This window comes from Streptomyces apricus (assembly GCF_008369065.1).
In the GTDB taxonomy this organism is placed as follows: Bacteria; Actinomycetota; Actinomycetes; order Streptomycetales; family Streptomycetaceae; genus Streptomyces; species Streptomyces apricus.
Window position 1 is genome coordinate 168154 of the sequence record NZ_VDFC01000040.1, and the last position, 48300, is coordinate 216453.

General features: G+C 71.1%; 48 protein-coding genes and 1 riboswitch. Of the genes, 23 read left to right on the plus strand and 25 right to left on the minus strand.

Features of this window, described 5'->3' with window-relative positions:
• The 4 genes from FGF04_RS13700 to FGF04_RS13715 form a co-directional block, all read right to left on the minus strand.
• Positions 1 to 380: sigma factor (locus FGF04_RS13700; protein ID WP_268893774.1), on the minus strand; the 380-nt coding region annotated here is incomplete at its 3' end.
• Positions 377 to 790 carry a YciI family protein gene (locus FGF04_RS13705; RefSeq protein WP_149511579.1) on the minus strand — a complete coding sequence of 138 codons (414 nt, stop codon included), beginning with the start codon at positions 788 to 790 and terminating at the stop codon, positions 377 to 379. The genes FGF04_RS13705 and FGF04_RS13700, both read right to left, overlap by 4 nt.
• 97 nt (positions 791 to 887) lie before the next feature.
• Positions 888 to 1106, minus strand: coding sequence for a hypothetical protein (locus FGF04_RS13710; protein WP_149511580.1), 219 nt, complete (start codon positions 1104 to 1106; stop codon positions 888 to 890).
• Between the two features lie 60 nt (positions 1107 to 1166).
• Positions 1167 to 1751: a dihydrofolate reductase family protein gene (locus tag FGF04_RS13715; protein ID WP_149511581.1), complete on the minus strand. Its 585-nt coding sequence runs from the start codon at positions 1749 to 1751 to the stop codon at positions 1167 to 1169.
• Positions 1752 to 1870: 119 nt separating this feature from the next.
• On the opposite strand from FGF04_RS13715, the gene FGF04_RS13720 reads away from it, so the two are divergent.
• Positions 1871 to 2467: a TetR/AcrR family transcriptional regulator gene (locus FGF04_RS13720; RefSeq protein ID WP_149511582.1), complete on the plus strand. Its 597-nt coding sequence runs from the start codon at positions 1871 to 1873 to the stop codon at positions 2465 to 2467.
• A 287-nt stretch (positions 2468 to 2754) separates the two neighbouring features.
• Here the strand turns inward: FGF04_RS13720 and FGF04_RS13725 are convergent, their stop codons facing one another.
• Both FGF04_RS13725 and FGF04_RS13730 read right to left on the minus strand, forming a co-directional pair.
• Positions 2755 to 3873, minus strand: coding sequence for a family 2 encapsulin nanocompartment cargo protein polyprenyl transferase (locus tag FGF04_RS13725; RefSeq protein WP_149511583.1), 1119 nt, complete (start codon positions 3871 to 3873; stop codon positions 2755 to 2757).
• Positions 3874 to 3985: 112 nt separating this feature from the next.
• A complete protein-coding gene (locus FGF04_RS13730; protein WP_149511584.1) occupies positions 3986 to 5392 on the minus strand; it encodes a family 2B encapsulin nanocompartment shell protein in 1407 nt (468 codons plus the stop codon).
• Between the two features lie 235 nt (positions 5393 to 5627).
• On the opposite strand from FGF04_RS13730, the gene FGF04_RS13735 reads away from it, so the two are divergent.
• The 3 genes from FGF04_RS13735 (at position 5628) to FGF04_RS13745 (ending at position 7635) form a co-directional block, all read left to right on the plus strand.
• Positions 5628 to 5861 (plus strand): hypothetical protein, encoded by a 234-nt coding sequence (locus tag FGF04_RS13735; protein ID WP_149511585.1) that lies wholly within the window; start codon positions 5628 to 5630, stop codon positions 5859 to 5861.
• 163 nt (positions 5862 to 6024) lie between these two features.
• Positions 6025 to 6603, plus strand: coding sequence for an N-acetylmuramoyl-L-alanine amidase (locus tag FGF04_RS13740; protein WP_149511586.1), 579 nt, complete (start codon positions 6025 to 6027; stop codon positions 6601 to 6603).
• A 90-nt stretch (positions 6604 to 6693) separates the two neighbouring features.
• The gene (locus tag FGF04_RS13745; RefSeq protein ID WP_408055616.1) at positions 6694 to 7635 is read left to right on the plus strand and encodes a 1-aminocyclopropane-1-carboxylate deaminase/D-cysteine desulfhydrase; all 942 of its coding nucleotides are present in this window, start codon (positions 6694 to 6696) and stop codon (positions 7633 to 7635) included.
• Positions 7636 to 7654: 19 nt separating this feature from the next.
• Here the strand turns inward: FGF04_RS13745 and FGF04_RS13750 are convergent, their stop codons facing one another.
• The gene (locus FGF04_RS13750; RefSeq protein WP_149511587.1) at positions 7655 to 9250 is read right to left on the minus strand and encodes a Na+/H+ antiporter; all 1596 of its coding nucleotides are present in this window, start codon (positions 9248 to 9250) and stop codon (positions 7655 to 7657) included.
• Between the two features lie 61 nt (positions 9251 to 9311).
• Between FGF04_RS13750 and FGF04_RS13755 the strand changes: the two genes are divergently transcribed.
• The 3 genes from FGF04_RS13755 to FGF04_RS13765 all read left to right on the plus strand — a co-directional run bounded on the left by FGF04_RS13755 (position 9312) and on the right by FGF04_RS13765 (position 11379).
• On the plus strand, positions 9312 to 9572 hold the full coding sequence (locus FGF04_RS13755) for a UBP-type zinc finger domain-containing protein (protein ID WP_149511588.1): 261 nt from the start codon (positions 9312 to 9314) through the stop codon (positions 9570 to 9572).
• Between the two features lie 251 nt (positions 9573 to 9823).
• Complete coding sequence (locus FGF04_RS13760; RefSeq protein ID WP_149511589.1) at positions 9824 to 10237, plus strand: ATP-binding protein; 414 nt, start codon at positions 9824 to 9826, stop codon at positions 10235 to 10237.
• Between the two features lie 17 nt (positions 10238 to 10254).
• On the plus strand, positions 10255 to 11379 hold the full coding sequence (locus FGF04_RS13765) for an RNA polymerase sigma factor SigF (RefSeq protein WP_408055617.1): 1125 nt from the start codon (positions 10255 to 10257) through the stop codon (positions 11377 to 11379).
• A 54-nt stretch (positions 11380 to 11433) separates the two neighbouring features.
• Here FGF04_RS13765 and FGF04_RS13770 read toward each other — a convergent pair whose 3' ends face one another.
• Complete coding sequence (locus FGF04_RS13770) at positions 11434 to 11877, minus strand: hypothetical protein (protein ID WP_149511591.1); 444 nt, start codon at positions 11875 to 11877, stop codon at positions 11434 to 11436.
• Between the two features lie 90 nt (positions 11878 to 11967).
• On the opposite strand from FGF04_RS13770, the gene FGF04_RS13775 reads away from it, so the two are divergent.
• Together FGF04_RS13775 and FGF04_RS13780 are read left to right on the plus strand one after the other, a co-directional pair.
• A complete protein-coding gene (locus FGF04_RS13775) occupies positions 11968 to 12936 on the plus strand; it encodes a diacylglycerol/lipid kinase family protein (protein ID WP_149511592.1) in 969 nt (322 codons plus the stop codon).
• Between the two features lie 317 nt (positions 12937 to 13253).
• Entirely contained in the window at positions 13254 to 13511 is a 258-nt protein-coding gene (locus FGF04_RS13780; RefSeq protein ID WP_016639615.1) for a WhiB family transcriptional regulator, read from the plus strand.
• A gap of 243 nt (positions 13512 to 13754) precedes the next feature.
• Here the strand turns inward: FGF04_RS13780 and FGF04_RS13785 are convergent, their stop codons facing one another.
• Positions 13755 to 15230 (minus strand): sensor histidine kinase, encoded by a 1476-nt coding sequence (locus tag FGF04_RS13785; RefSeq protein ID WP_149511593.1) that lies wholly within the window; start codon positions 15228 to 15230, stop codon positions 13755 to 13757.
• A 576-nt stretch (positions 15231 to 15806) separates the two neighbouring features.
• On the opposite strand from FGF04_RS13785, the gene nagB reads away from it, so the two are divergent.
• Positions 15807 to 16592, plus strand: a complete 786-nt coding sequence (gene nagB, locus FGF04_RS13790; RefSeq protein WP_149511594.1) for a glucosamine-6-phosphate deaminase — start codon at positions 15807 to 15809, stop codon at positions 16590 to 16592.
• Positions 16593 to 16807: 215 nt separating this feature from the next.
• Here the strand turns inward: nagB and FGF04_RS13795 are convergent, their stop codons facing one another.
• The 4 genes from FGF04_RS13795 to FGF04_RS13810 all read right to left on the minus strand — a co-directional run bounded on the left by FGF04_RS13795 (position 16808) and on the right by FGF04_RS13810 (position 21510).
• A complete protein-coding gene (locus FGF04_RS13795) occupies positions 16808 to 18301 on the minus strand; it encodes a glycoside hydrolase family 3 protein (protein ID WP_149511595.1) in 1494 nt (497 codons plus the stop codon).
• A gap of 9 nt (positions 18302 to 18310) precedes the next feature.
• Complete coding sequence (locus FGF04_RS13800; RefSeq protein ID WP_149511596.1) at positions 18311 to 19141, minus strand: carbohydrate ABC transporter permease; 831 nt, start codon at positions 19139 to 19141, stop codon at positions 18311 to 18313.
• Positions 19138 to 20145: a carbohydrate ABC transporter permease gene (locus FGF04_RS13805; RefSeq protein WP_188114079.1), complete on the minus strand. Its 1008-nt coding sequence runs from the start codon at positions 20143 to 20145 to the stop codon at positions 19138 to 19140. The genes FGF04_RS13800 and FGF04_RS13805 overlap by 4 nt, the downstream gene beginning before the upstream one ends.
• Positions 20146 to 20232: 87 nt before the next feature.
• Positions 20233 to 21510, minus strand: a complete 1278-nt coding sequence (locus FGF04_RS13810) for an extracellular solute-binding protein (protein ID WP_149511597.1) — start codon at positions 21508 to 21510, stop codon at positions 20233 to 20235.
• Between the two features lie 418 nt (positions 21511 to 21928).
• Here FGF04_RS13810 and FGF04_RS13815 point away from each other — a divergent pair, with 418 nt between their 5' ends.
• The 7 genes from FGF04_RS13815 to FGF04_RS13845 all read left to right on the plus strand — a co-directional run bounded on the left by FGF04_RS13815 (position 21929) and on the right by FGF04_RS13845 (position 31217).
• Positions 21929 to 22693, plus strand: a complete 765-nt coding sequence (locus FGF04_RS13815) for a GntR family transcriptional regulator (RefSeq protein WP_149511598.1) — start codon at positions 21929 to 21931, stop codon at positions 22691 to 22693.
• A 215-nt stretch (positions 22694 to 22908) separates the two neighbouring features.
• Positions 22909 to 25062 carry a carbon starvation CstA family protein gene (locus tag FGF04_RS13820; protein ID WP_149511599.1) on the plus strand — a complete coding sequence of 718 codons (2154 nt, stop codon included), beginning with the start codon at positions 22909 to 22911 and terminating at the stop codon, positions 25060 to 25062.
• A complete protein-coding gene (locus FGF04_RS13825) occupies positions 25034 to 25243 on the plus strand; it encodes a YbdD/YjiX family protein (RefSeq protein ID WP_149511600.1) in 210 nt (69 codons plus the stop codon). The genes FGF04_RS13820 and FGF04_RS13825 overlap by 29 nt, the downstream gene beginning before the upstream one ends.
• Positions 25244 to 25379: 136 nt before the next feature.
• A complete protein-coding gene (locus FGF04_RS13830; protein WP_149511601.1) occupies positions 25380 to 25673 on the plus strand; it encodes a DUF3311 domain-containing protein in 294 nt (97 codons plus the stop codon).
• The gene (mctP, locus tag FGF04_RS13835) at positions 25670 to 27298 is read left to right on the plus strand and encodes a monocarboxylate uptake permease MctP (RefSeq protein ID WP_149511602.1); all 1629 of its coding nucleotides are present in this window, start codon (positions 25670 to 25672) and stop codon (positions 27296 to 27298) included. Before FGF04_RS13830 ends, mctP begins: the two co-directional genes overlap by 4 nt.
• A gap of 167 nt (positions 27299 to 27465) precedes the next feature.
• Positions 27466 to 27600: riboswitch (cobalamin riboswitch) on the plus strand.
• A 150-nt stretch (positions 27601 to 27750) separates the two neighbouring features.
• Positions 27751 to 30156 carry a ribonucleoside-diphosphate reductase subunit alpha gene (locus FGF04_RS13840; protein WP_149511603.1) on the plus strand — a complete coding sequence of 802 codons (2406 nt, stop codon included), beginning with the start codon at positions 27751 to 27753 and terminating at the stop codon, positions 30154 to 30156.
• Positions 30156 to 31217 carry a ribonucleotide-diphosphate reductase subunit beta gene (locus FGF04_RS13845; protein ID WP_408055618.1) on the plus strand — a complete coding sequence of 354 codons (1062 nt, stop codon included), beginning with the start codon at positions 30156 to 30158 and terminating at the stop codon, positions 31215 to 31217. The genes FGF04_RS13840 and FGF04_RS13845 overlap by 1 nt, the downstream gene beginning before the upstream one ends.
• Here the strand turns inward: FGF04_RS13845 and FGF04_RS13850 are convergent.
• The gene (locus tag FGF04_RS13850; RefSeq protein ID WP_188114080.1) at positions 31130 to 31402 is read right to left on the minus strand and encodes a hypothetical protein; all 273 of its coding nucleotides are present in this window, start codon (positions 31400 to 31402) and stop codon (positions 31130 to 31132) included. The two genes, FGF04_RS13845 and FGF04_RS13850, sit on opposite strands and share 88 nt — an antisense overlap.
• 93 nt (positions 31403 to 31495) lie before the next feature.
• Here FGF04_RS13850 and FGF04_RS13855 point away from each other — a divergent pair, with 93 nt between their 5' ends.
• Positions 31496 to 32461 (plus strand): helix-turn-helix domain-containing protein, encoded by a 966-nt coding sequence (locus tag FGF04_RS13855; protein WP_149511605.1) that lies wholly within the window; start codon positions 31496 to 31498, stop codon positions 32459 to 32461.
• 60 nt (positions 32462 to 32521) lie between these two features.
• On the opposite strand, the gene FGF04_RS13860 is transcribed toward FGF04_RS13855, so the two are convergent.
• The 6 genes from FGF04_RS13860 to FGF04_RS13885 all read right to left on the minus strand — a co-directional run bounded on the left by FGF04_RS13860 (position 32522) and on the right by FGF04_RS13885 (position 39950).
• On the minus strand, positions 32522 to 33892 hold the full coding sequence (locus tag FGF04_RS13860) for a bifunctional albaflavenone monooxygenase/terpene synthase (RefSeq protein ID WP_149511606.1): 1371 nt from the start codon (positions 33890 to 33892) through the stop codon (positions 32522 to 32524).
• Positions 33889 to 34974 (minus strand): epi-isozizaene synthase, encoded by a 1086-nt coding sequence (gene cyc1 / locus FGF04_RS13865; protein ID WP_149511607.1) that lies wholly within the window; start codon positions 34972 to 34974, stop codon positions 33889 to 33891. The genes FGF04_RS13860 and cyc1 overlap by 4 nt, the downstream gene beginning before the upstream one ends.
• Positions 34975 to 35333: 359 nt before the next feature.
• Positions 35334 to 35984, minus strand: a complete 651-nt coding sequence (gene def / locus FGF04_RS13870) for a peptide deformylase (RefSeq protein ID WP_149511608.1) — start codon at positions 35982 to 35984, stop codon at positions 35334 to 35336.
• A gap of 206 nt (positions 35985 to 36190) precedes the next feature.
• Entirely contained in the window at positions 36191 to 37198 is a 1008-nt protein-coding gene (locus FGF04_RS13875) for a tetratricopeptide repeat protein (RefSeq protein ID WP_149511609.1), read from the minus strand.
• Between the two features lie 116 nt (positions 37199 to 37314).
• Positions 37315 to 38550: an HD-GYP domain-containing protein gene (locus tag FGF04_RS13880; RefSeq protein WP_149511610.1), complete on the minus strand. Its 1236-nt coding sequence runs from the start codon at positions 38548 to 38550 to the stop codon at positions 37315 to 37317.
• Positions 38547 to 39950, minus strand: coding sequence for an HD-GYP domain-containing protein (locus tag FGF04_RS13885; protein ID WP_149512263.1), 1404 nt, complete (start codon positions 39948 to 39950; stop codon positions 38547 to 38549). Before FGF04_RS13885 ends, FGF04_RS13880 begins: the two co-directional genes overlap by 4 nt.
• A gap of 501 nt (positions 39951 to 40451) precedes the next feature.
• Between FGF04_RS13885 and FGF04_RS13890 the strand changes: the two genes are divergently transcribed.
• Positions 40452 to 40817, plus strand: coding sequence for a hypothetical protein (locus FGF04_RS13890; RefSeq protein ID WP_149511611.1), 366 nt, complete (start codon positions 40452 to 40454; stop codon positions 40815 to 40817).
• Between the two features lie 176 nt (positions 40818 to 40993).
• Here the strand turns inward: FGF04_RS13890 and rsrA are convergent, their stop codons facing one another.
• The 4 genes from rsrA to FGF04_RS13910 all read right to left on the minus strand — a co-directional run bounded on the left by rsrA (position 40994) and on the right by FGF04_RS13910 (position 43740).
• Entirely contained in the window at positions 40994 to 41311 is a 318-nt protein-coding gene (rsrA, locus tag FGF04_RS13895; protein ID WP_149511612.1) for a mycothiol system anti-sigma-R factor, read from the minus strand.
• Positions 41308 to 41988 (minus strand): RNA polymerase sigma factor SigR, encoded by a 681-nt coding sequence (gene sigR, locus FGF04_RS13900; protein WP_188114121.1) that lies wholly within the window; start codon positions 41986 to 41988, stop codon positions 41308 to 41310. The genes rsrA and sigR overlap by 4 nt, the downstream gene beginning before the upstream one ends.
• Before the next feature lie 278 nt (positions 41989 to 42266).
• Positions 42267 to 42923, minus strand: coding sequence for an alpha/beta hydrolase family protein (locus FGF04_RS13905; protein ID WP_235882325.1), 657 nt, complete (start codon positions 42921 to 42923; stop codon positions 42267 to 42269).
• Between the two features lies 1 nt (position 42924).
• Positions 42925 to 43740, minus strand: a complete 816-nt coding sequence (locus tag FGF04_RS13910) for an SOS response-associated peptidase (RefSeq protein WP_149511614.1) — start codon at positions 43738 to 43740, stop codon at positions 42925 to 42927.
• Positions 43741 to 43788: 48 nt separating this feature from the next.
• Between FGF04_RS13910 and FGF04_RS13915 the strand changes: the two genes are divergently transcribed.
• The 4 genes from FGF04_RS13915 (at position 43789) to FGF04_RS13930 (ending at position 47478) form a co-directional block, all read left to right on the plus strand.
• Positions 43789 to 44511: a M50 family metallopeptidase gene (locus tag FGF04_RS13915; protein WP_149511615.1), complete on the plus strand. Its 723-nt coding sequence runs from the start codon at positions 43789 to 43791 to the stop codon at positions 44509 to 44511.
• A gap of 149 nt (positions 44512 to 44660) precedes the next feature.
• Positions 44661 to 45977 carry a 3-phosphoshikimate 1-carboxyvinyltransferase gene (gene aroA / locus FGF04_RS13920; protein ID WP_149511616.1) on the plus strand — a complete coding sequence of 439 codons (1317 nt, stop codon included), beginning with the start codon at positions 44661 to 44663 and terminating at the stop codon, positions 45975 to 45977.
• Between the two features lie 16 nt (positions 45978 to 45993).
• Complete coding sequence (rsgA, locus tag FGF04_RS13925) at positions 45994 to 47004, plus strand: ribosome small subunit-dependent GTPase A (RefSeq protein ID WP_149511617.1); 1011 nt, start codon at positions 45994 to 45996, stop codon at positions 47002 to 47004.
• A gap of 150 nt (positions 47005 to 47154) precedes the next feature.
• On the plus strand, positions 47155 to 47478 hold the full coding sequence (locus tag FGF04_RS13930) for a DMT family transporter (RefSeq protein ID WP_149511618.1): 324 nt from the start codon (positions 47155 to 47157) through the stop codon (positions 47476 to 47478).
• A gap of 98 nt (positions 47479 to 47576) precedes the next feature.
• Here the strand turns inward: FGF04_RS13930 and FGF04_RS13935 are convergent, their stop codons facing one another.
• A complete protein-coding gene (locus FGF04_RS13935) occupies positions 47577 to 48188 on the minus strand; it encodes a TetR/AcrR family transcriptional regulator (RefSeq protein ID WP_149511619.1) in 612 nt (203 codons plus the stop codon).
• Between the last annotated feature and the right edge of the window lie 112 nt (positions 48189 to 48300).

Sequence of the window (48300 nt, forward strand, 5' to 3'; positions counted from 1 at the left end):
TGGCAGCACAGGAGGAGCAGGGTGAGCGTGTCGTCCTCGGACGGGGCGCGGCCCGCGCCGGGCGGCGGCGCCGTGAACGCGTCGCGCGGGGTCAGGGCCGCCACCCGTTCCTCCCGCAGCCGCCGGGCCTCCTCGCTGCGCAGCACGTCGGTGAGCCGCCGCGAGGCGACCTTGATCAGCCAGCCGCGCGGGTTGTCCGGCACCCCGTGCCCGGGCCACTGCCCGGCCGCCGCGAGCAGCGCCTCCTGCACGGCGTCCTCGGCGAAGTCGAAGTGCCCGTACCGCCGTACGAGCGCGCCGAGGACCTGCGGCGCGTGCCGGCGCAGCAGGCCCTCGATCGCGTCCGCACCGCCGGACGGGTGCTCCGGGGGACGGCTCACACGTCCCCGCCGGCGTCGAACATCGGCCGGATGACCAGCGGGTACTGCTTCGTGCCCGCGGGGACCGGGCACTCCAGGACCCGCGCGGCGATCTCCGTGACCCGCTCCATGCTCACGCAGTCCAGCACCCAGTAGCCGGCGAGCACCTCCTTGGTCTCGCCGTAGGGCCCGTCGGTGATCACGGTCCTGCCGTCCGGGCCCAGCTCGACGAAGCGGGCCCGGGCCGGCTCCGTCAGACCGGCGGCGTCGACGATCTCACCGGTCTCGGCGAGGTCGTTGTTGAGGGCGCCCATGTGGGCGTACATCGTCCGGAGGTCCTGCTCGGTCCAGGCGGGCGCGTCACCGGTGGCCTTGCCGCTCTGCGCCTCGTGGTCCGCCTGGGTGCCCTGGATCATCAGGAGGTACTTCACGGGTCCGCTCCTTCGGTTCGGACCGCCCGCGGTGGGCGGTTCTCGGAGGGGACGTCGGAACGGGTCCGCGGTTCTCTACACGCCCGCGGAAAGTTTTTCAGAGATCCCGTGCCGGACCGGTCCGGGTCTTCTCGGACGGTGCCGGTTCGGACCCGGGGCCCTCGGTCTCCTCGTCCGTCTCGTGGCGGGCGCATCCGGGATCACGGCAGGGGCCGGGGCCCCACACGGGCACGAAGACCCCCAGGGTCTTGTGCCGACGCACGACGGTGTCGACGGACTGCTCGCAGACCGGACAGACGGACTCATCGCTGGTCATGGCCTCAGGGTAGGACGGGACGGGCCCGGCCGAAAGGCGGACGGCGGCCCCTGCCCCCGGTCAGCGCTTGCGGCTGTACGTCCGCACGACCGCCCCGTTCCCGAAGGTCCGCACCTCGCCGAGCGTGAACTCGGTGACCGCGAACCCGGAGCCGAACATCGGCATGCCGCTGCCCAGCACGATGGGGTACGTCTTGACGACGAGCTCGTCGATCTCGTCGAGCAGTTCGCCCGCGACCTGCGAGCCGCCGCACAGGTAGATGCCGAAGTCGCCGTCCTCCGCCTTGAGTTCGCGGACCCTGCCGACCAGGTCGTCGGCGATGATCTCGACGTTCGGGTCGGGCGACTCCCCGAGCGTGCGGGAGGCGACGTACTCGCGCAGGTGGGCGTAGGGGCTGGTGACATCGAGCCGGAGCGCCAGGTCGTAGCTGCCGCGGCCCTGGACGATCGTGTCGTACTTCTGGTTCGCCAGGTCGTCGACGCCCGCCGCGCGCCGGCCGTGGGTCGGCATGGTCTCCGGGTACTCGCTCTTGAGGAACTCGAAGAACTCCTCGTCCACGAACGGGTACATCGACGCCGCGTCGCCCTCCGGATCACCGATGAAGCCGTCGATCGAGCACGCGATGAAATACGTCAGCTTTCGCAAACCGGTCTCTTTCCGTAGGCTGTCCGAACCACTCCATTCATAGTGCTTCACTTGTAGTGGTCGCAAGGAGATAAACGAGGATCTCCCGTACGGGACCGAAGGGGGAGAAGGACTTCCGGATGGCGAGCAATCCGCAGCGCCGGGCCGCCCTGGTCGACGCCGGCGTGGAGGTCCTGGCCCGTGAGGGGGCCCGCGGACTGACCTTCCGCGCGGTGGACGGTGAGGCCGGGGTGCCGGTGGGCACCGCCTCGAACTACTTCACCGGCCGCGACGACCTGCTCCGGCAGATCGACGCCCGCCTCCACGAACGGCTGGCCCCGGACCCGGCGTTCGTGGCACGGCTCCTGGAGGCCCCGAAGGACCGCTCCCTGATCACGGCCTTCATGCACGACCTCATGGACCGTGCCCAGCGGGACCGCACCGGTTACCTGGGGCTGCTGGAGATGCGGCTGGAGGCCACCCGCCGCCCCGAACTGCGGGCCTCGTACACGAAGACCGTCCGCGGCGACCTCGAAGACGGCATGGAGTTCCACCGCGCGGCGGGCCTGCCGGGCGGCGACGAGACCGTGACGATCCTCTACCTGGCCATGCTCGGCCTGATCCTCGAACATCTGACCCTGCCGGGCGTGTTGGACGGCGTCCTGCCGGGCGTGACGGTGCCGGACGGACTCGTGGACCGCATCGTCACGACGATCGTCCCGCGCCCTGAACCCTGACCTCGGCGCCGGCGCCGATGCCGGTGCCTGTGCCGGCACCCGCCGGGACCGGCCCCGGGGCAGGCGTACCGGGCTCCCTCCCGGACGGACCGGCAGGTCCCGCGCACCGTGGGGATGCGCGGGGCCCACCGTCACCGGACCCCCTCCGCCTCGCCACGCCGTCAGGTACAGGACGAGAAGGAGAGCTCCGGCGTCTCAAGGCCCGGCCAAAGCCCGGCCAGGGGTGCGGGCGTAGAGGTTGCCCCCCGAGGCGTCCGCAGGCTCCCCTCCTCGGGCCTGCGGCGACATCACCCGCTGCGGCGCGTCACGAACTCCGCCAGGGACAGCAGCCCCTCCGCCGCCTCCGGATCCGACACCGCACGGGCCAGGTGGTCCAGTGCCGCGGCCATCCGGTCGGCGGCCTGTATCTGGGCCCAGTCCCGGCCGCCCGCCCGCTCGACAGCGTCGGCCGTGCGCTCCAGCTCACCGTCCCGGTAGGGAACCCGGTACAGCTCGGCGAGTTCCGCCGCGGCCGGTGTGCCGGAGGCCAGCGCGGCGACCACGGGCAGGGACTTCTTGCGGGCCACGAGGTCCGCCCCGGCCGGCTTGCCGGTACTCCTCGGGTCCCCCCAGATCCCGATGACGTCGTCGATGAACTGGAAGGCGAGCCCGGCCTCCCGGCCGAACGCGTCCAGCGCCTCCACGTCCGCGTCGTCGGCGCCCGCGTACAGCGCCCCGATCGCGCACGCGCACCCCAGCAGTGCGCCCGTCTTGGCCTCGGCCATGGCGAGCACCTCGTCGAGCGTGATGTCCCCGGGATCGCGGCGCTCCATCGCGGTGTCCGCCTGCTGCCCCGCGCAGAGTTCGACGACGCAGTCGGCCAGTCGCACGGCCGCCGCAGAGGCCGCCGGATGCGGATCGCCGGCGAGCAGCCGGTGGGCCAGGGCCTGCAGGGCGTCTCCCGTGAGGACCGCGTCGGCGTCGCCGAACACCGCCCAGGCGGTGGGCCGGTGCCTGCGGGTGGTGTCCCGGTCCATCACGTCGTCGTGCAGCAGCGTGAAGTTGTGCACCAGCTCCACCGCGGCGGCGGCCCGGACGGCCGTCGCCCGGTGCCCGCCCAGCGCCGCGGTCGCGGCCAGGACGAGCGCGGGCCGGATGGCCTTGCCCGCGTTCCCCGCGGCCGGGGTGCCGTCCGCGTGCTCCCATCCGAAGTGGTAGAGCGCGACCCGTCGCAGCGGGGCGGGCAGCGACTCGACGGCCCGGCGCAGTTCGGGGTCGACCGAGGTGCGGGCCCGTTCGAGGACGGCGGTCGCCTCCTGCGTTTCGGGCGGGCCGTGCTGCCTGACGAGGACCGGTCCCCGGTCCGGGCCGGGTCCTTCCACCGCAGGCGAAGGGCTCTGTTGCGTCTCCGTCATGAGCTCACCCATGGATCCGTCTCTAAGGGTGCGCGGACGGTGGCGGTTCCGCTGACGCTGGGCGCGTACACCGGAGGTCTACCCGTCCCGGTGAGCGGGAACACGGTCCGCCGCGCACCGGAGGTCACCGCCAGCGGCCGATCTCGACGTTCTCCAGGACGCCGAGCGCATCCGGCACGAGGACCGCGGCCGAGTAGTACGTCGTCACCAGGTACGACATGATCGCCTGTTCGCTGATGCCCATGAACCGCACGGACAGGCTCGGCTCGATCTCGTCCGGGATGCCCGCCTGCTGGAGCCCGACGACCCCCTGCTCGGCCTCGCCCGTACGCATGGCGATGATCGAGGTCGTCCTGGCCTCGCTGACCGGGATCTTGTTGCACGGGTAGATCGGCACGCCGCGCCAGGTGGGGATGCGGTGGCCCGCCACGTCCAGGGTCTCCGGGACCAGTCCCCGCTTGTTGAGCTCGCGGCCGAACGCCGAGATCGCCCGCGGATGGGCGAGCAGCATCTTGGTGCCGCGCCGCCTGGTGAGCAGCTCGTCCAGGTCGTCCGGGCTCGGTACGCCGTCGTGGGGCTGCAGCCGCTGGTCGTACTCGCAGTTGTGCAGCAGGCCGAACTCCCGGTTGTTGACCAGCTCGTGCTCCTGGCGCTCCTTCAGCGCCTCCACGGTGAGCCGCAACTGCTGCTCGGTCTGGTTCATCGGCTGGTTGTAGAGGTCGGCCACGCGCGTGTGGATGCGCAGCACGGTCTGGGCGACGCTGAGTTCGTACTCGCGCGGCGCGGTGTCGTAGTCGACGTAGGTCCCGGGGATGGCCGGTTCCCCGGTGTGGCCGGCCGCGAGGTCGATCTCCTTCTCGCCGTACTTGTTCGCGCGCTGGTGCGGGATGGCGCGCAGTTGCGCGAAGTGCTCGCGCAGGGAGTCGGAGCGCTCCGCGATCTGGTCGAAGTGCGTGCGGGACAGGGTGAGGACCGTGCAGGCGGTGGCCGCACGGGCCGTGTACTCCCAGATGGCGTCCGGGTCGAGGATCGCCTGGTCGCCGAAGTAGGCGCCGTCGGCGAGGGTCCCGAGGGCCGCGTCGTCGCCGTACGGTCCGGTGCCGACCTTCTCGACCCTGCCGTGCGCGAGCAGGAACACCTCGTCGGCCGGGCTGCCGAAGGAGGTGAGGACGTCGCCCGGAGCGAACTCGCGCTGCTCGCAGCGCTGGGCCAGCTCCGCGAGCACCTCCTGGTCGTCGTAGGAGCGCAGCGCCGGCAGCTCGCCGAGCTCCGCCGGGATGACCTGGACGCGGTCGCCCGTCTTCACGAACGTGATGCGGCCGTCTCCGACGGAGTAGCTCAGCCTGCGGTTCACTCGGTACGTGCCGCCCTGCACGTTCACCCACGGCAGCATGCGCAGCAGCCATCGTGAGCTGATCTCCTGCATCTGTGGTGCGGACTTGGTGGTCGTGGCCAGGTTCCGCGCCGCGGAGGTGCCCAGACTCTTCTGCGGCTTGTCCTGGTCCGCGCGGATCTCTTCGCCTACCGACATGAGACGTCCTTCCCAATCGTGCATCGAGCTGCGGGGACAAGCCTTCCTCACCCGGCGTGCTCGTGCCATTACCCGAAAGAGCGGGAATGGATCTTTGCGAAGCGGGGCATCGTGCGGGCCTCCGGGCGCGCCCGGTTCGTCCGGGATCGCGAAGCTCGCGGATCTTCGGCCGGGAACTCCAAGATCGGGCCGCCCGTTCACCGGGCAGGACGGACGATCGACGGAGGAGACGGCCATGGCAGGCTTCCTGGACCGCGCCAAGGAACAGGCGCAGCGCGGGCTCACGCAGGGCAAGCAGAAGATCGACGAGGTGCAGGCGCAGCGGACCGGCGGCGACCTGCTGAAGACCCTCGGCGCGGCCTATCTCGCGGAGCGGCGCGGCAGCGGCTCCCCGCAGGCCACCCAGCAGGCCCTGCAGGCGGTGGAGAGCCACATCGCGACGCACGGGGACGGCTTCCTGCGCGCCTGACCGGGGCCGCCCGGGCAGCGGTCGGGGCGGCCGTCCGGGCAGCCGCTCGCGCGTCGGGCGAACCGGTGGTCGCCGCGGGCGACTTCCGGGTACAAGCAGCGGTACGAGGCGGCCGCGAAAGGTGGCCGTCGCGCACTGTGAGGAGGCAATTGTGGCCTCACCCATGTCCGCGAGCAGAATGCTGAGCCGGCTCAAGGCGGAGGGAGTCACCGTCGTCGAGGTGGGCGACTGGGAGACGCACAACCGCAACCACAAGGGCCCGTGGGGTCCGGTCAACGGTGTGATGATCCATCACACCGTGACGTCGGGCAGCAAGCGGACGGTAGAGATATGCCGTGACGGATACAGCGGGCTGCCGGGCCCGTTGTGCCACGGCGTGATCACGAAGGACGGCCGCGTCCACCTCGTGGGCCACGGCCGCGCCAACCACGCGGGCCTCGGTGACGACGACGTGCTGCGCGCGGTCATCGCCGAGCGGGCGCTGCCGGCCGACAACGAGGCGAACACCGACGGCAACCGCCACTTCTACGGCTTCGAGTGCGAGAACCTCGGCGACGGGGAGGACCCCTGGCCGGCGGCCCAGCTGGAGGCCGTCGAGCGGGTCGCGGCGGCGATCTGCCGTCACCACGGCTGGACGGAGCGCTCGGTGATAGGCCATCTCGAATGGCAGCCGGGCAAGATCGATCCCCGCGGTTTCACGATGGCCTCCATGCGGGCCCGCATCCGCGACCGCCTGCAGTGACGCGCGGTGTCACGGTGGCCCCGGCGCGGCGCCGCGGTGGCCTGGGCGCGATCCCGCGTGTCGCTCGGACGCGTGTCCGACAATGGGGGTGTGACCAGCCCCGACACTCCTGAGGCCGGCTCCGCCGCCGGCGCGGGCCCCGTCCGCGGCGTCCTGCGGCCGCGACTGCCGTCGCCGCTGCGGGAGGCCGTGGACGAGCGTTTCGCGCGGCACGGCGTGCGGCTGCTGCTCAAGCGGGACGATCTGATCCATCCGGAGCTGATCGGCAACAAGTGGCGCAAGCTGGCCCCGAACCTCGCGGCGGCGGCTGGCCGCACGGTCCTGACCTTCGGCGGCGCGTACTCCAACCACCTGCGGGCCACCGCCGCGGCCGGCCGCCTCCTGGGGCTGCCGACCGTCGGCGTGGTCCGCGGTCAGGAGCTCGCGGGCCGGCCGCTCAACCCGTCCCTCGCCCGGTGCGCGGCCGACGGGATGCGGCTGCACTTCGTCGACCGGTCGACGTACCGCCGCAAGGGCGAGCCGGAGACCCTGGCCGCCCTGGTGCGCGCGACCGGCTGCGAGGAGGCGTACGTGGTCCCGGAGGGCGGCAGCAACGCCCTTGCCGTGCGGGGCTGCGCGGCGCTGGGCGAGGAGCTGCGCGGCCTGGCCGACGTCGTCGTGCTCGCCTGCGGCACGGGCGGCACGCTGGCGGGCCTGGCCGCGGGCCTCTCCCCCGGCCAGCGCGCGCTGGGCGTCCCGGTCCTCAGGGGCGGCTTCCTCGGCGCGGAGGTACGCGCCCTGCAGGAGGAGGCGTTCGGCGGCCCGCGCGGCGACTGGGCGCTGGACGACCGGTTCCACTTCGGCGGCTACGCCCGTACGTCCGCCGAACTCGACGCGTTCGCGGCCGATTTCGAGCAGCGCCACGCCCTGCCCGTCGAACGTCTCTATGTCGCCAAGTCGCTCTACGGACTCATGACCCTCGCCGGGGAGGGCGCGTTCCCGCGCGGGACGACGGTCGCGGCCGTGATCACGGGCACGCCCGGACCGTCGTAGTGCACGGCGTCGTCCAGGTCTAGGTGCCCTCGCGGAACGCGGCGGCCTCCTCCAGGTCCAAGCGGCGCAGCAGGGTGCGCAGCATCTCGTCGTCGATGTGGCGGCCGTCCCGCAGCTTCACGAACACCTCGCGCTCGGCGCTGATCATCTCCCGGGACAGCCGCCGGTAGGTGTCGTCCACGGTCTCGCCGGTGACGGCGTTGACCTGGCCCAGGCGCTCCCAGACGGCGTTGCGGCGGCGCTCCAGGACCGTGCGCAGCCGGTCGGCGAGGGGCGGCGGGAGGGCGTTGCGCTCGTCGGACAGGAGTTCCTCCAGGCGCCGCTCGGCGGCCCGGGAGGCCTGCGCCTGGGCGTTCGCCTCCGCCAGGGTCTCGGCCTGCTGGTCCCGCTGGGGGAGTTTCAGCATGCGGATGAGCGGCGGCAGCGTCAGCCCCTGGACGACGAGCGTCCCGATGACCGTCGTGAAGGTCAGGAAGAGGATCATGTTGCGGCCCTCGAAGTCCTCGCCGCCGTGCACGGTGAGCGGGATCGAGAAGGCGATGGCGAGCGAGACCACGCCCCTCATGCCGGCCCAGCCGATGATGAAGGACCCCTTCCAGGTGGGGTTCTCCTCCCGTTCCCTGATCCGCGCGGAGAGCAGGCGCGGCAGGAAGGTGGCGGGATACACCCACACGAACCGGGTCAGGACGACGACCGCGAAGAGGGCCACCGCGTACCAGGCGGCGCGGGCCCCCTCGTACTCGCCGAGGCCCTTGAGGATCACCGGGAGCTGGAGGCCGATGAGGGCGAAGACCGCGGACTCCAGGATGAACGCGACCATCTTCCAGACCGCCTCCTCCTGGAGCCGGGTGGCGAAGTCGACCTCCCAGTTGCGGTGGCCCAGGTAGAGCGCGACGACGACCACGGCGAGCACTCCGGAGGCGTGCACCTGCTCGGCGACCGCGTAGGCGAAGAACGGGGTGAGCAGCGACAGGGAGTTCTGCAGCAGCGCCTCCTTCAGGTGGGTGCGCATCCAGTGGATCGGCACCATCAGGACGAGCCCGACGCCGATGCCGCCCAGTGCGGCGAGCAGGAACTCCCCGATGCCGCCCGCCCAGGTCGCGCCCTCGCCGACGGCCGCGGCGAGGGCCACCTTGTAGGCGGTGATCGCGGTCGCGTCGTTCACCAGGGACTCGCCCTGGAGGATCGTGGTGACCCGCGACGGCAGCCCGACCCGCCGGGCCACCGCCGTGGCCGCCACCGCGTCCGGCGGCGCCACGACCGCGCCGAGCACCAGGGCCGCGGTGAGCGAGAGGTCCGGCACGAGCATGTACGCGACCCAGCCGACGACGAGCGTCGCGAACAGGACGTACCCGACCGACAGCAGCGCCACCGGCCGCAGCTGCGCCCGCAGGTCGAGGTACGAGCTGTCCGTGGCGGCGGTGTAGAGCAGCGGGGGCAGCAGCAGCGGGAGCACCACGTGCGGGTCCAGGGCGTACTCGGGCACCCCGGGCACGTACGAGACGATCAGGCCCGCCGCCACGAGCAGCAGCGGCGCGGGCACCGGGGTGCGGCGCGCGGCACCCGCCACTGCGGCACTGCCCGCGATCAGCAGGAGCAGGGGCATCACATGCATCGCTAGGGGCCAGCTTTCTTTTCGGCGCGGTTTTCCGCGCACCCGACGTAATCTGGCAATCATGAAACAGTGCACGCACGCCGACGCGCTGCCGCATCCCGAACCCGCCCCCCTGAGCGAGACCTGTCTCGAATGCGAGGCGGCGGGCACGCACCCGGTGCAGCTGCGGCTGTGCCTCGACTGCGGTCACGTGGGCTGCTGCGACTCGTCACCGCTGCGGCACGCCACCGAGCACCACAAGGACACCGGGCATCCGATCATGCGCACCTTCGAGCCGGGCGAGGACTGGCGCTGGTGCTTCGTGGACCACGTACTGGTGTGACGTGCGGTCCGGACGGTTCGACCGTCTGACGTCTGGGTACGTCAATCCGGCGCGCGCTCTTCCCAATTGGGCCCGCAGACCCCTAGCCACTGTGCGTATACATAGGTTTACTATGAGTGACAGCAAGGGGTTGGGGTCCCGGGGACAGGACACCTGAGAGCGCGATAGCGTCACCGCTGAACCACGTTGCGCGTTACCCCGGGGGGCGACCCTCGGCCCCCGAAAGAGCTTGTACCACCTTGGAGGTGAGGGTGTCCCAGTTCGCAGGCGAGCCCGCGACCCAGGACTTCGTCGAAGTCCGGCTGCCGGCCGCGGGTGCCTACCTGTCGGTGCTGCGCACGGCCACGGCCGGCCTCGCGGCGCGTTTGGACTTCACCCTCGACGAGATCGAGGACTTGCGCATCGCCGTGGACGAGGCGTGCGCGATCCTGTTGCAACAGGCGGTGCCGGGCTCCGTGCTCAGCTGTGTCTTCCGCCTGATCGACGACTCGCTTGAGGTGACCGTCTCGGCCCCGACCACCGACGGCCACGCCCCGGCGCGGGACACCTTCGCGTGGACCGTGCTGTCGGCCCTCGCCGGCAAGGTCTCCTCGTCGGTGGCCGACGACAGAACCGTTTCGATCAGCCTCTACAAACAGCGCGGCGCGGGACCCGGGCCGGCGTGAGGAACGGGGACGGGCCGGTGCGGGACGAAGAGCGCGGCACACGGGAACTTTCCGCCGGGGGCGAAGGCGGCCCCGGCGGGCCCCGGCCTCCGGCGGAGGGCGTCGACGGCATCCCCGAACAGCAGGCCCGGCCGCATCCGGAGGACAGTGCTCCGTCGGCGGCCGGTGCCTCTGCGGGCGAACCGGCCGGCGAGGACGGGCGCGAGGCGCCCTCCGGCAGTGACGGGCGAGACGATCCGGACGTCGCCGCGCAGTGGGGGTCCTCCCGGACGGAGTCGGGGGAGACGTCCTCGGAAGGGCGGCGGCGCGTGACGGGCGGGATCATGGGCGAGCAGCACGAGCACGAACGAAATGCCGACAACGGCGCGTCGGGAGCATCGCACGACTCGCACAACCGGAGCGGGGCGCGGGCCAAGTTCGTCGAACTGCGCGAGCTGGACGCCACCAGCCGGGAGTACGCGGAACTGCGCAACCAGCTGGTCCGCATGCACCTGCCGCTCGTGGAGCACCTCGCGCGCCGCTTCCGCAACCGCGGCGAGCCGCTGGACGACCTCACGCAGGTCGCGACCATCGGCCTGATCAAGTCGGTCGATCGCTTCGACCCGGAGCGCGGCGTCGAGTTCTCGACGTACGCGACCCCGACGGTCGTGGGCGAGATCAAGCGGCACTTCCGGGACAAGGGCTGGGCGGTGCGCGTGCCGCGCCGGCTGCAGGAGCTGCGGCTCGCGCTGACCACGGCGACCGCGGAGCTGTCGCAGCTGCACGGCCGCTCCCCCACCGTGCACGAGCTGGCCGAGAAGCTGGCCATCTCGGAGGAGGAGGTCCTGGAGGGCCTGGAGTCGGCGAACGCCTACTCCACGCTGTCCCTGGACGTGCCGGACACGGACGACGAGTCCCCGGCCGTCGCGGACACCCTCGGCTCCGAGGACGAGGCGCTGGAGGGAGTCGAGTACCGCGAATCCCTCAAGCCACTCCTGGAGGATCTGCCTCCGCGCGAGAAGCGCATCCTGCTGCTGCGCTTCTTCGCGAACATGACCCAGTCGCAGATCGCCCAGGAGGTCGGCATCTCGCAGATGCACGTCTCGCGGCTGCTGGCCCGGACCCTGGCCCAGCTCCGCGAGAAGCTGCTGGTCGAGGAGTAGGACGCACCACCCACCGCTCGCGCCCCGCGAGGGGCGCGGGAGCCGTCGGCGCGGCTACTCCCGCAGGCCGCCCGGCCCGGTGATCCCCAGCGCACGCGTCGTCTCGGGGTTCAGGATCAGCACCAGGGTCGCGACCGCCACCACCGCCAGGGCGATCCCGCCGGGGATGGCGATGCTGTCGGCCCGGAGCAGGTTGTACGCGACGGGCAGCGCCATGATCTGGGTGATGATCGCGGGCCCCCGGCTCCAGCTGCGCCGCAGCAGCAGGCCCCGCGCCGCCAGCAGCGGCAGCAGGGCGAGCACGATCAGCGTCACCCCTCCGGTGACGGCCTGGCCCCGGTCGTCCGGATGGCCGGTGAGGCCCATCACGAGCAGGTAGACGCCTCCGACGACCAGTGCGGCCCCCTCCAGCGCGGTGAGCGCGGCAGCCGCGGTCAGCCGCCCGGGGCGGGGCTCGGTGTCGGTGGTCTCCGGGGTGGGATTCTGCTGAGGGCTCACCCCTGAAGGGTAGCCCTCGCCCTCGGCCCGCTCCCGCCCGATCCCACCTCGGTATGGGACGAGTACCACGTGGTGGGTACGCTGCATCGCATGCGTGCACTTCTCGTGGTCAATCCGGCAGCAACCACCACCAGTGCACGCACGCGTGACGTCTTGATCCACGCCCTGGCGAGCGAGATGAAGCTCGAAGCGGTCACGACCGAGTACCGCGGGCACGCCAGGGACCTCGGCCGGCAGGCCGCGGAGAGCAAGGACATAGAACTGGTCGTGGCCCTCGGCGGCGACGGCACGGTCAACGAGGTCGTGAACGGTCTGCTGCACGACGGTCCCGACCCCGACCGGCTGCCGGGCTTCGCCGTCGTCCCCGGCGGCTCCACCAACGTCTTCGCCCGCGCCCTGGGCCTGCCCAACGACGCCGTCGAGGCGACGGGCGCCCTGCTAGACGCCCTGCGGGAGGGCCGCGAGCGCACGGTGGGCCTCGGTCTCGCCGCGGGCACCCCGGGCACCGAGGACGAGGCGGTCCCGGCCCGCTGGTTCACCTTCAACGCGGGCCTCGGCTTCGACGCCGGCGTGGTCGGCCGGGTCGAACAGCACCGCGAACGCGGCAAGCGCTCGACGCACTCGCTGTACCTGCGCCAGGCGATGCGGCAGTTCTTCGGGGAGACCCACCGCCGCCGCGGCACCATCACCCTGGAGCGGGCGGGCGCGGACCCGGTGGACGACCTGGTCCTGTCGATAGTCTGCAACACCTCCCCCTGGACTTATCTGGGCAATCGCCCGGTGTACGCGTCACCTAAGGCCTCGTTCGATACCGGGCTCGACGTACTGGGTCTCAGCCGGATGTCGACCGGTGCGGTTGCCCGGTATGGGACCCAGTTGCTCACTTCGTCCCCCGACCGGGGACCCCATGGCAAGCACGCGGTGTCCCTGCACGATCTGACCGACTTCACCTTGCATTCGAAGGTGCCGCTACCCCTGCAGATGGACGGCGACCACCTCGGACTGCGTACGAGCGTCGCGTTCACAGGCGTTCGCCGTGCACTGCGTGTGATTGTGTGAGCGGAACGGGCTAAAGTCCTTCCACTCGAACGTTTAGGCCAGGATCCACCCCATGGAAGTACGGCTGTGACCTAGTCGACACCGAGGAATCAAAAAAAACTTTCCGGTAGGGGTTGTATCCGCCGCTGAGGTTTGCGAGTCTCTACGTGGCGCTCGGGACGGGCCGCACCATCGCCCCCACAGAGCGCCGGAACCCCTCCTCACTTCAAGGACCACACCAGTCCGTCTGGTAGTCGGCCCTTCACTTGTTGAGGGATTCGTGAAAGCGTTCACATTCACAAGCAACGTGCATGTAATACCAAGGAGAGGTAGCAGCCATGGACTGGCGTCACAACGCCGTTTGCCGCGAGGAAGACCCCGAGCTCTTCTTCCCCATCGGCAACACCGGTCCTGCGCTGCTGCAGATCGAGGAAGCCAAGGCCGTCTGCCGTCGCTGCCCCGTCATGGAGCAGTGCCTGCAGTGGGCGCTCGAGTCCGGCCAGGACTCCGGCGTCTGGGGTGGTCTCAGCGAGGACGAGCGCCGCGCGATGAAGCGCCGCGCCGCCCGCAACAGGGCCCGTCAGGCCTCCGCCTGACAACCCGCCCCACAACAGCCTGAGCTTGGCGGCGCGTACAGCGAGTACGCATCTCCCGCCCCCGAGCCGCAGCGCGCAGTACCCCCGATGCGCAGAACCGAATGACACTCTGAGCCCCGGACCACCCAGTGGTCCGGGGCTCATTGCTGTTTGCGATCGCGTGCTCACCGCCTGCCACGCGCCCGGTCCGCCACCGGGCCCACGGGTGGGCGTCACGCAGCGTGTTCGCGTCGCCCGGACGGGCTACTTGGACGAGCGCACCGGGACGTCCAGCACGACCTGGGTGCCGCGCTCCGGGCCCGGGACCATGTCGAAGGTGCCGCCCAGCTCGCCCTCCACCAGGGTCCGCACGATCTGCAGACCGAGGTTGCCCGAGCGGTGCGGGTCGAAGCCCTCGGGCAGGCCCACCCCGTCGTCCTGGACCGTGACCAGGAGGCGGGTCTCCTTCGAGGTGCCGCCGCGGACCGCGGAGACCTCGACCGTGCCCCGCTCGCCCTCGCGGAAGCCGTGCTCCAGCGCGTTCTGCAGGATCTCGGTGAGGACCATGGACAGCGGGGTCGCGACCTCGGCGTCGAGTATGCCGAAGCGGCCCGTGCGCCGGCCGGTGACCTTGCCCGGTGAGATCTCGGCGACCATGGCCAGCACCCGGTCGGCGATCTCGTCGAACTCCACGCGCTCGTCCAGGTTCTGGGAGAGCGTCTCGTGCACGATGGCGATCGAGCCGACCCGGCGCACCGCCTCCTCCAGGGCCTCGCGGCCCCGGTCGGACTCGATGCGGCGGGCCTGCAGCCGGAGCAGGGCCGCGACCGTCTGGAGGTTGTTCTTCACCCGGTGGTGGATCTCCCGGATGGTCGCGTCCTTGGTGATCAACTCGCGCTCGCGGCGGCGCAGTTCCGTCACGTCCCGCAGCAGGACCAGGGAACCGACGCGGGTGCCCTTGGGTTTGAGCGGGATCGCGCGCAGCTGGATCACGCCGTCGTTGCTCTCGATCTCGAACTCGCGGGGCGCCCAGCCGCTGGCGACCTTGGCCAGCGCCTCGTCCACCGGGCCCCTCGACGGGGCGAGTTCGGCCGTGGTCCGGCCGAGGTGGTGTCCCACCAGGTCGGCGGCGAGGCCGAGGCGGTGGTACGCCGACAGCGCGTTCGGGGACGCGTACTGGACGACGCCGTCCGCGTCCACCCGGATCAGCCCGTCGCCCACGCGCGGCGAGGCGTCCATGTCGACCTGCTGGTCGGGGAACGGGAAGGAGCCGGCCGCGATCATCTGGGCGAGGTCGGACGCGCTCTGCAGGTAGGTGAGTTCGAGTCGGGAGGGCGTGCGCACCGTGAGGAGGTTGGTGTTGCGGGCGATGACGCCGAGGACGCGGCCCTCCCTGCGCACGGGGATGGACTCCACCCGTACGGGGACCTCCTCGCGCCATTCCGGATCGCCCTCGCGCACGATCCGGCCCTCGTCCAGGGCGGCGTCCAGCATGGGGCGGCGGCCGCGCGGGACGAGGTGGCCGACCATGTCGTCCTGGTACGAGGTGGGGCCGGTGTTGGGCCTCATCTGGGCGACCGAGACGTAACGGGTGCCGTCGCGGGTGGGGACCCACAGGACGAGGTCGGCGAAGGAGAGGTCGGAGAGCAGCTGCCACTCCGAGACCAGCAGGTGCAGCCACTCGAGGTCGGAGTCACCGAGCGCGGTGTGCTGGCGGACGAGGTCGTTCATGGAGGGCACGTGTGCGAGCGTACCCGTCGCGTACGACAAGGCAGGAAATCGGCCGTCGCGGGGCGTCCGGGGCACCCGCGGGCCGCGGCGCCTGGGAGGGACCCTCGACCCTCCCGGCACCGCAGCCCGGAGCAACATCGGCCGTGGGGTGTGCGGTCCCGGTCGGCCGAAGGACGAGGATCCGGTGCAGTCAGGGCAGAGAGCGCCGGGTCCTCGATCCGCCCTCCTGTGCGGGGAGGACGGAGGCTCGGTCATACAGCTGGCTCGGTCGTGCTGTCACTCGATCGTGCGATTCCGTACTCAGGCTTTGCCTAGGATTCTGGACTAGACCACTCCGCCTGTCCATGCGTAGCGGGATGTTTGTTGCCGTCTCTTCGTCCGGCGTCCACATCCTTCATCCACCACGCAGCCTAGCCCCGGGCGGTTCACCGGTGGGGCGGATCCGTGGGGCGGGTCCACAGTCGGATCCGTCCGGCGGCGGTCGGCAACAGGCTTCCCGCGGGACGCGACTGGGGAGGCACACTCTGTTAGATTGGTCTATACCACATACGCAGGTGAGTTCCCCTTCAGAACGGCAGGCCCAGCGTGGAAGTTGTCATCGTTTCGGACGCCAAGGCGGGTGGCGAGCTCATTGCCGGGGCCATGGCGGAGCTGCTCCGGCACAAGCCCGACGCCCTGCTCGGGGTCGCCACCGGTTCGACACCCCTGCCCGTCTACGAGGCGCTGGCGGCGCAGGTGGCGTCGGGGGCCGTGGACGTCTCCCGGGCGCGGGTCGCCCAGCTCGACGAGTACGTGGGGCTGCCGGCCGAGCATCCCGAGTCGTACCGGTCCGTGCTGCGGCGCGAGGTGCTGGAGCCGCTGGGGCTCGACCCGGCCGCGTTCCTCGGCCCGGACGGGACCGCCGAGGACGTCCGGGCGGCGTGCGAGGCGTACGACAGGGCGCTCGCCGAGGCGGGCGGGGTCGATCTTCAGCTGCTCGGCATCGGGACCGACGGGCACATCGGGTTCAACGAGCCGTGCTCCTCGCTGGCCTCCCGGACCCGGATCAAGACGCTGACGGAGCAGACGCGGGTCGACAACGCGCGGTTCTTCGGGGGCGACATCGAGCAGGTGCCGCACCACGTGATCACGCAGGGGATCGGGACGATCCTGGAGGCGCGGCACCTGGTGCTGCTCGCCACGGGTGAGGGCAAGGCGGACGCCGTGGCGGCGACCGTCGAGGGGCCGGTGGCGGCGGTGTGTCCGGCCTCCGCGCTGCAGTTGCATCCGCATGCGACGGTTGTGGTGGACGAGGCGGCTGCGTCGAAGTTGAAGCTTGCGGACTATTTTCGGCARACGTATGCCAATAAGCCCTCCTGGCAGGGGATCTAGGGGTTCTGGGTACGCGAAAGGCGCCGGGCTTCCCCCGTGGGAGTCCGGCGCCTTTCGTTTGCCGACGCGGCCGGCTGTTCGATGTCGGGTGCGGGTCCGGTGGGGGCTTGTCGCGCAGTTCCCCGCGCCCCTGAAGGGCGCTTTTCAGGGGCGCGGGGAACTGCGCGACCGGCCACGACGCAGCCCTGAGAAGACCTCGGTACCGGGATTCCCGGTCACAGGGTGGTGATGGCCTCCGTGGCTGCCTGGCCGCATACCCGGGCTGCTCCGTGGGTGGCGATGTGGAGGGCTCCGCGGGGTGGGGCCTGGGGTACGCCCATCTCGACCACGATCGTGTCGGGGCGGGCGGTGACCAGGGCGTCGAGGGCCTCGGCCATCCAGGCGTGACGGTGGACGTCGCGGACGACGGCGACCACGCGGCGGGATCCGGCGGCCGCCAGGACCTCGGCCCCGGCCCCCTCCCCCGAGAAGCTCCCGGTCTCCGTGCCCGGCAGCCTGCGGCGCAGCTCGGCGCCGACTCCCCAGGGGGTCTCGTCCCCGACGGCGATGTTGGCGACGGGTGTGAGGGCCGCGACGTACGGCGCCTCGGTGAGCGGCGCGTGGTGCGGGCCGCGGGTGACGGTCAGCGCGCGCCGGGCCGCCACCAGACCGATCTCGGGGCCGGGGTCGTCGGCGGACGCCGGTGCCGCGGCGCCCGCCGAGGCGGTCCAGGACGCCAGCGCCCGGACCCGGGCCGCCGCGTCCGCCAGCCGTTCCTCGGGGAGTTCGCCCGAGCGGACCGCCGCGACCAGCGCGTCCCGCAGCCGCAGGACCGTCGCCTCGTCGGCCAGTCCCCCGCCCACGCAGATCGCGTCGGCGCCGGCGGCGATCGCGAGGACGCTGCCGCGTTCGATGCCGTAGGTGGCGGAAATGGCCTGCATCTCCATGCCGTCGGTGACGATCAGCCCGTCGAAGCCGAGCTCCTCGCGCAGCAGCCCGGTGAGGACGCGGCGCGAGAGGGTCGCGGGGTGGGCCGGGTCGAGGGCCGGCACCAGGATGTGCGCGCTCATCACGGCCCGGGTGCCGGCCGCGATCGCGGCGCGGAAGGGGGCCAGTTCGCGGGCCTGGAGGACCGACAGGTCGGCGTCGATGCGCGGCAGCGCGTGGTGGGAGTCGACCGCCGTGTCACCGTGGCCCGGGAAGTGCTTGGTGCAGGCGGCGACCCCGGCGGCCTGGAGCCCGGCGACGTACGCGGCGGTGTGCCGGGCCACCAGGGCGGTGTCGGCGCCGAAGGACCGTACGCCGATGACGGGGTTGGAGGGGTTGGAGTTGATGTCGGCGGAGGGCGCCCAGTTGAGGTTCACGCCGCAGGCGGCCAGCCGGCGGCCCAGCTCGTGGGCGACGGCCTCGGTGAGCGCCGTGTCGTCGACCGCGCCGAGCGCGTGGTTGCCGGGGAACGAGGACCCGGTGCGTACCTCGAGGCGGGTGACGTCACCGCCTTCCTCGTCGATGGCGACCAGGACGTCGTCGCGTTCCGCGCGCAGCTGGGCGGTGAGGGCGGCGAGCTGGTCGGCCGAGGCGATGTTGCGGCCGAAGAGGCCGACGGAGGTGAGGCCCTCGCCGAGCCGCCGCAGCAGCCAGGAGGGGGCGGCGGTCCCGGTGAAGCCGGGCTGCAGGACGGCGAGGGCGTCGCGGGTCAGCGTGTCCGTGCCGGAGGCAATGGTGGTCATCGGGTGGCGTTATCCCTTCACGGCGCCGGCGGTCAGCCCACTGACGGCCTTGCGCTGGAGGAAGACGAAGAGGACCAGGATCGGGATGGCGAAGAGCGAGGCGGCGGCCATGGTGGCCCCCCAGTCGTCGCCGAACGTCGACTCGAAGCTGGAGAGCCACAGCGGCAGCGTCTGCTTCTCGGCGTCCTTGTTGAGGATGAGGACCAGCGGAAACTCGTTCCACGCCGTGATGAAGCCGAAGAGCGAGGTCGCCATGAGGCCCGGGGCGAGCAGCGGGAAGATGACCTTCACGAAGGCCTGGCTGCGGGTGCAGCCGTCCACCATCGCCGACTCCTCCAGTTCCTTCGGCACGGCGGCGACGTATCCGCGCAGCGTCAGGATCGTGAAGGGCAGCACCATGATCATGTAGAAGACGGTGAGCGGGACGAGGCTGTTGAGCAGGTCGGCGTCGCGCACGATCATGTAGATCGCGATGACCATGACCTCCCACGGCGCCATCTGCGCGATCATGAAGGTCAGCAGGAAGCCGCGGCGGCCCTTGAACCGCATGCGGGCCAGCGCGAAGGACGCGAGCAGCGCGATGACGAGGGAGAAGCCCACCGCGAGGACGGTCACCGTCAGCGAGTTGCCGACCAGCGTCCAGAAGTTCTCGGCGTCGAGCGCCTTGCCGAAGTGCTTGAAGGTGATGTCGGTCGGTACGAAGACCGGGTCGTCCGCGATGATGTCGCCGGTGGGCTTCAGCGAGGTCGCGAACATCCAGTAGACGGGGAACGCGAAGACGGCGAAGAGGACGAGGGCCGTCGCGTTGGGCCACAGCCGGCCCATCAGGGAGCGCTTCACAGCTCGTCCTCCTCCTGCTTGAGAACGGTACGGAGGTAGTAGGCGGTCAGGGCGAGCAGGATCAGGATCGTCAGGAACGAGATCGCGGCGCCCATGCCGTAGTGCTGGTTGCCGGGGCCCTCGACGAACGCGTAGATCGGCAGGGTCTCGGTGAGCCGGTCGGGGCCGCCCTTGTTGATGGCGAAGATCTGCGGGAACGCCTTGAACACCCAGATGACCTCGAGGAAGGTCGTCGCCCACAGGAACGGCCGCAGGAAGGGGAAGGTCACGTGCGTGAAGCTCTTCCACATCCCGGCCCCGTCGATGGAGGCGGCCTCGTACAGCTCCTTGGGGATGGTGGTCGTGGCGGCGTAGAGGTTGATCGCCACGAACGGGATCGACTGCCAGACGATCAGCAGCGTGATCACGGAGAAGGTGGAGAGCTGGGTGCCGAACCAGTTGTAGTCGGCCATCGACGACCAGCCGGCCTTGGCGAGCAGCCAGTTGACGACGCCGAAGCGCTGGGCGAACAGCCACTGGTAGACCGTGGTCGCGGCGATCACGGGCATGGCCCAGGCCAGCACCAGGCCGAGCATCAGCACCAGTCTCATGCGCTTGCCGAGCCGGGCGAGGAGCAGGCCGACGAGGGTGCCGAGCACCATGATGAGGACGACGTTCGCGGCGGTGAAGACGACCGTCCGCTGGACGACCTTCCAGAAGTCGTCGCTGCTCAGGACGTCCGTGTAGTTGTCGATCCCCCGCCATTCGGTGAGGTGGAGGATCAGCTGGCGCGGGTTGAGGTTCTGGAACGACAGCATGCCGTTCTTGATGAGCGGCCAGCCGAGCAGGATCACCGTGGCGAGCAGGGCGGGCAGCAGGAGCAGGTACGGGGCGTACGCGCCGCTGCTTCTCCTCGCCGGGCCCGAGCCCGTGCCGTCGGCGGGCGGGGGTACGTCTGTCTTACGGACACCGGGCGCCGCGGCCGTGCCCGTGCCTGTGTCCGTGCGTTCGGTCTGCACTGACATGCTCGCCATCTCTTCCACCGTCGAAAGTCGCAGTCGGATGCGCCGGCGTGCCGGGGACGGAAGGGGCCGTCCCCGGCACGGCGGGGATCAGCTGCTCTGCGCGAGCCGCTTGTTGATCTCCGCCTCGACCTGCTTGGCGGCGGCGGCGGGCGACTTCCCCTTCAGGACCGCGGTCATGTAGGCCTTGATCGGGTTGGGGTCGTTCTCCACGGCGGCCCACTCGGGGATCAGCGGCGTGGTGCCACCGCCGGCCGCGGCCGGGGCGGCGGCCTCGGCGGCGCCGTTGCCCGCGAGGTGGATCTGGAGCGCCTCCTTGTTGGGGATGACGCCGTTCTCCTTGGCGAGCGCGCCCTCGAACTTGTCGGACAGCGCGATCTTCAGGAACTCCTTGGCCAGCTCCTGCTTCTTGCTGCCCGCGGCGACCGCGAAGTTGGAGCCGCCGAGGAAGACGCCCTCGGGCTCGGAGACCGTCTCACCGGGGATGGTGAAGTAGCCGATGTCCTTCTCGATCTTCTTGTTGGCGGCGATGGCCGTGCCGGCCTCCCAGCCCATGCCGATGAAGGCGCCGACGTTGCCCTTGGCGAAGACCTCGGCCTGCTGCGGGGTCGCCTCGTCCTTGTCCTTGGGGGCCTTGGAGTAGGACTGGTACTGCTTGTAGAGCTCCATGGCCTTGCCGACCTTCGGGTCCGCGAGGTTGGAGACGTACTTGTCGCCTTCCTTCTTCACCAGGTCGGCGCCCTGGCCGATGGTCAGGCCGTCGAAGAAGTACCAGTTCTGGCCGGGCAGGTAGATCGGCTCGGCGTCGGTCTTCTTGTCGATGGCCTTCAGGGCGTCGAAGAACTCGGCGCGCGTCTTCGGGGCGTCGGTGAGGCCGGCGTCGGCCCAGACCTTCTTGTTGTAGATGACGACGCGGTTGGCGAAGTACCAGGGGGCGGCGTACTGCTTGCCCTCGTAGACCGAGGACTCGTTCAGGGCCTTGGTCCAGTCGGCGCCGATCTCCTCCTTGAGGTCGCTCAGGTCCGCGAGACCGCCGGTGGCCGCGTAGGCGGGGGTCTGGGTGTTGCCGACCTCCAGGACGTCCGGCGGGTTCTCCTCGGAGAGCGAGGTGGTGATCTTCTGCTGGATGCCGTTCCACTGCTGGGTCTCGAACTTCAGCTTGGCCTTCGTCTTCTTCTCGAAGGCGGCCGTGACGTCCTCGGTCCAGCCGTCCGGGGTGGAGCCGTCCATGGCCCAGACGGTCAGGGTCTGGCCCTTGTAGCCGTCGGCGCCGGCCTTGCCGCCGTCGTCACCGTCGTCGCCGCCACACGCAGCGACCGACATCAACATGCCCGCGACACCGACGGCCGCGATGAGCTTGCGATTCACGTCATCCTCCTCAGGGATGCCAGCAACCCCCCTGCCCACCGCGTGACTTACGACGAGTACTGCCCGTGGGGCCGGGACCTGGTCCTCAATGGTTTAGACCAGTACGGGGAGCTTGGACTAGACCTAGAGGGGTGTCAAGGGTCCTGAGGGCGCTCCGGACGGTCCGTTACGTGACCTACATATGCAGGGACCTTTCACTACACGGGCGACAGAACGGGCGGCCCTCCGTGCAGGTGGGGGCGCCCTGCGCGGAGACTCCCGCCGGAGCTATGGACTAGACCAAAAGGGACCCCGACGGTATATAGAGGGGATCACGCAGCGTGCGGGAGGACACTCGTACGGTGGGGCGTGCCACGATGTGAGCCGTGGCCGGCGCGTACGCCGGCCGCATCGGCACCCGGAGCCGGGAAGGCAGAGTATGAGCACCGACGTCAGCAGTGCGGAGAACGAGGGTGGGGCCCCCATCCGTACCGCGCGCGTGCCCAAGTACTACCGCCTGAAGAAGCACCTGCTCGACATGACCGACACGCTGCCGCCGGGGACGCCGGTACCGCCCGAGCGGACGCTCGCCGCCGAGTTCGACACCTCGCGCACGACCGTGCGCCAGGCGCTGCAGGAGCTGGTCGTCGAGGGGCGCCTGGAGCGGATCCAGGGCAAGGGCACGTTCGTCGCGAAGCCGAAGGTCTCGCAGGCGCTGCAACTGACGTCGTACACCGAGGACATGCGGGCGCAGGGGCTGGAGCCGACCTCGCAGCTGCTGGACATCGGGTACATCACCGCCGACGACACGCTCGCGGAGCTGCTCGACATCACCACCGGGGGGCGGGTGCTGCGGATCGAGCGGCTGCGGCTCGCGAGCGGGGAGCCGATGGCGATCGAGACGACGCACCTGTCCGCGAAGCGGTTTCCCGCGCTGCGGCGGTCGCTGGTGAAGTACACGTCGCTGTACACGGCGCTGGCGGAGGTGTACGACGTGCGGCTCGCGGAGGCGGAGGAGACGATCGAGACGTCGCTGGCGACTCCGCGGGAGGCGGGGTTGCTGGGGACGGACGTGGGGTTGCCGATGCTGATGCTGTCGCGGCACTCGGTGGATCTGGATTCCCAGCCGGTGGAATGGGTGCGGTCGGTTTATCGGGGGGATCGGTACAAGTTCGTTGCGCGCCTGAAGAGGCCCACGGACTGAGGTTGTGTGGTGGGGGGTGGCTGGGGTGCGGTGTCGGGTGCGGGTCCGCTGTGGCTGGTCGCGCAGTTCCCCGCGCCCCTGACGGGGCACCCTTGACCAACTCCGTTTCACTGTGCGCCAGTTGAGCCACCTGCACCACCTGGTGCAGGTGGTATAGCGCCAGGTGGGTTCCTGGTTTACCGTCCTCCCGTCAGCCATGGACGGGAGGACGACCCGTGCGCACCGACAGCCCCCGCAAGGCAGCTCCCCGCAGCATCGTCATCTGGACCCTCGTCGCACTGGTGGGTGCGGCCGGATGGTCCGTGCTCGCACTCTCGCGGGGCGAGGAGGTCTCGGCCGCCTGGACGGTTGCGGCCGCCCTCGGCTCGTACGCCATCGCCTACCGCTTCTACGCGAAGTTCATCGCCCACAAGGTGCTGAAGGTCGACGGGACCCGGGCCACCCCGGCCGAACGCCTCAACAACGGCATCGACTTCCACCCCACCGACCGGCGGGTCCTGCTCGGCCACCACTTCGCGGCGATCGCGGGCGCGGGGCCGCTGGTGGGGCCCGTACTGGCCGCGCAGATGGGGTACCTGCCGGGCACCATCTGGATCATCGTCGGCGTGATCTTCGCGGGCGCGGTGCAGGACATGGTGGTCCTGTTCTTCTCCACCCGCCGCGACGGCCGCTCGCTGGGGCAGATGGCCCGCGAGGAGATCGGCCCGTTCGGCGGCGCGGCCGCCCTGATCGCCGCCTTCGCCATCATGATCATCCTGCTCGGGGTGCTCGCACTGGTCGTCGTCAACGCGCTCGCCCAGTCGCCGTGGGGCACCTTCTCCATCGCGATGACCATCCCGATCGCCCTGCTGATGGGCTTCTACCTGCGGGTCCTGCGGCCCGGCCGGGTCTCCGAGGTCTCGCTGATCGGCATCGCGCTGCTGCTGTTCGCGCTGGTCGCCGGCCGCTGGGTCGCCGAGTCGTCCTGGGCCGGCGCCTTCACGCTGGCGCCCTCGACGCTGGTCGTCTGGCTGGTGGCGTACGGGTTCATCGCCTCGATCCTGCCGGTGTGGATGCTGCTGGCGCCGCGCGACTACCTCTCCACGTTCATGAAGATCGGCACGATCGTGCTGCTCGCCCTCGGGGTCGTCGTCTCGCTGCCGACGCTGAAGATGGACGCGGTGACCGACTTCGCCTCGCAGGGCGACGGGCCGGTCTTCGCGGGCTCGCTCTTCCCGTTCGTCTTCATCACCATCGCCTGCGGGGCGCTCTCCGGCTTCCACTCCCTGATCTCCTCCGGCACGACGCCGAAGATGATCCAGAAGGAGACGCAGGTCCGGCTGATCGGCTACGGCTCCATGCTGATGGAGTCGTCCGTGGCGGTCATGGCGCTGATCGCGGCGTCCGTCATCGACCCGGGCCTGTACTTCGCGATGAACGCGCCCGCCGGGGTCATCGGGGACACCGTCCAGAACGCCTCGCAGGTGGTGAGCGGCTGGGGGTACCAGATCTCCCCCGAGGACCTGGCCGCCGCGGCGAAGAACGTCGAGGAGTCCTCCCTGCTGTCGCGGACCGGCGGCGCGCCCACGCTCGCGGTCGGCGTCTCGGAGATCTTCTCGGAGGTCACCGGGGGCGGTCTGCGCGCGTTCTGGTACCACTTCGCGATCATGTTCGAGGCGCTGTTCATCCTGACCGCGCTCGACGCGGGCACCCGGGTGGGCCGCTTCATGCTCCAGGACATGCTGGGCAACGTCCACAAACCCTTCAGGAACGTGAGCTGGAAGCCCGGCCTGGTCATCACGAGCGGCATCGTTTGCGGGCTGTGGGGCTACTTCCTGTGGGTCGGCGTCCACGAACCGCTCGGCGGGATCAACCAGCTCTTCCCGGTCTTCGGCATCTCCAACCAGCTCCTCGCCGCCGTCGCCCTCGCCGTCTGCACGACCCTGCTGGTCAAGTCCGGACGACTCAAGTGGGCCTGGATCACCGGGGTCCCGCTGGTCTGGGACGCCACGGTCACCCTCACCGCGAGCTGGCAGAAGGTGTTCTCCAGCGACCCGCGCGTCGGCTTCTTCGAGCAGCGCTCGGTCTACCAGGCCGGCATCGACCGGGGCGAGATCGTCGCACCCGCGAAGACCATGGACGACATGCACACCATCGTCACGAACTCCACGGTCGACGGCGTCCTGACGGCGGTCCTCGCCCTGCTCGTCGTCGTCGTGATCGCGGACGCGACGCGGGTGTGCATCCGGCACGTACGCCGTCCCGCGCTCTCCTCGCTCAGCGAGGCGCCGTACGTCGAGTCGCAGATCGTCGCCCCGGCCGGGCTGGTCCCGACCAGGCGGGAGAAGGAGGAGGTGCGCGATGCGGTCGGCGCTGAACCGCGCGGCTAGGGCGGCCAGGAGCGTGCGCTGGTACGTGCGGGAGCTCACCGACGAGTCCGGGTACGACCGTTACGTGGCACATGTGCGGGCGCACCGGCCCGACGCGGACGTGCCCTCGCGGCGGGAGTTCGAGCGGATGCGCACGGACCGTCAGGACGCGGATCCGCGGCAGGGGTTCCGCTGCTGCTGACGTCGTGGCGCGCGTGATCGCCGTCGTCCGGCGACACAGCACATCCGTTATGCGGACGGGGGTTCCATAAAGCGGAACCGTCCCTTAGATTTCCTGCGCGTTGCACAGGTGATCAGTGAGGGGACGGAGCCGCCGTATGTCGGAAACACCGGATGCGCCCAGAGCGCCCGAGGAGAGGGCACCGGTCGTAACACCGGTGCGCGTGGTGATCGCCCTCTGTCTGATCGCCCCGTTCGTGGCGATGCTCTGGGTGGGGTCGTACGCGAAGGTCGACCCGACCTTCATCGGCATCCCCTTCTTCTACTGGTACCAGATGCTGTGGGTGCTCATCTCGACCGCGCTCACGATGACGGCGTACACGCTGTGGAACCGTGACCAGCGTGCCCGCAAGGCCGCCCGCACGGCGCAGGACGGGGGCGTGTCCGCATGAAGGACGGCGTGAACGGCGTCGCACTCGCCGTCTTCATCTTCTTCTTCCTGGCCGTCACGGTCATGGGCTTCCTGGCCTCGCGCTGGCGGCGGTCCGACAACGAGCACACGCTCGACGAATGGGGCCTGGGCGGCCGGTCGTTCGGCACCTGGGTGACCTGGTTCCTGCTCGGCGGCGACCTCTACACGGCCTACACGTTCGTGGCGGTCCCGGCGGCGATCTACGCGGCGGGCGCGGCCGGCTTCTTCGCCGTCCCGTACACGATCCTGGTCTACCCGCTAATCTTCACCTTCCTGCCCCGGCTGTGGTCGGTCTCGCACAAGCACGGGTACGTGACGACGTCCGACTTCGTGCGCGGGCGGTTCGGCTCGAAGGGTCTTTCGCTGGCGGTCGCCGTCACCGGCATCCTGGCGACGATGCCGTACATCGCGCTGCAGCTGGTGGGCATCCAGGCCGTCCTCGACGTGATGGGCGTCGGCGGCGGGGAGGACACCAACTGGTTCGTCAAGGACCTGCCGCTGCTCATCGCCTTCGGCGTGCTGGCCGCGTACACGTACTCGTCCGGGCTGCGCGCACCCGCCCTGATCGCGTTCGTCAAGGACACGCTGATCTACATCGTCATCGCGGTCGCGATCATCTACATCCCGATCAAGCTGGGCGGCTTCGACGAGATCTTCGCCAAGGCGAGCGAGGCGTACAGCCAGCCCAACCCGGCCACCGGCGCGCCGCGCGGTGCCCTGGTGCCCGGCGAGGCGGGCCAGTGGACGTACGCGACCCTCGCGCTCGGCTCCGCGCTGGCCCTGTTCATGTACCCGCACTCGATCACCGCGACGCTGTCCTCGCGCAGCCGCGAGGTGATCCGGCGCAACACCACGATCCTGCCGCTGTACTCGCTGATGCTGGGCCTGCTCGCGCTGCTCGGCTTCATGGCGATCGCGGCCGGCATCAAGGTCGACAACGGGCAGCTGGCCATCCCGCAGCTCTTCGAGACGATGTTCCCCGACTGGTTCGCGGGCGTGGCCTTCGCGGCGATCGGGATCGGCGCGCTGGTGCCGGCGGCCATCATGTCGATCGCGGCGGCGAACCTGTTCACCCGCAACATCTACAAGGACTTCATCAAGCCCGACGCGACGCCCGCCCAGGAGACGAAGGTCTCCAAGCTGGTCTCGCTGCTCGTGAAGGTGGGGGCGCTGGTCTTCGTCCTGACCATGGACAAGACGGTCGCCATCAACTTCCAGCTGCTGGGCGGCATCTGGATCCTGCAGACCTTCCCGGCGCTGGTCGGCGGGCTGTTCACGCGCTGGTTCCACCGGTGGGCGCTGCTCGCGGGCTGGGCGGTGGGCATGGTGTACGGCACGGTCGCCGCGTACGGGGTGGCCTCGCCGACGCAGGCTCACTTCGGCGGCTCGTCGAAGGAGATCCCCGGGATCGGGGAGATCGGGTACATCGGGCTGACGGCGATCGTGCTGAACGTGATCGTGACGGTGGTCATGACGTTCGTGCTGCGCGCGGTGAAGGCTCCCGAGGGTGTCGACGAGACCTCTGCCGAGGACTACACGGCGGACGCGGGCGACGCGGGAGTCCAGGTGGAACTCCCGCCGGCCACGGCCGGTTCGAGCCACTAGGGGTCTCGCCCCCGCGCCCCTGGGTACCTGGGGGCGCGGGGAACTGCGCGGGAGCGCGCAGCGCGACACGGGGGTCTGGGGGCGGAGCCCCCAGGGACAGCAACCACCCCCCATACGCTGACGCGACACAAGATGTAGGGGTGCTTCCCGGGCACAGCACTAGATGTATGCTCATGCTCGCTGTCGTCGCAGGGGAATCCGGTGTGAATCCGGAACTGTCCCGCAACGGTGTACTTGTACGCGCATGCCCGCATGCGCGTACGGGAGTCAGTCCGAGGACCTGCCGACAGCGCGCCCAGGCCGCCCGGCCCGGGCGCACGACGTCCGGGCCTCGCGGAGTGGGCCGGTGGACGCGGCGTACCGCTGCCCAGAGCGGGTACTCCCGTGTGCCCCGAACCCCCCTCCCCGCAGGCCCCCCCGCAGGCCCCGTGCCGAGCGAGGGAGAGCCCCACGTGACCATCGCGCCAGCCGATCCGGTCTCCGCGACAGCGAGCCGGGAGCAGCAGGACAGGGCCGAGGCCGACGCACCGGGAACCGCGCTGCTGCGGCTCCTGACCGACTTCACCGCCGACCTCCCCGACGCCGACCCCGGCCGGGTCGCCGCCGCCGCGCTGCGCGGCCGGTCCGCCGCCGCGGACGAGTCCGAACTGCGTGAGCTGGCCACGGAGGCGGCCGCGGGCCTCATCTCCGAGGACCCGGTCTACTCGAAGCTGGCCGCCCGCCTGCTGACCGTCACCATCGCCGCGGAGGCGGCCTCGCAGGGCGTGCGCTCCTTCTCGGAGTCGGTCGCCGTCGGCCACCGCGAGGGCCTGATCGCCGACCGCACGGCCGCGTTCGTACACCTCCACGCGGCCCGGCTCGACGCGCTGGCGGACGCCTCCCGCGCCGAGGGCGCCGACGACCGCTTCGGCTACTTCGGGCTGCGCACCCTGCACAGCCGCTACCTGCTGCGGCACCCGATCACGCGGTCCGTCGTCGAGACGCCGCAGTACTTCATGCTGCGGGTGGCGAGCGGCCTGGCCGAGGACGACAGCGACCGCTCGGTGGACGAGGTGGTGTCCCTGTACCGGCTGATGAGCCGCCTGGACTACCTGCCCTCCTCCCCCACCCTCTTCAACTCCGGTACGCGCCACCCCCAGATGTCGTCCTGCTACCTGCTCGACTCCCCGCTGGACGAGCTGGACTCCCTCTACGACCGCTACCACCAGGTGGCGCGCCTGTCGAAGCACGCCGGCGGCATCGGCCTCTCGTTCTCCCGCATCCGCTCGCGCGGTTCGCTGATCCGCGGCACCAACGGGCACTCGAACGGCATCGTCCCGTTCCTGAAGACCCTCGACGCCTCGGTCGCGGCGGTGAACCAGGGCGGCCGGCGCAAGGGCGCGGCCGCGGTCTACCTGGAGACCTGGCACTCCGACATCGAGGAGTTCCTGGAGCTGCGCGACAACACCGGCGAGGACGCCCGCCGCACCCACAACCTGAACCTCGCGCACTGGATCCCGGACGAGTTCATGCGCCGGGTGGACGAGGACCGCGACTGGTCGCTGTTCTCGCCCTCGGACGTGCCCGAGCTGGTCGACCTGTGGGGCGCGGAGTTCGACGCCGCGTACCGCGGGGCCGAGGAGCGGGGTCTCGCGAAGAGGACCATCCCGGCCCGTGAGCTGTACGGCCGCATGATGCGCACCCTCGCGCAGACCGGCAACGGCTGGATGACCTTCAAGGACGCCGCCAACCGCACGGCCAACCAGACGGCGCTGCCCGGCCACACGGTCCACTCCTCGAACCTGTGCACCGAGATCCTGGAGGTCACGGACGACGGGGAGACCGCGGTCTGCAACCTCGGCTCGGTCAACCTGGGCGCCTTCGTCGACGCGGACGCCCGGGACATCGACTGGGAGCGCCTGGACGCGACCGTCCGCACCGCCGTCACCTTCCTGGACCGGGTCGTCGACATCAACTTCTACCCGACCGAGCAGGCGGGCCGCTCCAACTCCCGGTGGCGTCCGGTGGGTCTGGGCGCCATGGGGCTGCAGGACGTCTTCTTCAAGCTGCGGCTGCCGTTCGACTCCCCGCAGGCGCGCGCCCTGTCCACCCGCATCGCCGAGCGGATCATGCTGGCCGCGTACGAGGCGTCCGCCGACCTCGCCGAGCGCAGCGGCCCGCTGCCGGCCTGGGAGAAGACCCGTACGGCCCGGGGCGTGCTGCACCCGGACCACTACGACGTCGAGCTGAACTGGCCGGAGCGCTGGGCGGCCCTGCGGGAGCGGATCGCCGCCGTCGGCCTGCGCAACTCGCTGCTGCTGGCCATCGCGCCGACCGCCACCATCGCCTCCATCGCGGGCGTGTACGAGTGCATCGAGCCGCAGGTGTCCAACCTGTTCAAGCGCGAGACGCTGTCCGGCGAGTTCCTCCAGGTCAACTCCTACCTGGTGGCCGAGCTGAAGGAGCTCGGGGTGTGGGACTCGCAGACCCGGGAGGCGCTGCGCGAGTCCAACGGCTCGGTGCAGGGCTTCACCTGGGTCCCCGAGGACGTGCGTGCGCTGTACCGCACGGCGTGGGAGATCCCGCAGCGCGGCCTGATCGACATGGCCGCCGCCCGGACCCCGTTCCTGGACCAGGCCCAGTCGCTGAACCTGTTCCTGGAGACGCCGACCATCGGCAAGCTCTCCTCGATGTACGCGTACGCCTGGAAGTCGGGGCTGAAGACGACGTACTACCTGCGCTCGCGCCCGGCGACCCGCATCGCCCGCGCCGCCCAGGCCCGGCCGGCGGCGAAGACCGTCCCCGTCCAGCAGGCCGCCGACCCCGACGCGGTCGCCTGCTCCCTTGAGAACCCCGAGTCCTGCGAGGCCTGCCAGTAATGACCACCGCACCTGAAGCACCCGGCGCTCCCGAGAAGACCGAGAAGATCGGGAAGGCCGAGAAGAACCTGCTCGACCCGGGCTTCGAGCTGACCCTGCGCCCCATGCGCTACCCGGACTTCTACGAGCGCTACCGGGACGCGATCAAGAACACCTGGACCGTCGAGGAGGTCGACCTCCACTCGGACGTCGCCGACCTGGCGAAGCTGTCACCGGGCGAGCAGCACATGATCGGCCGGCTGGTCGCGTTCTTCGCGACGGGCGACTCGATCGTGGCGAACAACCTGGTGCTGACGCTCTACAAGCACATCAACTCCCCGGAGGCGCGGCTCTACCTGAGCCGCCAGCTCTTCGAGGAGGCCGTGCACGTCCAGTTCTACCTGACGCTGCTCGACACCTACCTGCCCGATCCGGCGGACCGGGCGGCGGCCTTCGACGCCGTCGAGAGCATCCCGTCGATCCGCGAGAAGGCCGAGTTCTGCTTCAAGTGGATGGACTCGGTGGAGAAGCTGGACCGGCTGGAGACGAAGGCCGACCGCCGCCGCTTCCTGCTCAACCTCATCTGCTTCGCCGCGTGCATCGAGGGGCTCTTCTTCTACGGGGCCTTCGCGTACGTCTACTGGTTCCGCAGCCGGGGCCTGCTGCACGGCCTGGCCACCGGCACCAACTGGGTGTTCCGCGACGAGACGATGCACATGAGCTTCGCCTTCGACGTCGTGGACACGGTCCGCAAGGAGGAGCCGGAGCTCTTCGACGACCGGCTGCGGGAGCAGGTCACCGACATGCTCCGGGAGGCCGTCGAGGCCGAGCTGCAGTTCGCGCGCGACCTGTGCGGTGACGGTCTCCCGGGCATGAACACCGACTCGATGAGGCAGTACCTGGAGTGCGTCGCCGACCAGCGCCTGCAGCGCCTCGGCTTCGCCCCGGTGTACGGCTCCGAGAACCCCTTCTCCTTCATGGAGCTGCAGGGGGTTCAGGAGCTGACCAACTTCTTCGAGCGCCGTCCCTCGGCGTACCAGGTGGCGGTGGAGGGGACGGTCGACCTCGACGAGGACTTCTGATCCCGGGGGATCCGCGGGCCCTGCGGGTCCCGCGGGTCCTGCCGGGCGTCCTGCTCGGCCTTCCTGAGCTGACGGTCGATGCGCCGGTCGCGCACGACACCGAACGTGGCGGGGAGGACGAGCAGGGCCAGGATTGCGAGGACGAAGAGCATTCCGATCAGGCCTTCCAGCTGTGTCGTATTCATGGACACCACTGTGGCGCCGAATGCCCCTTACCGTGAGTGGCAGGACTGCCGCACACCCTCGATTTCCTGCCAGTCGGGGTGCACACTGGCAGCATGCTGACCAACGTGGCCGCCGTCCTGCTCGACGGCGCGCATCCTTTCGAACTCGGCGTCGTCTGCGAGGTGTTCGGCCTCGACCGCAGCGACGAGGGCCTGCCCGTGTACGACTTCGCGGTCGCCTCGGCCGAGGGGCCCAGCCTGCGCACCCATGTCCCGGGGTTCACGGTCTCCACCCCGTACGGCCTCGACCGGCTGGAGGAGGCCGACCTGATCGTCGTGCCGGCCGGCAGCCACTACATCGGGCGCACCTATCCGCCCGAGCTGCTCGACGCCCTGGTCCGGGGCGCGGAGCGCGGCGCCAGGGTGCTCAGCGTCTGCTCCGGGGTCTTCGTGCTGGGCGCGGCCGGGCTGCTGGACGGGCGGCGCTGCGCGGTCCACTGGCGCCACGCCCGGACGCTGGCCGAGCGCCATCCGCGCGCGAAGGTCGAACCGGACGTGCTGTACGTGGACGAGGACCCGGTGATCACCTCGGCGGGCACCGCCGCCGGCATCGACGCCTGTCTGCACATCGTGCGCAAGGAGCAGGGCCCGGAGGTCGCCAACAGCATCGCGCGCCGCATGATCGTGCCGCCGCACCGCGACGGCGGGCAGGCCCAGTACATCGAGCGGCCGCTGCCGCGCTCCCAGTGCGACACGGTCGGCGAGACGCTCGTCTGGATGGAGCGCCACCTCGACCAGGAGGTGACCGTCGAGCAGCTCGCCGCCCGCGCGCACATGTCCCCGCGCACCTACGCCCGGCGCTTCCAGCAGGAGACGGGGACCACCCCGTACCGCTGGCTCCTGCGCCAGCGGGTGCTGCTGGCGCAGGAGTTGCTGGAGGGCACGGACGAGACGATGGACTTCATCGCGGACCGCACGGGGTTCGGGACCGCGGCCGCGCTGCGCCACCAGTTCGTCCGTGCGCTGGGGACCACTCCACACGCGTACCGGCGCACGTTCAGGGGCTCGCACGCCGCCTGACCGTACGCCGTACGCGCACCGGGACCCGGCCGGATCAGCTTCGCCGGGTCCCGGCCCGGCTCACCTCGGCAGGACCCTCAGCAGCAGCCGGTGCGGACGCAGCGTGATGCCCACCCGGGTCGTGTCGTCCGACCCGGGAACCTGCTCAAGGCGCCGGCGCGCGGCCACCGCGGCCGTGACGAGGCTGAGCTGCGCCATCGAGAAGTGGTCGCTGGGGCACTTGCGATTGCCGACGCTGAACGGGCTCATCGCGTACTTCGGGACGTCCCCGGCCCGTTCCGGAAGCCAGCGGTCGGGGTCGAACTCCAGATTCCCGTCGTACGAACGCGCATCGCGCTGGATCGCGTACGGGCTGTAGACGATGTCGGCCCCGGCCGGAATGCGATACCCGCCGAGTGCGGTTTCGGTCACGGCACGGCGTGTCAATATCCATACGGCGGGACGCAGCCGCATGGCTTCGACGACGACATTGTTCGTGTGCGTCAGCTGCCGCACATCACTGAATGCGACAGGGCGGTCACCCGCGACCGATTCGACCTCCTCGCGTATCCGGTCGGCGTGTTCCGGGTGTTCGGTGAGGACCTGCAGCAGCCACATGATCGTGGAAGCGACGGTTTCGCTGCCGGGGGTGAGTATCGCGACGACCTGGTCGTGGATCTCCTGTTCCCCGATGGGCGCGCCATTCTCGTCCTTCGCCTCCAGCAATGCCGTCAGCAAATCGTCCGGCTTTTGACCGGATGCGCGCCGTTCGGCCACGATCTCATCGACCAGGAGATGCAAATCGGCCAATGCCCGGTCGAATGCACGGTGGGCCGGAAGCGGAAGACGGTAGAACGGTCCCGCCGGGATCACCATACGGCGGTACATACCGCGGAAAACGGTGGCCAGGGCCACGCTCAGGCGCTCCGCGCGCTCGTCCATGAAGTCGCCGCGCAGCAGGCAGCGGGCGGCGATGCGGACGGCCACCCGGAACGACTCGGAGGTGGCGTCGATCGTCTCGCCGGGCTTCCAGCGCTCCGCGAGGGCGTGCGCCTCCTCCTCCATGATCGGCCCGTAGCCGGGGATGGCGTCCAGCCGGAAGGCGGGCTGGATCGTCCGCCGCTGGCGCCGGTGCCGGGACCCGTTGGCGGTCGCCACCCCCTCCTTGCCGAGCAGGCCTTCCAGGGACTCCCACAGGGGGCCGTCGATCTTGAAGTCGGGGCTCAGCGCCAGCTCTCCGGTGAGGGCCGGCGTGGTGACGGCGTACACCGTCTTGGGGCCCAGCTTCAGCCGGACGACATCGCCCTCGTCGCGCAGCCGGGCCAGGAAGCCCAGCGGGTCGCGGACCAGCTTCAGGCCGTGTCCGAGGCCGGGGACGCCGCCCCCGGCGAAGGGCGGATCGGACAGTTCCGCCGCTTGGTGCGCAGCGGACCGTACGGACTCGACGGTCATTTCTCACCTGCCGCTTCGTTGTTGACGTACGGGGGTGTGGAGCGGTCGTCCCAGCTGTCGACCATGTACCGTCCCGACTCGTGGTGGAACCAGTACACGGAGCTGAACCAGTTCCGCATGTTGAACAGGCACGCCCGCACGGCAGCCGCCAATTCTGCGCCCCGCACGGACCCGTTGTCGATTTCTTCCGCGTACCTCAGCACCTGTTCCTCGGCGTCCAGGAATCCGGTGATGCATTCCTCCACCCGGCGCCTGACTTCCTTGACGGATTCCTCCAGCGTCATTCCCTCGTGGTGGATGAGACTGATGCCGAGATTGTGGAGCTCGCCGCCCGCCATTTCCTTGGGGAGGGAACACAGGTCGTTGTACCAGGCGGCGAATTCCTGGCACAGCAGAGCGGCCCGCCGATAGGCCGCGTTCTCCCGCACGGCGGCGGGCAGTTCGTACTGCGCGCTCGGTTCGAGCAGGTCGAGCCATATCCAGTGCGCGAAGGTCAGCCGGCGCAGTTCGAGGTATTCCTCGACGGTCGGGACGATGCCCGACGTGCGGTTGTGGAATTCCTTGTCGTACGCCTCGATCACCGCGTGCGAGTGCTCGGCGAACCGGGCGTTCCATCCTTCGCCCAGGAACGAGTACAGCCGCACCATGCTGTCCGCGAACCCCGCCACCAGGGGGTCCTGGTGGTACAGGTGCTCCTTCGGGGAGTCCAGGGTCGCGTGCAGCAGGATCCTGAGCCGCTCCCAGGCCGCCGACCGGCCGTGGATGACGTCGCGGTCGTGGCGGTCGTCCCAGGCGAAGAACCACGCGCTGTAGTCCGCTATCGCCTGGAGGACCTCGTCGGGCGCGCCAATGTAGAAGCCCGCCATGAGGTCGGTGTAGCAAAGCCCGTCGGCATATGCCTCAATCATGGGCGCCGACATGAGGCGCATTTCCAGGAGCCAGGCCCGGGTGTTCTCCTGGAGCTTCGGCCAATACGGATGGAGTTGACGGGGAAACCCGGCCTCGATCGCCGGCAGGGAGAGCGCCGGTGGAACGAGGGCCGGGGTGTACGTCGTGGTGGTGCGCTGTACGAAAGCAGGCACGAACAAACCCCTCTCAGCCGCCTGTTGACGACACGCCCCTCCCGCTGTGCCGGGCGTGCGCCGTTGCGTATCCCCGCACTTCCCATTCAGCACCACAACTGACCGTTCTGGGAACGGATTTGCTTCTCCCACTACTCCGCAGTGCCGAGAATCTCCCTATGTGTGACTGAATATGGATCGCTATGGGCGCACAAAGGATCGAACGCAGGACGCGCAGACGAACGGCGCCCGGTCGGAAGGGGTTCCGACCGGGCGCCGTGGGAGCGGGACGCGCACGTTCCCGCCTGTCGTTCTCCGTCTCAGCCGTTCACAGACGTTCTCAGGGGTTCCCCGCCGTTCCCGGCTGTTCCCGGCTGTTCTCAGTCGTTGGCGACGACGGGGTACCGCGGCTCGTTCTCGGCCATCTGCCGCAGCGCGTCCTTGCGCTCGCGCTTGGAGAGCCGGTCGATGTACAGGTACCCGTACAGGTGGTCCGTCTCGTGCTGGAGGCAGCGCGCGAAGTAGCCCGTGCCGCGGACCCTGATGGGGTTGCCCTTCTCGTCCTGCCCGGTGACCTCGGCGTAGTCGGGGCGCGCGAGCGGCGCGTACGCGGTCGGCACCGAGAGGCAGCCCTCGTTGCTCTCGTCCAGCTGGCGCCGCTCGGCGGGCAGTTCGACGAGCACGGGGTTGCAGACGACGCCCACGTGCCGCTTGCCGTCGTCGTCCGGGCAGTCGTACACGAAGACCTTGAGGTCGACGCCGATCTGGTTGGCGGCAAGACCTACGCCCTCGGCGGTGTGCTGGCTGGCGAACATGTCGTCGACCAGCCGGGCGAGGTCGTCGCCGAACTCCGTGACGTCCTTGCACTCCTTGTGCAGCACCGGGTTCCCGACGACCGTGATGGGCCGGGAGGTCCCGCGCTCGCGGTAGGCCGCCTCGCGCTCCGCCGGGTCCTCGGTGTCGATGACGAAACCTTCGTCGTCCACGGGGAGCACGCCCGCGTGCTGCTGATCGGTGTCCTGCTGCGCCATGACCGACGTATGCCTTCCTGGGGAACGGGGATAGCACTGTGCCCGTACAGGGTACGGGGCGTTTTTCGTCAGGAGCCGCCCCGCAGGGGCGCTCCTGACAGGGGCGCGGGGAACTGCGCGACCTGGGGGTACCTCCCGGCCGAAGGCTGGGGGACCACGACGCACCCGCACCCGACGGTCGATGCGGCCCTGCCCAGCCTGAGCGGCTAGCAGACCTCTTCGAGGTCCCGCCAGTCCCGGGTGTCGGGACTGTCCGCGACCCACCCGTCCAGCAGCCCCCGCACCAGCGAGGCCGGGGCCGCGAGGCCGCACTCCCGCTCGGGCACCCACAGCTGCCCGTCCGTCACGTGCCCCAGCGGCCCGGGATGCCCCGGCTCGCTGTGGTCGTGCGGATCGAGGTGCTCCCCGTCGCCCTCGTCGGACGGCATCCGCGACTCGGAACACATCCGGCACAGCAGCCGTACGGACGACGACCAGTCCTCGGCGGCGAACCCGGCGTCGGCCGCGAGCCGCTCCAGCGCGTCCCGGTCGTCCTCGGCCTCCGCCTCAAGCAGCACGACCCAGGTCGGCACCGGCGACGGCGCCCACAGCTCGATCTCGTCGAAGACGGGATAGGCGTGCCCCGCCGCCGTGGTCCGCTCCCCGTGCGGCACCCCGTCGTGCAGGACGACCTCGCCCCAGCGCCGCCCGGAGGACGGCAGCGGGATGGAGAGGACCTCGATGCGGGCGGGGTCGAGCCGCCGTCCCCACACCACCTCGGCCTCGCCCTCGGGCGACAGCCGCACGGCTGCGCTGCCGAGGTCCATGCCCACCGGCTCGTCGGAGGCACCGGCCCCCGCGCCGGCCTTGGTCCGGGAGGAACCGCCGGGCACCTTCAGCCCGTACGCCTGCCAGGCCCGCCGGGCCAGCGGCCAGTCCTGCAGCGCGGTGGCCGCGATGCCGACGTTCCACCAGTCGGGGGCCCCGGTCTCCCGGTCGAGCAGGGCCACGGCCCGCAGGCCGGCCGCCCGCGCCTGCTCCCAGTCGTGCCGGAACTTGTGCAGCAGGGCGAGGTTGAACCAGGACTCGGACAGCCAGGGCTCCAGGTCCGCCGCGCGCGTCAGCAGCGCCCCCGCGTCCTCGTACCGGCCGTCGCCGATCAGTGTGAACGCACGGTCGGTGGCCTGCCGCCATGAGGCGGAGGGCCGGTGCCGTCCCTTGCCGAAGATCCTCACGATTCCCGCCTGCCAGTTCGTCGAAGAGCGTGCAGCCTCGGGCTGGACTGTGCCCCCTGTGTCCTCTTCCTCGCATCCAACCACGGACGGTCGGACGGGCGCTCATTACCCATGGGTTACCCAACCGGGGGCGAGGTAAGACCGTCTCTCGCCAGTACCCTGGCCAGCGATTCGACGACCTCGGGCTGGTAGTCGCGCGCGGTGCCCAGCCGCAGCTCCTCCAGTGCCCCGAGGGACCCACCGGGACCCGCTTCCCTGGCCTTCTCCTCGTATGCGTTGACGGCCCGGACGATTCTCGCGCCGACCGGCTGTTCGCGGTACGGGTCCGCCTGCCGTTCCACCGTCACGGCGACCTCGGCGGCCACCCCCGTCCGGCGCACCACCGCGCCGCCGAGCAGGGCGATGCGCCGCTGCTCGGCGGGGGCGAGGCACGCCGTGGCCCCGGCGGGCACCGGGTCGACGAGGGAGAGCTGGCCGATGTCGTGCATCAGGGCCGCGTACTCCAGGACGGTCAGCTCGGGCCCGGAGAGCCCCAGCTCGCGGCCGACGGCCCGGCTGAGCGCCGCCACGCGCCGGGCGTGCCCCGCCGGTGTGTACCCGGCGATCTCGGTGGCCCGCGCGAGGGAGGCGATCGTCTGGCGGTAGGTGGCCCGCACGGCCGCGTACCGCCGGAAGGAGAGCTGGGTGAGCAGCAGCGGCAGCGAGAGGACGGGCAGCGCCCACAGTCCGGCGACGGCGACCGCGAGCGCGATGACGGCTCCGGTGGCGCAGACCGCCGACCCGATGCCGAGGGTGGCCCGCAGCTCGTCGCGCAGCAGCGGCCCGAACGGCCACCGGGTCCGCGCGTGTTCCAGGGCCGCGGCCAGCACGGCGTCCCACAGCGCGGTCAGGACGAGCAGCGCGACGACGAGCGCCGCGTACCCGGGGCCGTCCCCGGGCCACCGCCCTGCCCTGCCCAGGCCGTAGAAGGGCTGGAAGCACACGGCGGCGAACCCGACGGTCAGGACGCGCCGGGTGAGGTGGTCGGCGGTGGGCCCGCGCCCCTTCGCCACGTGCGGCACGCAGCCCAGCAGGGAGGCGGCCGTGACCACGGCGACGACCTGCGGGACACCGTCGTGGGTGGGGTGCCCGCCGTTCTCCCCGAGGAGCGCGTAGGCGAGGGCCCCGGCGGCGGCGAGCGGCGCCGGCTCCCGCTCCTGCGCGCCGCTCCACCGCACGAGCTCGCCCACGGCGACGAGCACCCCGAAGGCGAGGGCGGTCCCGCGCCCGTCGATGCCGTGCCAGAGGGTGGCGGCGAGGGCGAGGACGGCGAACAGCGCGGCGCCGCCCCGCGCGGCCACGAGGGCGTTCACGGCCTCGGCCCGCCCGGGGCGGTGCCGCGGCGGGCCCCCGGCTCGGTGGCGACGGGGGTGTACGGGGCCGGCAGGCGGGGCCGGCCGTGCGGCGGCGGCTCGTCCGCCGTGACCGCCGGATGCCAGCCCTGCCGTCCGAGGGCCCGCGCGAACGCCTGCACCATCCGCGGGTCGAACTGCGTCCCGGCGCAGCGCTCCAGCTCCGCCAGCGCCGCCGCGACCGGCCGCGCCCGTCGGTAGGACCGGGTGGAGGTCATCGCGTCGAAGGCGTCCGCGACCGCCACCACCCGGGCGAACTCGGGTATCCGGCAGCCCTTCAGCCCGTACGGGTAGCCGCTGCCGTCGAGCCGTTCGTGGTGGTGCAGGATCGCCGACCTGGCCTCCTCCAGGAAGCCGATCCCGCGGACCATCTCGTGTCCGTACTCGGGGTGCAGCTCGATGATCCGGCGCTCCTCCGGCGTCAGCGGTCCGTCCTTGCGCAGCAGCCGGGTGGGGACGCCGAGCTTGCCCACGTCGTGGAGGATGCCGGCGAACCTGAGCGCCTCGGCCCGTTCGTCGTCCATGCCCAGTTCGCGGGCGATCATCATCGAGGCGCGGCCCACCCGTTCGCTGTGCCCGCGCGTGTAGCCGTCCTTGATGTCGACGGCCTGCACGAGGGCCCGGATGGTGGCCCGGTGGGCGGCCCGCTCCCGGTGGTACTGGGCGAACGCCCACCACGACACGTACATCGGCAGCAGGACGAGCAGCGCGGCGGCCGGTCCGTACGGGCTGCGCCAGAGCACCGCCATCATCAGCCCGGCGAGCCCGTGCACGGCGACGGGGGCGAGCGGGCGCAGGAAGAGCCCGCGCCGGGCCACGCGTACGGGCACCCGTTCGGCGAGCACCAGGATGCCGCCGTCGAGCACGGCCAGGACCAGGCAGAACGCCACCACGGCCGCGCCGGCGGCCACCAGGGCGTAGGGGAAGTCGGAGGTGACGACCGCGTCCCGGCCGCCCAGCGCCCAGTGGACCCGGGAGGCGGCCCAGGTGCAGAGGACCAGTTGCGCGGCCCGCCAGGTCCGGCGCAGGCCGCGGGGCCGCTGCTCGACCCGCGCGAGCAGGGCGCCGGGCAGCGGTACGAGGGCCGCGGCGGGCGGTGGCAGCAGGAAGGCGGCGGCGAGCATCACCGGGGTGTGCCAGCCGAGACCGGCGCCGCCCTCCGCGGGCGCGCCGGTGCCGTCGGGCCTGCGTTCGCCCGCGGAGCGGCGGGCGGCGAGCAGTTCGCAGGCGGCGCAGAGCGCGGCGAACAGCGCCACCGCGGCCCAGGGGGCGCGCGTGCCCGGGGACGGCGCGGCGCAGGACACCGCGCCGAGCGCGGTGCAGACGACGTAGACCCGTGCCCACGGCGGAACCGACCGCATGGCCCTCCCCTCCCCGGTGGCCCGGACCCGTCGGCCGACGATAGGACGGCGGGGTGCGGCCCCGGGCGGGCATGGACCGGATTCACCGGGCCGACGGAGGAGATTCGCCCGTACGAGTGAGCCGCGTGCCGGACCCGCACATGACTCGTACGGGTCCGGACCGGCCGGGAGGGGGGCGATGAGGGCCGCGAGTTCGGCGCACTCGGCGCCGTCACCGGCCTCGGCGGCGTCACCGGCCACCCCGTAGGTGAACCCGGTGACCGCGTCGACCAGCGCGACGCCGGTGATCCCGGGGGAGTCCAGGAGCCGGCCCAGGGAGGCATCAACGGCCGTCGTCATGTCCCCGTTCCCCCTTCACGTATTGACACCTCGCACACTACTTTGAGCTTCAACTTACGCAACAGGCAGCATATTTTGTATTTTGTGACGCACTGACCGCCCGGGTTCGATCGTAGATGTACGAAGAACGAACAGGCGGCGTCACCGAGGAATTGGGGCAGCATGAACATCGAGACCGCGCTCAAGGAAGCCATGGCCGTGGAGGGCGCCATCGGCGTCTCCCTCGTCGACTACGAGAGCGGCATGGCCCTCGGCACGCTCGGCGGCGGACCGGGGCTGGACCTGGAACTCGCGTCGGCCGGCAACACCGAGGTGATGCGCGCGAAGCTGCGCACGCTGTCCTCGCTCGCGATGGACGACACCATCGAGGACGTCCTGATCACGCTGGGCAAGCAGTACCACCTGATACGCCCGCTCACCGCCAGCGGCGGAACGCTCTTCCTGTACCTCGCGCTCGACCGGGGCCGCAGCAACCTGGCGCTGGCCCGGCACAGCCTGAAGAGGATCGAGAGCGCGCTGGAGATCTGACGGCGCCGGAGGCCGCGCCCGGCGGCGCCGTGACCGGACGACACCGCGCTGCCGCCCGGTGATGTGCCGGATGTGTCGGATGCGCCGAAGGCCGGACCGGGCGAACCGGTCCGGCCTCGGTGTGGCCGTGCAGCCGTGTGGTCGTGCAGCCGTGTGGTCGTGCAGCCCTGCGGCCGTCAGCCCTCGGCCGCGGCGCCGCGGGCGTCCGCGGAGGTGACCTCGTGCTCGGGCACGGCCTGCCCCGAGCGGATCAGGTCGATGCGGCCCATGACCTTGGCCCGCAGGTCGGTCGGCACGTCGTCCTGACCGCAGCAGCGCTTGACGAGCTTCTTCACCGCCTGCTCCAGGCCGTACTTCTCAAGGCACGGGGAGCACTCCTCGAAGTGCACCTCGAACTTGGTGCAGTCGGCATCGGGCATCTCGTGGTCGAGGAACTCGTAAAGATGATCGAGTACTTCACTGCAGTCCGTCTCGTGCGGCTCTCCGCAGCTCATGAGCCCGAGCCTTTCGTTCCGTCCGACTCTCCGGCGCCCGCCGGGACCAGGCCGCGGTCCTTGGCGTAGTCCTCAAGCATGCCGCGCAACTGCCGACGGCCCCTGTGCAGGCGGGACATCACCGTACCGATGGGTGTCCCCATGATGTCCGCGATCTCCTTGTACGCAAAGCCCTCGACGTCCGCGAGATAGACGGCGATGCGGAATTCCTCGGGGATCGCCTGGAGGGCGGCCTTCACGTCCGAGTCGGGCAGGTGGTCGAGCGCCTGCGCCTCGGCGGAGCGCAGACCGGTCGACATGTGCGACTCGGCGCGCGCCAGCTGCCAGTCCTCGATCTCCTCGGCGGCGGACCGCTGGGGCTCGCGCTGCTTCTTGCGGTACGAGTTGATGAACGTGTTGGTGAGGATCCTGTACAGCCACGCCTTGAGGTTGGTGCCCTCACGGAACTGGTGGAAGGACGCGTACGCCTTCGCGTACGTCTCCTGCACCAGGTCCTCGGCGTCGGCCGGGTTCCGCGTCATGCGCAGCGCGGCCGAGTACATCTGGTCGAGGAACTCCAGTGCGTCCCGCTCGAAGCGCGCGCTGCGCTCGGCGGTCGACTCACTGCTGCCCGGGTTCCCGGGCTGCTCCGCCTGGCCGTTTTCGGTCCCTGCGTCGGTCCCTGTGACCGGACCCACCTCCTCCAGAGTCTGGGCGGGGCCGAAACCGGTCCCACCTGAATCGGAGAATAGACGACCGGCGGTCACGGCGGCTTGCCGATCCGGTCCGCCCGCCGCCCGAACAGGGACGGTCTTCGCCGCGTGCAGCACCGACCACTCCAGGTCGGTGGTGCTGCCACGGCTCGGGCAGATGGTCGAACCCATGCGGCGGACTTCCTCTCGTGCGACGACCCACAACACGCGTTCCGTGTTGTCTGATCCGCACAACAGCGGTCCGGGACGCAACATTCCCGGGCTCACCCGAGTGACGAAACCCACTTCAGAACGCCGTCGGTGAGGACCGTCAAGGCCTGTTCCCGGCCGACCGGGGCCCGCTTCGGCACGGCGAACCCGTGATCGCCGTACGGCACCTCGACGAGTCCGTACGCGCCCTCAGGGAACTCCCCGGGACGTCCGAACGGGTCGTTGCCGCCCTGGACGACGAGGGTGGGCACCCCGGTGCCCAGCAGTTCGGCGGCCCGCGACCTCTCCGGCCGCCCCGGCGGGTGCAGCGGGAAGGAGAGCGCGAGGACGGCGTGCGCGCCCAGCTCGCCGGCCGTGCGGCAGGCGACCCGGGCCCCGGCGCTGCGGCCCCCGGCGACGACGGGGAGCCCGGGCGCGGCGAGCGCCGGCCACAGGCCCCGCCAGCCCGCGTCCAGCGTCTTCGGCGCGGGCGCCAGCTTCTTGCCCGCCACGCGCCAGGGCTGCTCGACGAGGGCGACGGTCACCCCGTGCGCGGGCAGTTCCGCGGCCAGTGCCCGCAGGTCGGGCGCCTCGATCCCGCCGCCCGCGCCGTGGCCGGCGGCGAGCACCAGCCGTGCCTTCTTCTCCACCGCCTCGGCGCGGTGCCAGGTGATCCGGGCGGTGCCCGCGTCCGTGTCGACCGTCTGAACGATCTCTGTTCTGTGTGTCACGTCAGAAGAGTGTGGCCTCTTCGGGCCCGTCCAGTTCGTTCAGCAGCTCCGGGCCGTTGTTGCGGACGTTGCTCACCGCCGTGGAGACGGGGTACGCCCGCATCAGCCCCTCCGGCGGCGGCGCGAGCAGGGTGCGCAGCTCCTCGACGTCCGTACGGGCGGGGTCCAGCCAGGCGTCCCACCGGTCCGGGGTGAGCATCAGCGGCATCCGGGGGTGGATGTCGGCGAGGGAGCCGGGCCCCTCCTTCGGCGCGACCGCGAGCGGGGCGGTCTCCGCCTCGGTGGTGATGACGGTGCACGTCACCCACCAGGCCCGCGGGTGGTCGTCGGGCAGGGTCTTGTCGCGCCAGAACTCGTACAGCCCGGCCATCGCGAAGACCGAGCCGTCGGCGGGGAGGACGAAGTACGGCTGCTTGCGGGGCCGCTTCTTCTTGCCCTCGACCTCCAGGTCGCGCTCGGCGGTGCCGGTCACCCACTCGTAGTAGCCGTCGGCGGGGATGATGCAGCGCCGCGAGGTGAAGGCGCGCCGGTACGAGGGCTTCTCGTGAACGGTCTCGGCGCGGGCGTTGATCATCCGCGCGCCGCCCTCCGGCGTCTTCGACCAGGAGGGGATCAGCCCCCACTTCAGCCGGCGCAGCTGCCGAACCGGCGTCGGGTCCTCGGCGTCCTTAAGAGGACGGTCCAGGACCGCGTAGACCTCTTTGGTCGGCGCCACGTTGAAATCGGGCTCCAGAGCCTCCTCCGGATCCCATTTCTCGATCTCAAAGATTCCTGCGAGATCCTCGGGCCCACGACTCGATGCATACCGTCCGCACATACGTGCCACACTGCCAGATTCCACATGCCCTCAGGGAGCAACCGCACAATGGAGAGCACCGCAGCCACCTCGCTGGCCACCGTCTGGGACGAGGTCTTCGGCAGCCAGCCGGACCCGGACACCTGGGTCGTCGTCGCCACCCTGGTGGCCGCGCTGGCCGTGATCGTCCCGCACCCGGTGTGGCGGCTGTCGCGCAACGCCATCACCATCGCCCACGAGGGCGGCCACGGTCTGGTCGCGCTGCTCACGGGCCGCAGCCTCGACGGCATCCGGCTGCACTCCGACACCAGCGGCCTCACCGTCAGCCGCGGCAAGCCGACCGGCCCCGGCATGATCCTCACGGCCGCGGCCGGCTACACGGCTCCTCCGCTGCTCGGCCTGGGCGGCGCCGCGCTGCTGGGCGCCGGGCACATCACGGCCCTGCTCTGGCTGGCCACGCTGCTGCTCGTGGCCATGCTCGTGATGATCCGCAACGCGTACGGCGCCCTCACGGTGCTGGTCAGCGGCGGCACGTTCGTGGCGGTGTCCTGGCTGGCCGGTCCCCAGGTGCAGGCGGCCTTCGCGTACGCCGTCGTCTGGTTCCTGCTGCTCGGCGGGGTCCGCCCGGCCTTCGAGCTCCAGGCCAAGCGCCGGCGGGGCGGGGCCGGCGACTCGGACGCCGACCAGCTCGCCCGCCTGACCCACGCCCCGGCGGGCCTGTGGCTGTTCCTCTTCCACGTGGTCTCCCTGTGCGCCTTGATGGGCGGCGCCAAATGGCTCCTCCCCCTTTAGCGCCCTGAAGGGGCGCGGGGAACTGCGCGCCCAGCCCCCACGCACCCGCACCCGACATCCAGGCCGGCACCAGCCACACCCGCGCCCCCAGTCGACGGTGCCACTTCCCGGCCAAACCCAGCGGAGCGAACCCCCACTAAAGTGAGGGCATGCCCGTTAACCCCGCCCACACCGCCCTCTGGCCCGCCCCGCACGCGACCGGACCCGTCGACGCGACGGTCCACGTGCCCGGGTCCAAGTCGGTCACCAACCGCGCGCTCGTCCTCGCCTCCCTCGCGGCCGAGCCCGGCTGGCTCCGCCGCCCCCTCCGCTCCCGCGACACCCTCCTGATGGCCGGTGCCCTGCGGACGATGGGCGTCGGCATCGAGGAGGGCGTGGGCCCCGACGGTTCGGGCGAGGCCTGGCGCGTCATCCCCTCGGGCCTGCAGGGCCCGGCCACGGTCGACGTGGGCAACGCCGGCACGGTGATGCGCTTCCTGCCGCCGGTCGCCACCCTGGCCGACGGCCCCATCCGCTTCGACGGCGACCCCCGCTCGTACGAGCGTCCCCTGACCGGGGTCATCGAGGGCCTGCGCGCCCTCGGCGCCCGCATCGACGACGACGGCCGCGGCGCGCTCCCGCTGACCGTGCAGGGCGGCGGGGCCCTGGACGGCGGCCCGGTCGAGATCGACGCGTCCTCGTCCTCGCAGTTCGTCTCGGCGCTGCTGCTGTCCGCGCCGCGCTTCAACCAGGGCGTGGAGGTGCGGCACACCGGCTCGACGCTGCCGTCCATGCCGCACATCCGGATGACCGTGGACATGCTGCGCGCGGTCGGCGCCCAGGTGGACACCCCGGAGTCGGGCGGCGAGCCGAACGTCTGGCGCGTCACCCCGGGCGCGCTGCTGGGCCGCGATCTGACGGTGGAGCCGGACCTGTCGAACGCGCAGCCGTTCCTGGCGGCCGCCCTGGTCACCGGCGGCACGGTCGTCATCCCCGACTGGCCCGCCCGCACCACCCAGCCGGGTGACAGGCTGCGCGAGATCTTCACCGAGATGGGCGGTTCCTGCGAACTGACCGAGCGGGGCCTTGAGTTCACCGGTTCGGGTGCGATCCACGGCATCGACGCGGACCTGGGCGAGGTCGGCGAGCTGACCCCGGGCATCGCGGCGGTGGCGGCCCTCGCCGACTCCCCCTCGACCCTGCGCGGCGTGGCCCACCTGCGGCTGCACGAGACGGACCGGCTGGCCGCGCTGACCAAGGAGATCAACGAGCTCGGCGGCGACGTCACCGAGACGGCCGACGGCCTCCGCATCCGCCCGCGCCGGCTGCACGGCGGGATCTTCCACACCTACGACGACCACCGCATGGCGACCGCGGGAGCGATCCTCGGCCTCGCGGTCGACGGCGTGCAGATCGAGAACGTGGCGACGACGGCGAAGACCCTGCCGGACTTCCCCGATCTGTGGACCGGAATGCTCGGGAACTGACGGGCGGACCGGGATCATGCGCCGTTACGGCAAGCACACCGACGAGGACGACATCCGCGAGCGCCCGAACCGCAAGGGCAACCGGCCGCGGACCAACATCCGCCCCAAGCACGAGGACGCGGCGCAGGGCATGGTCCTCACCGTGGACCGCGGCCGGCTGACGTGCCTGGTCGAGGACCGCGTGGTCTTCGCCATGAAGGCCRGCGAGCTGGGCCGCAAGGCGGCGGTGGTCGGCGACCGGGTCGCCATCGTCGGCGACCTGTCGGGCAAGAAGGACACCCTCGCGCGGATCGTCCGCATCGAGCCGCGGACCTCGGTCCTGCGCCGCACGGCGGACGACGACGACCCGTACGAGCGGGTGGTCGTCGCCAACGCCGACCAGCTGGCCATCGTCACGGCCCTGGCCGACCCGGAGCCGCGCCCGCGCCTGATCGACCGCTGCCTGGTGGCGGCGTACGACGGCGGTCTCGACCCGCTCCTCGTCCTCACCAAGTCGGACCTCGCCTCCCCCGAGGAGCTCCTGGAGTCGTACGGGGCGCTGGGCGTCCCGTACGTCGTCACGAGCCGCGAGGAGCTGGAGAGCGGCGAGGCCGTGGAGCGCGTGCGCAAGCAGCTGGACGGCAAGATCACGGCGTTCGTCGGGCACTCCGGCGTCGGCAAGACGACGCTGGTCAACGCGCTCGTGTCGCAGGAGCGGCGGCGCTCCACGGGCGTGGTCAACGCGGTCACGGGGCGCGGCCGGCACACCACGACCTCGGCGCGCGCGATCCCCCTGCCGGACGGCGGTGGCTGGGTGGTCGACACGCCGGGCGTGCGGTCCTTCGGCCTGCACCACGTGGACCCCTCGCGGGTCATCAAGGCCTTCCCCGACCTGGAGCCCGGCACCGAGGGCTGCCCGCGCGCGTGCAGCCACGACGAGCCGGACTGCGCGCTGGACGCGTGGGTCGCCGAGGGGCACGCGGACCCGGCCCGCCTCTACTCGCTGCGCCGGCTGCTCTCGACCCGGGAGCGGCGCGAGGGCGACTGATCCCGTGATCCCCGCACGACCTCTGTGTTGTTTGCATCCCTCTCGCAACGGTAAAGGCATAATCGCACCGAGCCGGATCCGGGCGGGACGACCGGATCCGGACGGGACGAAGCGGTCACGGAGCGGTCACGGAGCTCAGGAGGGCATCACATGGCGTGGCTGCTGGTCGTCGTGGCGGGTTTCCTGGAGACGGGTTTCGCCGTCTGCCTCAAGCTCTCCCACGGCTTCACGAGACTCTGGCCGACGGTCGCCTTCTGCGTCTTCGCGCTCGGCAGCTTCGGTCTGCTCACCCTGTCACTGAAGAAGCTCGACGTGGGTCCCGCCTACGCGGTGTGGACGGGCATCGGCGCGGCGGGCACGGCCATCTACGGCATGATCTTCCTCGGCGACCTGGTGTCCACGCTGAAGATCGTCTCGATCTCGTTCGTGATCATAGGGGTCATCGGCCTGCAGCTGTCGGGCTCGGCCCACTGAAAGCCCCGGGCCGGGCGTCAGCCCACGGCTCCGGCGTCGGACCACGACCACGCTTCGGCGTCGGACCGCCGCTCCGGCGTCAGACCACCGCTTCGGCGTCAGACCACGGACTTCACGGTGGCCAGCGCGTCCCTGACCAGCCCCGCCGCTCCGCCCTCGCCGGCCGGGGCCAGGACGCACGACACCCCCAGCCGCACCGCGAGCTCACAGGCCCTGGCCAGCTCCGCCGCCTCGGGCCTGGGCCCCTGGGAGGCGGCCAGCGAGGCGACGGCCCGGTCGCGCACCAGGGCCACGAGGTCGCCGGGCGAGGGCAGCGGCCCGTCGGCCCGCCGCTGCGCCGGCACGGCCGAGGAGGACGGCACGGCGGACAGGGTCGGCGAGGGCAGCCGCTCCCCCCAGCACCCGGTGAGCATCGCCCGCACCAGGGCGTTCCCGCGTGCCGCGGACGCCGTCCACTCGGCGGCCGCGGCGAGCCGTTCCCGGGGTTCCGGGCGGCTCACCAGGGCCCGTTCCACCCCGGCGAGGTAGGCGTCGGCCTCCCGGCGTACGAGGGCCCGGGCGAGGCCGTCCTTGCTCCCGAACTCGTTGTAGAGGGTCTGCCGGGACACCCCGGCGACGGCGGCGACGTCGACCATCCGCACGGCGGACCACGGACGGCGTCCGAGCGCCGTGTAGGCGGCGTCCAGTAGGGATTCCCGCGCTGCAGGCATGATCGCCTCCCTCGGCCGGCCAACCGGCTCTGCGCATCAGAGTTGACGCGCACGGAGGCAGTGTCAAGGGTCTGCGCCGCCGCTGCCGCTGGGCTGGGCGGAGCCGGGGCGG

What these genes read in the sequence shown, in the direction of transcription:
- FGF04_RS13710 (WP_149511580.1), bottom strand. Translation starts at nt 1,106, where the DNA reads ATGACCAGCGATGAGTCCGTCTGTCCGGTCTGCGAGCAGTCCGTCGAC.
- FGF04_RS13720 (WP_149511582.1), top strand. Translation starts at nt 1,871, where the DNA reads ATGGCGAGCAATCCGCAGCGCCGGGCCGCCCTGGTCGACGCCGGCGTG.
- FGF04_RS13725 (WP_149511583.1), bottom strand. Translation starts at nt 3,873, where the DNA reads ATGGGTGAGCTCATGACGGAGACGCAACAGAGCCCTTCGCCTGCGGTG.
- FGF04_RS13730 (WP_149511584.1), bottom strand. Translation starts at nt 5,392, where the DNA reads ATGTCGGTAGGCGAAGAGATCCGCGCGGACCAGGACAAGCCGCAGAAG.
- FGF04_RS13735 (WP_149511585.1), top strand. Translation starts at nt 5,628, where the DNA reads ATGGCAGGCTTCCTGGACCGCGCCAAGGAACAGGCGCAGCGCGGGCTC.
- FGF04_RS13740 (WP_149511586.1), top strand. Translation starts at nt 6,025, where the DNA reads ATGTCCGCGAGCAGAATGCTGAGCCGGCTCAAGGCGGAGGGAGTCACC.
- FGF04_RS13750 (WP_149511587.1), bottom strand. Translation starts at nt 9,250, where the DNA reads ATGCATGTGATGCCCCTGCTCCTGCTGATCGCGGGCAGTGCCGCAGTG.
- FGF04_RS13755 (WP_149511588.1), top strand. Translation starts at nt 9,312, where the DNA reads ATGAAACAGTGCACGCACGCCGACGCGCTGCCGCATCCCGAACCCGCC.
- FGF04_RS13775 (WP_149511592.1), top strand. Translation starts at nt 11,968, where the DNA reads ATGCGTGCACTTCTCGTGGTCAATCCGGCAGCAACCACCACCAGTGCA.
- FGF04_RS13780 (WP_016639615.1), top strand. Translation starts at nt 13,254, where the DNA reads ATGGACTGGCGTCACAACGCCGTTTGCCGCGAGGAAGACCCCGAGCTC.
- FGF04_RS13795 (WP_149511595.1), bottom strand. Translation starts at nt 18,301, where the DNA reads ATGACCACCATTGCCTCCGGCACGGACACGCTGACCCGCGACGCCCTC.
- FGF04_RS13805 (WP_188114079.1), bottom strand. Translation starts at nt 20,145, where the DNA reads ATGTCAGTGCAGACCGAACGCACGGACACAGGCACGGGCACGGCCGCG.
- FGF04_RS13815 (WP_149511598.1), top strand. Translation starts at nt 21,929, where the DNA reads ATGAGCACCGACGTCAGCAGTGCGGAGAACGAGGGTGGGGCCCCCATC.
- FGF04_RS13825 (WP_149511600.1), top strand. Translation starts at nt 25,034, where the DNA reads ATGCGGTCGGCGCTGAACCGCGCGGCTAGGGCGGCCAGGAGCGTGCGC.
- FGF04_RS13830 (WP_149511601.1), top strand. Translation starts at nt 25,380, where the DNA reads ATGTCGGAAACACCGGATGCGCCCAGAGCGCCCGAGGAGAGGGCACCG.
- mctP (WP_149511602.1), top strand. Translation starts at nt 25,670, where the DNA reads ATGAAGGACGGCGTGAACGGCGTCGCACTCGCCGTCTTCATCTTCTTC.
- FGF04_RS13845 (WP_408055618.1), top strand. Translation starts at nt 30,156, where the DNA reads ATGACCACCGCACCTGAAGCACCCGGCGCTCCCGAGAAGACCGAGAAG.
- FGF04_RS13850 (WP_188114080.1), bottom strand. Translation starts at nt 31,402, where the DNA reads ATGAATACGACACAGCTGGAAGGCCTGATCGGAATGCTCTTCGTCCTC.
- FGF04_RS13855 (WP_149511605.1), top strand. Translation starts at nt 31,496, where the DNA reads ATGCTGACCAACGTGGCCGCCGTCCTGCTCGACGGCGCGCATCCTTTC.
- FGF04_RS13860 (WP_149511606.1), bottom strand. Translation starts at nt 33,892, where the DNA reads ATGACCGTCGAGTCCGTACGGTCCGCTGCGCACCAAGCGGCGGAACTG.
- def (WP_149511608.1), bottom strand. Translation starts at nt 35,984, where the DNA reads ATGGCGCAGCAGGACACCGATCAGCAGCACGCGGGCGTGCTCCCCGTG.
- FGF04_RS13885 (WP_149512263.1), bottom strand. Translation starts at nt 39,950, where the DNA reads ATGCGGTCGGTTCCGCCGTGGGCACGGGTCTACGTCGTCTGCACCGCG.
- FGF04_RS13890 (WP_149511611.1), top strand. Translation starts at nt 40,452, where the DNA reads ATGAACATCGAGACCGCGCTCAAGGAAGCCATGGCCGTGGAGGGCGCC.
- rsrA (WP_149511612.1), bottom strand. Translation starts at nt 41,311, where the DNA reads ATGAGCTGCGGAGAGCCGCACGAGACGGACTGCAGTGAAGTACTCGAT.
- FGF04_RS13910 (WP_149511614.1), bottom strand. Translation starts at nt 43,740, where the DNA reads ATGTGCGGACGGTATGCATCGAGTCGTGGGCCCGAGGATCTCGCAGGA.
- FGF04_RS13915 (WP_149511615.1), top strand. Translation starts at nt 43,789, where the DNA reads ATGGAGAGCACCGCAGCCACCTCGCTGGCCACCGTCTGGGACGAGGTC.
- aroA (WP_149511616.1), top strand. Translation starts at nt 44,661, where the DNA reads ATGCCCGTTAACCCCGCCCACACCGCCCTCTGGCCCGCCCCGCACGCG.
- FGF04_RS13930 (WP_149511618.1), top strand. Translation starts at nt 47,155, where the DNA reads ATGGCGTGGCTGCTGGTCGTCGTGGCGGGTTTCCTGGAGACGGGTTTC.
- FGF04_RS13935 (WP_149511619.1), bottom strand. Translation starts at nt 48,188, where the DNA reads ATGCCTGCAGCGCGGGAATCCCTACTGGACGCCGCCTACACGGCGCTC.